At 63.8% G+C, this 57,671-nt stretch carries 50 protein-coding genes, 1 tRNA gene and 1 pseudogene (1 of these 52 running past the window's edge); 33 read left to right on the top strand and 19 right to left on the bottom strand.

Annotation, left to right across the window (positions count from 1 at the left end; genetic code table 11):
* The 8 genes from A3840_RS15580 to A3840_RS15550 form a co-directional block, all read left to right on the top strand.
* A protein-coding gene (locus A3840_RS15580; protein ID WP_067458848.1) for an ABC transporter substrate-binding protein crosses the window boundary here: on the top strand, positions 1–1,106 show its 3' portion. Its footprint begins 499 nt before the window's first position; the window shows 1,106 of its 1,605 coding nt (coding positions 500–1,605); its start codon lies off the left edge, out of view; the stop codon is at positions 1,104–1,106.
* Positions 1,107–1,192: 86 nt separating this feature from the next.
* Positions 1,193–2,143: an ABC transporter ATP-binding protein gene (locus A3840_RS15575; RefSeq protein ID WP_245676643.1), complete on the top strand. Its 951-nt coding sequence runs from the start codon at positions 1,193–1,195 to the stop codon at positions 2,141–2,143.
* A complete protein-coding gene (locus A3840_RS15570) occupies positions 2,136–3,107 on the top strand; it encodes an ABC transporter ATP-binding protein (protein WP_067458988.1) in 972 nt (323 codons plus the stop codon). Before A3840_RS15575 ends, A3840_RS15570 begins: the two co-directional genes overlap by 8 nt.
* 24 nt (positions 3,108–3,131) lie before the next feature.
* Entirely contained in the window at positions 3,132–3,980 is an 849-nt protein-coding gene (locus A3840_RS15565; protein WP_067458841.1) for an alpha/beta fold hydrolase, read from the top strand.
* 21 nt (positions 3,981–4,001) lie between these two features.
* Positions 4,002–5,669, top strand: coding sequence for an acetate--CoA ligase (locus A3840_RS15560; RefSeq protein WP_067458838.1), 1,668 nt, complete (start codon positions 4,002–4,004; stop codon positions 5,667–5,669).
* A gap of 11 nt (positions 5,670–5,680) precedes the next feature.
* Positions 5,681–6,724, top strand: a complete 1,044-nt coding sequence (locus A3840_RS20060) for a CocE/NonD family hydrolase (protein ID WP_245676642.1) — start codon at positions 5,681–5,683, stop codon at positions 6,722–6,724.
* 15 nt (positions 6,725–6,739) lie between these two features.
* The gene (locus A3840_RS20055) at positions 6,740–7,594 is read left to right on the top strand and encodes a CocE/NonD family hydrolase (RefSeq protein ID WP_245676641.1); all 855 of its coding nucleotides are present in this window, start codon (positions 6,740–6,742) and stop codon (positions 7,592–7,594) included.
* 3 nt (positions 7,595–7,597) lie between these two features.
* On the top strand, positions 7,598–9,004 hold the full coding sequence (locus A3840_RS15550) for an amidohydrolase (RefSeq protein ID WP_067458835.1): 1,407 nt from the start codon (positions 7,598–7,600) through the stop codon (positions 9,002–9,004).
* A gap of 38 nt (positions 9,005–9,042) precedes the next feature.
* On the opposite strand, the gene A3840_RS15545 is transcribed toward A3840_RS15550, so the two are convergent.
* Positions 9,043–9,276, bottom strand: a complete 234-nt coding sequence (locus A3840_RS15545) for a hypothetical protein (RefSeq protein WP_131798351.1) — start codon at positions 9,274–9,276, stop codon at positions 9,043–9,045.
* A 418-nt stretch (positions 9,277–9,694) separates the two neighbouring features.
* On the opposite strand from A3840_RS15545, the gene A3840_RS15540 reads away from it, so the two are divergent.
* From A3840_RS15540 to A3840_RS15520, 5 genes are all read left to right on the top strand, one after another.
* Positions 9,695–11,374, top strand: coding sequence for an ATP-binding protein (locus A3840_RS15540; protein WP_165603196.1), 1,680 nt, complete (start codon positions 9,695–9,697; stop codon positions 11,372–11,374).
* The gene (locus tag A3840_RS15535; protein WP_067458829.1) at positions 11,371–12,705 is read left to right on the top strand and encodes a sigma-54-dependent transcriptional regulator; all 1,335 of its coding nucleotides are present in this window, start codon (positions 11,371–11,373) and stop codon (positions 12,703–12,705) included. Before A3840_RS15540 ends, A3840_RS15535 begins: the two co-directional genes overlap by 4 nt.
* A 152-nt stretch (positions 12,706–12,857) precedes the next feature.
* Positions 12,858–13,799 carry a TAXI family TRAP transporter solute-binding subunit gene (locus A3840_RS15530; RefSeq protein ID WP_205633402.1) on the top strand — a complete coding sequence of 314 codons (942 nt, stop codon included), beginning with the start codon at positions 12,858–12,860 and terminating at the stop codon, positions 13,797–13,799.
* A gap of 65 nt (positions 13,800–13,864) precedes the next feature.
* Positions 13,865–15,985 (top strand): TRAP transporter permease, encoded by a 2,121-nt coding sequence (locus tag A3840_RS15525; protein ID WP_067458979.1) that lies wholly within the window; start codon positions 13,865–13,867, stop codon positions 15,983–15,985.
* Complete coding sequence (locus A3840_RS15520) at positions 15,982–16,389, top strand: DUF1850 domain-containing protein (RefSeq protein WP_067458826.1); 408 nt, start codon at positions 15,982–15,984, stop codon at positions 16,387–16,389. Before A3840_RS15525 ends, A3840_RS15520 begins: the two co-directional genes overlap by 4 nt.
* A gap of 49 nt (positions 16,390–16,438) precedes the next feature.
* Here the strand turns inward: A3840_RS15520 and A3840_RS15515 are convergent, their stop codons facing one another.
* From A3840_RS15515 to A3840_RS15490, 6 genes are all read right to left on the bottom strand, one after another.
* Positions 16,439–17,419 carry a glutathione S-transferase family protein gene (locus tag A3840_RS15515; RefSeq protein WP_067458823.1) on the bottom strand — a complete coding sequence of 327 codons (981 nt, stop codon included), beginning with the start codon at positions 17,417–17,419 and terminating at the stop codon, positions 16,439–16,441.
* 11 nt (positions 17,420–17,430) lie between these two features.
* The gene (locus tag A3840_RS15510) at positions 17,431–18,294 is read right to left on the bottom strand and encodes a VOC family protein (protein WP_067458820.1); all 864 of its coding nucleotides are present in this window, start codon (positions 18,292–18,294) and stop codon (positions 17,431–17,433) included.
* A gap of 57 nt (positions 18,295–18,351) precedes the next feature.
* Positions 18,352–18,795: a DoxX family protein gene (locus tag A3840_RS15505; protein WP_082903947.1), complete on the bottom strand. Its 444-nt coding sequence runs from the start codon at positions 18,793–18,795 to the stop codon at positions 18,352–18,354.
* Between the two features lie 23 nt (positions 18,796–18,818).
* Entirely contained in the window at positions 18,819–19,451 is a 633-nt protein-coding gene (locus tag A3840_RS15500) for an NADPH-dependent F420 reductase (protein ID WP_067458817.1), read from the bottom strand.
* Between the two features lie 117 nt (positions 19,452–19,568).
* A complete protein-coding gene (locus tag A3840_RS15495; RefSeq protein WP_067458813.1) occupies positions 19,569–20,480 on the bottom strand; it encodes a LysR family transcriptional regulator in 912 nt (303 codons plus the stop codon).
* A gap of 90 nt (positions 20,481–20,570) precedes the next feature.
* A complete protein-coding gene (locus tag A3840_RS15490) occupies positions 20,571–21,503 on the bottom strand; it encodes an alpha/beta fold hydrolase (protein WP_067458810.1) in 933 nt (310 codons plus the stop codon).
* A gap of 116 nt (positions 21,504–21,619) precedes the next feature.
* Between A3840_RS15490 and A3840_RS15485 the strand changes: the two genes are divergently transcribed.
* A complete protein-coding gene (locus A3840_RS15485; protein WP_067458806.1) occupies positions 21,620–22,339 on the top strand; it encodes a helix-turn-helix transcriptional regulator in 720 nt (239 codons plus the stop codon).
* Positions 22,340–22,407: 68 nt separating this feature from the next.
* Here the strand turns inward: A3840_RS15485 and A3840_RS15480 are convergent, their stop codons facing one another.
* Genes A3840_RS15480 through A3840_RS15470 form a run of 3 tightly spaced genes read right to left on the bottom strand, consistent with a single transcriptional unit; the run spans position 22,408 to position 25,119 of the window.
* Entirely contained in the window at positions 22,408–23,166 is a 759-nt protein-coding gene (locus A3840_RS15480; protein WP_067458803.1) for a hypothetical protein, read from the bottom strand.
* The gene (locus A3840_RS15475) at positions 23,159–24,151 is read right to left on the bottom strand and encodes a Gfo/Idh/MocA family protein (RefSeq protein ID WP_067458801.1); all 993 of its coding nucleotides are present in this window, start codon (positions 24,149–24,151) and stop codon (positions 23,159–23,161) included. The genes A3840_RS15480 and A3840_RS15475 overlap by 8 nt, the downstream gene beginning before the upstream one ends.
* Entirely contained in the window at positions 24,148–25,119 is a 972-nt protein-coding gene (locus A3840_RS15470) for a Gfo/Idh/MocA family protein (RefSeq protein ID WP_067458798.1), read from the bottom strand. The genes A3840_RS15475 and A3840_RS15470 overlap by 4 nt, the downstream gene beginning before the upstream one ends.
* 118 nt (positions 25,120–25,237) lie before the next feature.
* Here A3840_RS15470 and A3840_RS15465 point away from each other — a divergent pair, with 118 nt between their 5' ends.
* The 11 genes from A3840_RS15465 (at position 25,238) to A3840_RS15415 (ending at position 38,328) form a co-directional block, all read left to right on the top strand.
* Positions 25,238–25,963 (top strand): FadR/GntR family transcriptional regulator, encoded by a 726-nt coding sequence (locus A3840_RS15465; RefSeq protein ID WP_067458795.1) that lies wholly within the window; start codon positions 25,238–25,240, stop codon positions 25,961–25,963.
* Between the two features lie 21 nt (positions 25,964–25,984).
* Complete coding sequence (locus tag A3840_RS15460) at positions 25,985–27,571, top strand: ABC transporter substrate-binding protein (RefSeq protein ID WP_067458792.1); 1,587 nt, start codon at positions 25,985–25,987, stop codon at positions 27,569–27,571.
* A 69-nt stretch (positions 27,572–27,640) separates the two neighbouring features.
* The gene (locus A3840_RS15455) at positions 27,641–28,600 is read left to right on the top strand and encodes an ABC transporter permease (RefSeq protein ID WP_067458789.1); all 960 of its coding nucleotides are present in this window, start codon (positions 27,641–27,643) and stop codon (positions 28,598–28,600) included.
* 1 nt (position 28,601) lies between these two features.
* Complete coding sequence (locus A3840_RS15450; RefSeq protein ID WP_067458786.1) at positions 28,602–29,486, top strand: ABC transporter permease; 885 nt, start codon at positions 28,602–28,604, stop codon at positions 29,484–29,486.
* 17 nt (positions 29,487–29,503) lie between these two features.
* Positions 29,504–30,421 carry a dihydrodipicolinate synthase family protein gene (locus tag A3840_RS15445; protein WP_067458782.1) on the top strand — a complete coding sequence of 306 codons (918 nt, stop codon included), beginning with the start codon at positions 29,504–29,506 and terminating at the stop codon, positions 30,419–30,421.
* A gap of 2 nt (positions 30,422–30,423) precedes the next feature.
* Positions 30,424–31,431 carry an ABC transporter ATP-binding protein gene (locus tag A3840_RS15440; RefSeq protein ID WP_067458779.1) on the top strand — a complete coding sequence of 336 codons (1,008 nt, stop codon included), beginning with the start codon at positions 30,424–30,426 and terminating at the stop codon, positions 31,429–31,431.
* A complete protein-coding gene (locus A3840_RS15435; protein ID WP_067458776.1) occupies positions 31,431–32,399 on the top strand; it encodes an ABC transporter ATP-binding protein in 969 nt (322 codons plus the stop codon). Before A3840_RS15440 ends, A3840_RS15435 begins: the two co-directional genes overlap by 1 nt.
* 20 nt (positions 32,400–32,419) lie before the next feature.
* Entirely contained in the window at positions 32,420–33,970 is a 1,551-nt protein-coding gene (locus A3840_RS15430) for a putative N-acetylmannosamine-6-phosphate 2-epimerase (RefSeq protein WP_067458773.1), read from the top strand.
* A 341-nt stretch (positions 33,971–34,311) separates the two neighbouring features.
* Positions 34,312–35,802: an FAD-dependent tricarballylate dehydrogenase TcuA gene (gene tcuA, locus A3840_RS15425; RefSeq protein WP_067458770.1), complete on the top strand. Its 1,491-nt coding sequence runs from the start codon at positions 34,312–34,314 to the stop codon at positions 35,800–35,802.
* Between the two features lies 1 nt (position 35,803).
* The gene (locus A3840_RS15420) at positions 35,804–36,934 is read left to right on the top strand and encodes a 2-methylaconitate cis-trans isomerase PrpF family protein (RefSeq protein ID WP_067458973.1); all 1,131 of its coding nucleotides are present in this window, start codon (positions 35,804–35,806) and stop codon (positions 36,932–36,934) included.
* Positions 36,931–38,328 (top strand): CoA transferase, encoded by a 1,398-nt coding sequence (locus A3840_RS15415; RefSeq protein WP_067458767.1) that lies wholly within the window; start codon positions 36,931–36,933, stop codon positions 38,326–38,328. The genes A3840_RS15420 and A3840_RS15415 overlap by 4 nt, the downstream gene beginning before the upstream one ends.
* Here A3840_RS15415 and A3840_RS15410 read toward each other — a convergent pair.
* On the bottom strand, positions 38,303–38,965 hold the full coding sequence (locus A3840_RS15410) for a GntR family transcriptional regulator (protein ID WP_067458764.1): 663 nt from the start codon (positions 38,963–38,965) through the stop codon (positions 38,303–38,305). The two genes, A3840_RS15415 and A3840_RS15410, sit on opposite strands and share 26 nt — an antisense overlap.
* A 165-nt stretch (positions 38,966–39,130) precedes the next feature.
* On the opposite strand from A3840_RS15410, the gene A3840_RS19755 reads away from it, so the two are divergent.
* Positions 39,131–39,298 (top strand): hypothetical protein, encoded by a 168-nt coding sequence (locus A3840_RS19755; protein WP_165603195.1) that lies wholly within the window; start codon positions 39,131–39,133, stop codon positions 39,296–39,298.
* Positions 39,295–40,260, top strand: a pseudogene (locus A3840_RS15400) (D-2-hydroxyacid dehydrogenase family protein). The gene A3840_RS19755 and the pseudogene A3840_RS15400 overlap by 4 nt, the downstream one beginning before the upstream one ends.
* Here the strand turns inward: A3840_RS15400 and A3840_RS15395 are convergent.
* From A3840_RS15395 to A3840_RS15380, 4 genes are all read right to left on the bottom strand, one after another.
* On the bottom strand, positions 40,253–41,311 hold the full coding sequence (locus tag A3840_RS15395; RefSeq protein WP_067458758.1) for an isocitrate/isopropylmalate dehydrogenase family protein: 1,059 nt from the start codon (positions 41,309–41,311) through the stop codon (positions 40,253–40,255). The pseudogene A3840_RS15400 and the gene A3840_RS15395 sit on opposite strands and share 8 nt — an antisense overlap.
* A complete protein-coding gene (locus A3840_RS15390; RefSeq protein ID WP_067458755.1) occupies positions 41,308–42,399 on the bottom strand; it encodes a 4-oxalomesaconate tautomerase in 1,092 nt (363 codons plus the stop codon). The genes A3840_RS15395 and A3840_RS15390 overlap by 4 nt, the downstream gene beginning before the upstream one ends.
* A gap of 74 nt (positions 42,400–42,473) precedes the next feature.
* The gene (locus tag A3840_RS15385; protein ID WP_067458752.1) at positions 42,474–44,489 is read right to left on the bottom strand and encodes a tripartite tricarboxylate transporter permease; all 2,016 of its coding nucleotides are present in this window, start codon (positions 44,487–44,489) and stop codon (positions 42,474–42,476) included.
* A gap of 108 nt (positions 44,490–44,597) precedes the next feature.
* Positions 44,598–45,698: a Bug family tripartite tricarboxylate transporter substrate binding protein gene (locus A3840_RS15380; protein ID WP_245676640.1), complete on the bottom strand. Its 1,101-nt coding sequence runs from the start codon at positions 45,696–45,698 to the stop codon at positions 44,598–44,600.
* Positions 45,699–45,886: 188 nt separating this feature from the next.
* Between A3840_RS15380 and A3840_RS15375 the strand changes: the two genes are divergently transcribed.
* Positions 45,887–46,789 (top strand): LysR family transcriptional regulator, encoded by a 903-nt coding sequence (locus A3840_RS15375; protein WP_067458749.1) that lies wholly within the window; start codon positions 45,887–45,889, stop codon positions 46,787–46,789.
* A gap of 448 nt (positions 46,790–47,237) precedes the next feature.
* On the opposite strand, the gene A3840_RS15370 is transcribed toward A3840_RS15375, so the two are convergent.
* On the bottom strand, positions 47,238–47,984 hold the full coding sequence (locus A3840_RS15370; protein ID WP_067458746.1) for an SDR family oxidoreductase: 747 nt from the start codon (positions 47,982–47,984) through the stop codon (positions 47,238–47,240).
* Between the two features lie 94 nt (positions 47,985–48,078).
* Between A3840_RS15370 and A3840_RS15365 the strand changes: the two genes are divergently transcribed.
* Positions 48,079–48,987, top strand: a complete 909-nt coding sequence (locus A3840_RS15365; protein ID WP_067458743.1) for a helix-turn-helix transcriptional regulator — start codon at positions 48,079–48,081, stop codon at positions 48,985–48,987.
* A 642-nt stretch (positions 48,988–49,629) separates the two neighbouring features.
* Positions 49,630–53,250 (top strand): IPT/TIG domain-containing protein, encoded by a 3,621-nt coding sequence (locus tag A3840_RS15360; RefSeq protein WP_067458740.1) that lies wholly within the window; start codon positions 49,630–49,632, stop codon positions 53,248–53,250.
* 136 nt (positions 53,251–53,386) lie between these two features.
* Here A3840_RS15360 and A3840_RS15355 read toward each other — a convergent pair.
* A tRNA-Gln gene (locus A3840_RS15355) sits at positions 53,387–53,460 on the bottom strand.
* 237 nt (positions 53,461–53,697) lie between these two features.
* Between A3840_RS15355 and A3840_RS15350 the strand changes: the two genes are divergently transcribed.
* The gene (locus tag A3840_RS15350) at positions 53,698–54,873 is read left to right on the top strand and encodes a Ppx/GppA phosphatase family protein (protein WP_067458737.1); all 1,176 of its coding nucleotides are present in this window, start codon (positions 53,698–53,700) and stop codon (positions 54,871–54,873) included.
* Complete coding sequence (locus tag A3840_RS15345) at positions 54,863–55,603, top strand: RlmE family RNA methyltransferase (protein ID WP_067458733.1); 741 nt, start codon at positions 54,863–54,865, stop codon at positions 55,601–55,603. Before A3840_RS15350 ends, A3840_RS15345 begins: the two co-directional genes overlap by 11 nt.
* A gap of 466 nt (positions 55,604–56,069) precedes the next feature.
* On the opposite strand, the gene A3840_RS15340 is transcribed toward A3840_RS15345, so the two are convergent.
* Entirely contained in the window at positions 56,070–56,783 is a 714-nt protein-coding gene (locus A3840_RS15340; protein WP_067458730.1) for a glutathione S-transferase family protein, read from the bottom strand.
* A 105-nt stretch (positions 56,784–56,888) separates the two neighbouring features.
* On the opposite strand from A3840_RS15340, the gene A3840_RS15335 reads away from it, so the two are divergent.
* A complete protein-coding gene (locus tag A3840_RS15335) occupies positions 56,889–57,230 on the top strand; it encodes a winged helix-turn-helix transcriptional regulator (protein ID WP_067458725.1) in 342 nt (113 codons plus the stop codon).
* Here the strand turns inward: A3840_RS15335 and A3840_RS15330 are convergent.
* A partial coding sequence (locus tag A3840_RS15330) for an MFS transporter (RefSeq protein WP_131798350.1) occupies positions 57,231–57,671 on the bottom strand: 441 nt, incomplete at its 5' end.

The following is a 57,671-nucleotide window of genomic DNA, read 5'->3' as shown; positions in this document are numbered from 1 at the left end:
ATCGCCGCAATGTGGTGCTGCTGCAGAACCTCGCCCACCAGAATATGTGGATCCTGCCGACCGAAGCCTTCGATGGCTCCTATGACCGCAACACCACCGTGATCGGCACCGGCCCGTGGATTCTGGAGGCCGACGAGGTCGGCGTCGCTACCCGCTATGTCCGCAACGAAGCTTATTTCGGCAAGGACGAGAACGGCGAGCAGCTTCCCTATCTCGATGAAGTGGAAATCCTGCCGATCAAGGACCTCAATGCCCGCATCATGGCGTTCCGGTCCGGGCAGGTCGATATCTGGTTCGGTCCGCTGAACATGACGCAGATGCAGGGGCTGCAGCAGGCGCTGCCCGATCTGCAGGATGTGCAGACGGTCGCCAATACCCAGAGCGAGCTCTATCTCAATCCGAGCTTCGAACCCTTCGCCAACCTGCAGGTGCGCCAGGCGCTCAACCTGGCGATCGACCGGCTCGGCCTCGGTGAAGTGGTGCGCGGCGGCGGCGGCATCGGCGGCGTGGTCGGCCCGGCCCTGAACGCCCAGACGCTGCCCGAAGAAGAGCGCATCGCGCTTTACGGCACGCCGGATCATGAAAAGGCCAAGGCCCTCCTCGCCGAGGCCGGCTATCCCGACGGGTTCAGCTTCGAATTCACCGTGCTCAATTACGGCGAGGAATTCGTGCGCGAGGCCGAATGGATCCAGCAGGATCTGGCCGAGATCGGCGTGACCGCCGAGATCAAGATGGTCGATACCGTTGCCGGCCAGGCGCTGGGCAAGGAGGGCGATTACCAGGCCATGTTCCTGATGATGAGTCCGTTTGCGGAAGCGGACGAGTATTTCACCAGCCATTACCTGCCGGGCGCGGTGCGCAATTATACCGGCATCGATGACCCGACGCTGACCGCGATGATCGAGGAACAGCAGGGCATCATGGATGTGGCGGCGCGCCAGGAAAAGATCTGGGAAATCCAGCGCTACGTCTACGAAAACGTCCAGAACCCGCTGCCGATCTGGGCTGCCGTCCTGCTGCATCCGGCCCAGGCCGATATCCGCGGCTGGCACCCGATGATCACGCAGGGCTTCCCGAGCCTGCCGGAAGTCTGGGTCGAGGAATAAGCGCGATGACCGCCATGGCCTCGAATGCCTTGCCCCGGGCGAACACAGAGAGTGGGACAAGCCCCGTCGCGCTCTCCGTGGAGGGCATGGCGGTCACCTATAGCGGCCTCCTAGAAGTCTGCTCGGACGTCTCCATCGACGTCCGACGCGGCGAGGCCCTGGCCCTGATCGGGGAATCCGGTTCGGGCAAGTCCGTCACGGTTCTGGCCGTGACGGGCCTGCTCGGGCGGGGCGGGGCGATCGTGCGGGGCAGCGTCAAGCTGGACGGCGAGGAAATCTCCCATCTCTCCGAACGCGAACGCCGCCGCCGTGGGCTTTTGGGCAAGCGGATCGGCATGATCTTCCAGAACCCTTCGCGGGCGCTGGACCCTGTCTTCACCATTGGCCAGCAGCTCAACGAGGCTTTGAGTCTCACGGGCCTCAAGGGCAAGGTCGAACTGCGCGCCAAGGGCGCGGAATGGCTGCGCCATGTCGGCCTGCCCGATCCCGAGGAAGCGCTCGATTGTTATCCGCATCAATTGTCCGGCGGCCAACGGCAGCGCGCCATGATCGCCATCGCGCTGGCATCCGAACCCGCCTTGCTCATCGCCGATGAGCCCACCACGGCGCTGGACGTGACCATCCAGGCCCAGGTGCTGAACCTGATCCGCCGGCTGCAGAAGGAACTCAATCTGGCCCTGGTGCTGGTGACGCACGATTTCGGCGTCGTGGCGGCCATGGCCGACCGCGTGGCGGTCATGTATGGGGGCCAGGTTGTCGAGACCGGCAGCGTTGACGAGATCATTCGCACGCCGCGCCATCCCTATACGCAGGCCCTCTTGGCCAGCATTCCCACCGGCGAGGCCGGCGCCCGCATCCAGGCGCTGCCGGGTTCCGTGCCTCATGCCGGCGCCATGCCGCGTGGTTGCCGTTTCCATCCGCGCTGCCCTGCCGCGCTCCCCCTCTGCCAGGATAGCGCGCCGGCGCTGCAACCCGCCGCCGATGGCCGTGTCATGCGCTGCCTGCGCGCCGATGATCTGGAACGCCACGATGCCTGACGCTCAAGCCCTTTTCTCGCTGCACGATGTCAGCGTCCGCTACCCGATCCGCCGCGGCTTCTTTCAGCGCGTGGTCGGTCATGTCGGTGCGGTGGACGGCGTCAGCTTCGATCTGCGCCGCGGGGAAACCATGGCCCTGGTCGGCGAATCCGGCTGCGGCAAGAGCACTTTGGGCCGCGCCATCCTACGGCTGGAACAGGTGGCGGACGGCACCATCAAAGCCACCGGAAAACCGGCTGCGACGCGCAAGGATCTGGCGCGCAAGGCGCAGGTGGTGTTCCAGGATCCGCTGGGCTCGCTCGATCCCCGCTGGACCATCGGCAATCTGATCGGCGAGGGCATCGACGTGCATGGCACGGCCCGGGGCGCCGAGCGCGATTCTATCGTGCGCGATCTGCTCAAGCAGGTGGAATTGCCGGCCAGTGCCTTCCATAAGTTCCCGCATCAGCTTTCGGGCGGCCAGCAGCAGCGCGTGGCGATCGCCCGGGCCCTCGCCATGCGCCCCGAGCTCATCGTGCTCGACGAGGCCACCTCGGCGCTCGACGTTTCGGTGCAGGCGCAAATCCTCAATCTGCTCAAGGATTTGCAGGCCGAATATAATCTCACCTATCTGTTCATTTCTCACGATCTGACGGTAGTGGGCCAGTTCGCCGACCGCGTGGCGGTCATGTATCTGGGTCGCATCATGGAAATGGGCGACGCCGCCGACGTGCTCTCGGCGCCGCGCCATCCTTATACCAGGGCGCTTCTGGCCTCCTCGCTGAAAGTCGATCCCGATATGCGCATCGACAGGGTGCCGCTGCTCACCGGCGATGTGCCCAGTCCCCGCAACCCACCCAGCGGCTGCCGTTTCCGCACCCGTTGCCCGCAGGCGCAGGCCGGTTGCGCCGAACTCCGTCACCGCATGGTCCCCGCGCCGAATGGCCGGGAGACCGCCGCTTGCCTCGCCAATGGCGACCTCTGAACCCTTCTCAACGAGATTTCGAAAATGACCGATATCAATCCGAATTGGACGTCCCACACCGCCGACCTCGACGGCGTGAAGATTCGCTATCTCGACAATGGCGGCACCGGCCCGGTCCTGGTCTGCCTGCATGGCACCTCGATGAGCGCCCATGCCTGGGGCCATCTGGCCGCCAGCCTGCGCGACTTCTATCGGGTCATCGCGGTCGACATGCGCGGTCACGGCGCCTCGGACCGTCCCAATACCACCTATACGATCAAGGAATTGGCCGGCGACATCACCCGGCTGGCGGCCAAGCTCGATCTCAGGGGCATCACCCTGGTGGGCAGCTCGGTGGGCAACCAGGTCGCGGTCTCCTTCGCGGCGGCCAATCCCGACCGCGTTGCGGGCCTGATCCTGTCCGATCCCAGCTTCTTCGTCGCCGATGGCGAGATTGTCAAATATCTGCGCTCGCACCATACCCGCCGGCGCAATTACCCCACCCTGGCCGAAGCCGAGGCTTTCGCTCGTGCCCTGCCGCAGCGGGCCGGCCTCAGCGCCGAAATGCATCGCCTCGCCAATGAGGGCGATTTCCGGCAGGAAGAGGACGGCACCTGGAGCTGGGCCTATGACCTGCTCGCCATCACCAAGCTCTTCCTCAACCTCTCGACCGATCAATCCGCCGACATCGCCGCCATCGAGGCGCCGGTCCTGGTGCTCAATGCCGATCGTTCCAACGTGCTCAGCGCCAACCAGGCCGAAAACCTGGCCAAGGCCTTCCCTAATGCGACGCTGGAAATGGTCAAGAACAGCAATCACACCATTTGGGGTGATCAGCCGGACTACCTGGCCCAGCGGACCCGCGCCTTCCTCCAGGACCTCCCGCGCGCTTGAGGGGGCAGGGGAGTTCTGATCATGGACAGATATGAGCGCCTGCGCGCGCAATACCGGCCGACGGTGCCGAAGACGTTCAATTTCGGCACCGATATCGTCGATGCCTGGGCGGCCGACGAACAGCGCAACGCCGCCGCGCCAGCGCTGATCTGGTGCAATGCCGCCGGCGCGACGCACAACTACAGCTTCGCCGATATCGCGGCCCTGACCGACCGGCTGGCCGCGGCATTACGGCGGCGTGGCGTGCGGGCGGGCGACCGGGTCATGGTCATGCTGCCCCGCATTCCGGCCTGGCAGATATCCATGGTGGCCATCCTGAAACTGGGCGCCATCGCGATCCCCTGCGTCACCATGCTGACGCCCAAGGACATCGCCTATCGCCTGGCCAATTCGGGGGCGACGACGATCGTCACCACCGGCCTCGAGGTGGACAAGTTCGCCGACGCTCCGGACGGAGCCCTGCGAATTGCCGTCGATGCGACAGTGGCCGCCGGCACCGGGGCAGGGGCTCCGGCTCCCGAGGGTTGGCTGTCCTTTGCCGAACTGCTGACCGAGGAGCCCGGCGCCTTCCGCGCGGCCGAAGTGCGCGCCGAGGACCCGGCGCTGATCTTCTATACGTCCGGCTCGACCGGCCTGCCCAAGGGCGTCACCCACGCTTCGCGCGCGCTCCATGCCTGGTCGGTCTCGGCCGAATACTGGCTGGACCTGGGCCCGGACGATGTCATGTTCTGCACCGCCGATACGGGCTGGTCCAAGGCGGGAACCTCTATCCTTTTCGGCCCATGGGGCCGGGGATCGGCCGTCCTGTTCTACGATGGCCCCTTCGATGCCGAATATCGCGTCGAGCTCATCGCCCGCCACGGCGTCAGCGTCTATTGCGCGGCGGCAACCGAATTGCGCCGCCTGGTGGCGCTCGATCTCTCGGGCCGGCAATTCCCCCGCTTGCGGATCACCGTTTCGGCCGGTGAATCGCTGAACCCGCCGGTGCTTGCCGCCTGGAGCGCCATGACCGGTCGGCCGGTGCTGGAGGCCTATGGCCTCACCGAAACGCTCATGCTGGTGGCCAATTACCGCGATACCGAAATCCGGCCCGGGGCCATGGGCCGGCCGCTTCCGGGCGTAGCACTCGACCTGATCACCGGTGACGGCGAGATCGCCGCGCCCGGCCAGACCGGGCAGATCGCGCTGCGCCTGCCCAGCCCCAACATGATGCTGGGCTATTGGCAGGACGAGGAGCGCACCGCATCGACCCTCAGGACGATCGACGGCCGGGACTATTTCCTCACCGGCGACAATGCCCGCGCCGATACTGACGGCTATCTCTATTACGAGGGCCGTGCCGACGACGTGATCAATTCCGCCGGCTATCGCATCGGTCCCCAGGAGGTGGAAAACGCCCTGATCGAGCACCCCATGGTGCGCGAGGCGGCCGCCGTGCCCAGCCCCGATCCGGAGCGCGGCGAGGTGGTGAAGGCCTTCATCGTCCTGCATGACGGCTTCGAGGGCAGCCCGGCCCTCGCCAAGGAATTGCAGGACTTCGTCAAGCGGATGACGGCGCCCTACAAATATCCGCGCCGCATCGAATTCATCGACGAATTGCCCAAGAACGCCGTCGGCAAGATCCAGCGACGCGACCTGCGGCTGCGGGAATTCGCCAGCCAATCGCAACAGACCAACACACCAGCCTGAGGGGATAGACCATGACCGACACGAGCAAGTCCGCAGCGCCCTATGATGTCGTGATCGCCCGGTCGGTCAAATGCGTCGCCCGGGACGGCGTCCGGCTGTCTCTCGATATCTACCGCCCGGCCCGGGACGGCGAAGCCCTGCCGGGGCCGTTCCCGGCCGTCATCACCCGCTCGCCCTACGATACGCGTTCCGGCAAGGGACCTTCGGGCCAGGCCGGCAATGGCGAATATTTCGCCAGGCGCGGCTATCTCTATGTGGTCCAGGATTCCCGCGGCCGCTTCGGCTCGGAGGGGGAATTCACGCTCCTCGACGCCAAGGAAGGCGAGGATGGCTATGACGTGATCGAGTGGCTGGCGGCCCAGCCCTATTGCGACGGCATGATCGGCACGCAGGGCTCTTCGCTCCGTGCCTGGAACCAGACCGCGACCGCCCTGCAGAACCCGCCGCACCTGAAGGCCATGTGGGTCAATCAATCCGGTTCCAACGGCTTCATGCATGCCGTGCGCCATCACGGAACGCTGGAATTGCGCTGGCTGGCCTGGCTGGTCACCAATGCCATCCATTCCCAGGAAGCCCATGCCGATCCGGCATTGCAGGCCAAGCTGGTCCGCAATGCCGAAAAGATGTTCGAATGGTTCCAGCGCCTGCCCTGGAGCGAGGGCAATAGCCCGCTGTCCCCACTGCCGAAATGGGAGAAGCAGGCCCTCGACTTCTATCGCAATGGCGATTTCAGCGCCTTTTGGATGAACCCGACGCTGAATCCGGAAGCCTATCGCGACCGCACAGCCGATGTGCCCACCATGTATGCCGGCGCCTGGTACGACACCTATCCCCGCGCCAGCATCAAGAACTACACCGATCTCGCCGGAAAGCTGTCGCACCAATATCTGCTGATGGGCGGCGGCGTGCATGGCGGGCCCAATTTCGACAATCCTCTGGTCGGCGAAGTCGATATGGGCAAGGGCGCGCCCATCAAGGGCAACATCCACAAAGACCGGCACGAAATCATGCTGGCCTTCTTCGACCGCTTTCTGCGCGGCGACGAGCAGGCCTAGCCCGACATTCCCAAGGTGCGCTATTTCCATATGGGCGGCGATGGCAGCCGGAACGAGTTGGGCCGCCTGGTCCATGGCGGCACCTGGAAAACCGCCGACCAATGGCCGCCGCGCGGGATATCCGTTCAGGATTGGCACCTGCATCGCGGCGGCGGGCTCGATCCGAAGCTGCCCGCCGACCACGGGCCCACCAGTTATACGTTCGATCCGGACCGGCCCATGCCCACCGTCGCCTCGAACGTCTCTTCGATGACGCAGAACCTGCCGCCATTCCCCCGCATGATGCGCACCGGCGACCCGATCTCGCTGCGCGAAAGCATCGTCCTGCAGGGGGCCGGGGATCAGGTCACCCATGCCGGCGTCCACGGCGCTGAAGCGCCCTATGGCGATCTGGCCGAGCGCACCGATGTCCTGGCCTTCACCTCCGAGCCGCTGGCGCAGGATTTCGACGTCACCGGAGCGCCCGAAATCGAGATTTATCTCTCCTCCGATGCGCCGGACACCGATATTTTCGTGCAATTGCAGGACGTCTATCCGCCCAGCGAGACGTGGCCGAACGGTTACCGGATGAACCTGACCGAAAGCATCTTCCGCGTCCGTTATCGCGAGGGCTTCGACAAGCCGGTCATGCTCAAGCCGGGCGAGGTGGTCAAGGTTCGCTTCGAGCTCTACCCGATCTCGAACCGCTTCAAGGCCGGCCACAGCCTGCGGTTGCTGGTCTCGTCCTCGTCCTTCCCGCGTTTCGACGTCAATCCCAATACCGGCGAACCCATCGGCCGGCATACCCACAAGCGCGTGGCCGTCAACGCCATTCACCACGATCCGGCGCATCCCTCGCGCCTGATCCTGCCGGTCATGCAGGAAGGCTAGCCCATGGAGCAGGGTTCGACCGACCTTCTGGCCGCGGAAATACAAAGGCTGGCGCCGGTCTTCACCGCCCTGGCCGATGACATATGGGCCACGCCCGAACTCTGCTTCAACGAGCATCGCTCGGTGGCCGCCCAGATCGGGGCCATGGAGGCGCATGGCTTCCGCATCACTCGCAATGTGGGCGGCCTGGAGACCGCCTTCACCGCCGATTGGGGTGGGGATGGCGCGGCCGATGGCCCCCTCATCGCCTTTCTCGGCGAATTCGACGCACTGCCGGGCCTGAGCCAGGTTGCGGGCATTGCCGAGGCCAGGCCGCTCGAACCGGGCGGCAACGGCCACGGCTGCGGTCATAACCTGCTCGGCAGCGGCTCCATGCTGGCCGCAATTGCGCTATCACAGGTGCTCGCCCGGTCCGGCATCAAGGCGCGCCTGCGCTATTACGGCTGTCCGGCGGAGGAGGGCGGCTGGGGCAAGGCCATCATGGTGCGTGCCGGCGCGTTCGATGGTGTGACTGCCGCCATCGGCTGGCATCCCGGCACTTTCAACGGCGTCAGGGCCCGCTCCACCCTGGCCATTTCAAATCGCATCTATCGCTTCGAGGGCCGGGCCGCCCATGCCGCCATGGCCCCGCATCTGGGCCGCAGCGCGCTCGATGCGGTGGAATTGATGAATATCGGCGCCAATTTCCTGCGCGAGCACATGCCCGCCGATGCAAGACTGCACTATGCCATCACCGATGCGGGTGGCCATGCCCCGGGCGTCGTGCAGGCACGCGCCGAAGTGCTCTATATGATCCGCTCGCCCGAGCGCGACGAATTGCAGGACCTGGTGGCCCGCGTCGACGACATCGCGCAAGGCGCCGCGCTGATGACCGGCACCGCGTTTGAAATCGTGCCGCAGGGCGGTGCCGCCAATGTGCTGCCCAATGCCCCGCTCTGTGCGGTCATGCACGGGGTGATGATGCGGCTGGGCCGCTTGTCCTTCACCGAGGCCGAACGCGCCTTTGCCGCCGATATCCGCGCCACTCTCGCCAATGTCGCGGCGACCGACAGGCGCGATGCCGCGCTACCCGATGCCCTCCTGCCTGCTGGCGAGGGCCTGGTGCCGCTTCATGAGGGACTCCGCGCCTATGATGGGCGCATGGCGCAGGGCACCGGCTCCACCGATGTCGGAGACGTGAGCTGGGTCGTGTCGGTGGTGGAATGCGCCACAGCGACCTGGGCGGCAGGGACCGCCAGCCATAGCTGGCAGGTCGTGGCCCAGGGAAAATCGCCCGGCGCGCATCGCGCCATGATCCGGGCTGCCGAAATCATGGCCGGCACCGGGCTCGAAATCATCCTTCGCCCCGAAATCCAGGCCGAAGCCTGGCAAGACCATGCGCGCCGCCGCGCCGGTCGATCTTATGAATAGCGAGCCGAGCCGGAGGGCAGGGCTCCATTGTCGCCTATCTATTTGTCACCGAACCATTTTTCGGCCATGGCCTGCCGGAAATTGTTCCGGCGCAGCTTTTCGATCAAAAGCGAGCGCACCGCCTGCTCTGCCGGAACCTGGCCCAGGGGCAGGCGCCATGTCTGCCCCGCTATATTGGCATGAATGGTGCCGCCTTCGACGAAATAGGTGGCCTTGTAGATCTCCTGACCCATCTGAACGCTAATGTCCTGCACTAAGTGTTCCTGGTCCATGATCGCCTCCTGTCCGCCAACCAAGTGTGCCCCCGCGGCCGGACCAGGTCAAGGAACGCCGTACACGCCCCGCCGCCTCGAAAGCTTCACTTTACCAGGAGCATCGCCACCCAACTCGGCCAGGATCGATCATTCGGAACAAATCTTCAGCGCCGCTAATCGGCTGGGCGGATGGAGTTTCTGATCTCGTCATTATTGATCGGGCGCCAGAGCAGCTCAACAGATGACGCGTCCCGTTATTTCGCGCTAATCTGATCCGGCAGAAATGCAAATATGCAGCTGCGGGGAGGGTTGCGTGGCCTTACGGGCGCGATCAAGGTGGTATTTCGGCATTGCTGCCACAGTTCTGGTCTGTGGCCTTGCGACCGCGGCTTATAGTGTGGCTCATAAGGCCGGCACAGATCGGCTGGCGGGCCAGTTGCGCGATCGCCTGACCTTGTCGCAACGCGCCGTGGAAAGCGAGATCGAGCGCTTTGCCTATCTGCCACAGGTGCTGGGTGAAGATGCGCGCGTTCTGGGGCTTCTTGCCGACCCTTCGGACATGCGCGTGCAAGAGGTTAATGCCTACCTTGCCAATGTGGCGCGCCACTCCCAGGCCGATGTGGTCTATCTGATCGATCCCACCGGGCTGACACTCGCGGCGTCAAACTGGAACCTGCCCAGCTCGTTTGTCGGCCACAATTATGGATTTCGACCCTATTTCACTGATGCAGTCGAACTGGGTCGTGGTGACTATTACGCAGTGGGCGTAACCACCGGGGTGCCCGGATATTTCCTCTCCAGCCGGATAGACGGGCCGGACGGGATATTAGGCGTCGCCGTGGTCAAGGTCGACATGTCTCCGCTCGAGCGGGTATGGGCGGAAGCGGGCGAAATGACCGGCGTCGCCGATGGTGCCGGGATCGTCTTTCTGAGCGGGGTGCCGAATTGGCGCTACCGCCCGCTCTTCACCCTTAAAGATGTGGATAGGGATCGCATAGAGACGGAGCGCCGTTATGACGGCAATGACGTCTTTGGCCGCGTCCCGCTGGTTAGTGCGCTCGATGCTTCCGGCTTGACCCATATGACCGAAGACGGTTCACCGCGTCTGGCGATGAGTACCGTGCTGGTCGATCCCAAAGGCTGGCGATTGTTCAGCGCCTTGCCCTCAGCGCCCGTCCGAGACGAAGCCCGGCTTGTCGCCGGCGTCGTGGGGCTGCTGACGCTCGTCTGTCTTCTTCTCGGTCTCTATAGCTACCAGCGCCGCCAACTCACACGCTGGAAACTCGAACAGAATGGTGTGCTCGAGCGCCGCGTCAGCGAACGCACCAGCGCCCTTGCGCGGGAGGTGGAGGAACGCAAGCGCACCGAGGAAGAATTGCGACAAACCCAGGACAGTCTCATCCACGCGGCCAAGCTGGCCGCATTGGGCCGCATGTCTGCCGCTATCGTGCACGAAGTCAGCCAGCCGCTCTCTGCATTGGATAATACCCTGGCCGCAGCGGGGCTGCATGCAGGCAATCACGCTCATGACAAAACCGCAGCATCCATCACGGCAGGCCGCGACTTGCTGAAGCGTATGCAGCGCACGATCAAAAGTCTCAGGACCTTTTCATCTCGCGCCAAAGCCCTGCCGAACGAACCGATCGCCATCGGCCAGTCCGTGGCCGAGGCGCTGGAAATCGTCATGTCCCAGGCACGAGAGAAAAGAGTATCCCTCTCCTTTGACAACGAGGCGCCCTCTGCAATGGCGTCGGTCAATGCCGTGCGGATCGAACAGGTGTTCATCAATCTTCTGCTCAACGCCATCGATGCGACAGCCAGCATGGGCAATAGCCAGATCACAATCCTGTTGCGAAAGGCAGGACGGCGCGCGCTGGTCGAGTTCCGTGATGCCGGCCCCGGCATACCCGAGGAGATTGCCGACCAGATTACCGAGCCTTTCTTCACCACCAAGGCGACCGGTGAGGGGCTGGGGCTAGGGTTGTCCATTTCCCGCGCCATCCTTGAGGACTACGACGGCACCCTCTCGTTCTCGTCCGCGCCCGGCGGTGGAACATGCGCCATCGTTTCCCTGCCGCTGGCGCGGCAGCCAGCCCAACGCGAGCCAGCCGAATGAGCCGTGGCAGGATCGTTTTTGTCGATGACGAGCCCGAACTCTGCGCGGCTGCAGCCGACTGGCTTGGGGCCAGCGGATTTGCGGTCCAGGTGTTCAGCGATCCAGGCAGGGCGCTGGACGAAATCGACATGGCGGCCGGCGATTGCGTGGTCTCGGACATGCGCATGCCCGGCCTGTCCGGGCTCGAATTGCTCGAGCAGATCCGCAAGCGCGATACGGACCTGCCGGTTGTCCTGCTGACCGGCCACGGCGACGTGGCCCTGGCCGTCGAGGCCATGCAGGCCGGCGCCTATCATTTTCTCGAAAAGCCTTACGACGCCGACCAATTGGTCTCCATTCTCGACAATGCCGTGGAGCGCCGACGGCTGAAGCAGGAAATCGAACGCCTGCGGCGGGGGGTGGACGATATCGAGGCCAGATTGATCGGCGCGTCACCAGCTATGGCTGCCGTTCGCCGCTCGGTGCAGCATTTGGCCGATATCGATGTGGATGTACTGATCACCGGCGAGACCGGTACCGGCAAGGAGGTCGTCGCCCGCGCTCTGCACGATTTCGGACGCCGCCGCTCGGGGCCGTTCGTTGCAATAAATTGCGCCGCCATTCCCGAAACCATTTTCGAAAGCGAGATGTTCGGCCATGAGCGTGGCGCCTTTACCGGGGCCCAGTCCGCCCGGCAGGGCAAGATCGCCCATGCATCCGGCGGCACGGTTTTTCTCGACGAAATCGAATCCATGCCGCTATCGCTTCAGGCCAAAGTGCTGCGGGTGATCCAGGAGCGAATCGTGGAGCCGGTGGGCTCCAATCGCCAGATCCCAGTCGATGTCCGGTTCATTGCGGCGACCAAGGTCGATCTCAAGACCGAGAGCGATGCCGGCCGCTTCCGGCCAGATCTTTATTTCCGCCTCGCGACGATCGACCTGCCCTTGCCCCCGCTACGCGACCGCCCTGAAGATATTGGTCTGCTTCACACCATCTTTGCGCGCAGGGCTGCGGATCGTTACGGGCTCGCATTTCGGGAACTGCCCGCGGACCGACTTATCGACCTTGTTCGTCAGGACTGGCCAGGCAATGTCCGCGAACTGAAATCCCATGCCGAGCGCACTATTATCGGAATGGAAGCGGCGACGTCGCGCCCAACGATTCCGGGCAAGCTGCCGGACATTCTCGCCGCCTACGAAGCCAGGGTTATCGCGGCCACGCTTGAGGCGGTTGGCGGCGCTACGGCGGAGGCAGCCGAGCGCCTGGGCGTGCCGCGCCGCACGCTCAACGAAAAGATCGCCAAATATGGACTACGCGCCGCACCTGCGCCTGGCGAAACTTCGCTCGGCTAACGCGGTGTCGGGCGGTTTTTCGCCCGAGAAAACTAAAAAGATTAGCAATTTCAGCGCGGAAAGATTGGCACGGCCCTTGCGATAACTTGCACGGGACGCCGCGAGGATCGGCGACCACCAAACCTTTTGGGAGGAAATCGATGACCAAAACAATGACGCGCCTCGGCGCGGCTGCTCTGCTGTGCACGGCGTTTATCACCCCGGCCGTTCATGGCCAGGAATTCATCAACGTTCTGACCGGCGGCACGTCCGGCGTCTATTATCCGTTGGGCGTCGCGCTTAGCGAAATCTATGCAGATGGCATCGAGGGTTCGCGTACCCAGGTGCAAGCGACCAAGGCTTCGGTCGAAAATCTCAACCTGCTGGCCCAGGGCCGCGGCGAAATCGCCTTTGCGCTGGGGGATTCTGTGGCACTGGCCTGGGAAGGCAACGAGGAGGCCGGCTTCCCGCGGCGTCTTGAAAGCCTGCGCGCCATTGCAGCAATTTATCCCAATTACGTGCAGATCGTGGCCGATGCGCAATCCGGTATTGTCTCGCTCGAAGACCTGCCCGGCAAATCCATGTCGGTGGGCGCGCCCGCATCGGGTACCGAACTCAATGCCCGCGCCATCTTCGAAGCCGCGGGGATCAGCTACGAGGATCTCGGGCGGCTGGAATACCTGCCCTATGCGGAATCGGCCGAGCTGATCAAAAACCGCCAGCTCGATTCAACGTTGCAGTCCGCCGGGCTGGGCGTCGCCTTCATCCAGGATCTGACGGCCACCCACTCGATCAACATCGTGGCCATTCCGCCCGAAACCGTGGTGCAGATCGGCGAACCCTATGTTCCGGCCGTCATTCCGGCCGGTACCTATCGCGGCCAGGATGAGGATATTCCGACCGCTGCCATCGGCAATATCCTGGTGTCACATGAAGGCGTCAGCGAGGAAACCGCCTATCAGATGACCAAGCTGATGTTCGAAAATCTCGACCTCATGCGCGCGGCGCATAGCGCTGCAGAGAGCATCGACATCGAGGCGGCAATCAAGGGGCTTCCCATTCCGCTCCATGCGGGCGCGGAGCGCTATTACCGGGAGCAGGGCATCATCCAATAATGCCCTTTGGGCCTGCCGATCTCGTCGGCGGGCCCGCATATCGCTCTTTTGGGGAGGAAAGACTCGTGACCAACACTGCTGCGGCCAGCGCCGATACTCAGGTCCATCAATTTGAGGACGAAGTGGCCGAGGGCCTGCCGCCTGGCTTTGGCCCCGGCATCACCGGCAGGATCGCCTTCGGCATTGCCATCGCCTTCGCCCTTTTCACGTTGTGGACGGCCGCCTATGGCAGCCTGCCCAGCCAGGTCGTCCGCGCCATGCATGTGGGCTTCCTGCTGCTTTTGACCTTCGGGCTTGTGGCCAATCTCGTGGCGAAGACGCTGCCGGGCAAGATTTTCTTCTGGAGCCTGGGCATAGCGGGCTTCCTCACCGGCATCTACAACTGGGTCTTCTATGTCGACCTCATCCGCCGCACCGGCTTTCTCACCACCATGGATTTGGTTGTGGGCGCCGGCGTTGTTCTACTCGTCTTCGAAGCGGCGCGCCGCATCCTGGGCTGGCCGCTCGCGCTGATTGCGGGCATTTTCCTAGCCTATTGCTTCTTTGGCCAATATCTCCCTTCGCCGCTGATCCATCGCGGCTATAATTTTGAATTGATCGTGGAGCATTTCGGCTTCGGCACCGAAGGCATTTACGGAACCCCGATCTATGTCTCGGCCGCCTACATCTTTATCTTCGTGGTCTTTGCCGCCTTTCTCGAGAGGGCGGGCATGCTCAAATTGTTCAACGATTTCGCCTTGGGCCTGGTCGGTGGCACACGGGGCGGCCCGGCCCAGGTAGCGGTCCTGTCCTCGGCCCTGATGGGCACGATTTCGGGGTCCGGCGTCGCTAACGTCGTGGCCTCCGGGCAATTCACCATCCCGCTGATGAAACGTTTTGGCTATCGCTCCGCCTTTGCCGGTGGCGTCGAGGCAACGTCATCCATGGGTGGACAGATCATGCCGCCGGTCATGGGCGCAGTGGCCTTCATCATGGCCGAAACGCTCAATGTGCCCTATGCGGCGATCGTGCAGGCGGCCATTGTCCCGGCCATCCTCTATTTCGCCGTCTGCTTCTGGATGGTTCACCTTGAAGCCTCCAAGCTTGGTCTTAAGGGCCTGCCCAAAGACCAGCTTCCCAATCCGTGGCAGGCTGCCAGGGAGCAATGGCCCCTCATTCTGCCGCTGGCGGCACTGGTCTATCTGCTCTTCGCGGGCTACACGCCGGTCTTTGCCGGCACGATGGGCCTCTCGCTTGTCGTCGTGCTGATCCTGGGCACGCCGCTGGCCGCGCGCATCGGACCATTCGTATTCCGCGTCGTATTCTGGGTAGCGCTCGGCTTGGCCGCGGCCTCTTTCGCCTGGGTCGGCGTCAATCTGCTCGTCGCGGTGATCGTGGGCCTGATTGCCGCCTGCGCATTTTTCAAAGGCGGCCGGGAAACGCTGGCCATTTGCCGCGATGCTCTCGCGCAGGGGGCACGGAATGCCCTGCCCGTGGGCGTGGCCTGCGCGGTGGTCGGCATCGTGATCGGCACGCTGACACTGACCGGCATTGCCTCCACCTTCATCAGCGCCATCATCAGCATCGGGGAAAACAATCTCTTCCTGTCGCTGGTCCTGACCATGCTCACCTGCCTGGTTCTGGGCATGGGGATTCCGACCATTCCCAACTACATCATCACCTCCTCGCTGGCCGGACCGGCGCTGTTGGAACTGGGCGTGCCGCTGCTGGTCAGCCACATGTTCGTCTTCTATTTCGGCATCATGGCGGACCTCACGCCGCCAGTTGCGTTGGCCTGTTTCGCGGCGGCGCCGATTGCCAAGTCGAGTGGGCTCAAGATTTCGCTCAACGCCGTCAAGCTGGCGGCGGCGGGCTTCGTGATCCCGTTCATGGCAGTCTATACCCCATCCCTGATGCTGCAGGACGGCGGCTGGATGGCGGAAGCCTTCGGCTATCCGGTGGAAGTCGCCTACGTGATCTTCAAGGCCTGTGCCGGGATCGGGCTTACCGGTGTAGGCCTTGTCGGGTTCCTGTTCGTCCGGGCCGGATGGCTGGAGCGCCTGCTTTTCCTCGCTGCCGGCATCTCGCTGATCCTGACCTTGCCACTGACCGACGAGATCGGGCTGGTCGCAGGTCTGGTCCTGGTGGGTCTGCAGTTTCGGCGTGGACGGATGGAGGCGCGAAAAGAACAGGGCCTGCCCGCATGAGCCTTTGCATCGCCGCAAGCGGGACGCTCATTGCGCTTGCGGCGACCAGTTTCTCGCTGAGCTGGACCCATTCGGTCGAGAAAACCGCGTGGGTGGAAAGGTGGACTGTGGTTGAACACGGACTGCGGCTTGATGAAGCGAGCGTGCAAGGTTCAGGCGCGGGCATTGATCTGCCGGATGACGCGATTTTGCGCGACGGGCTTTGGACCTATCGGCCCAACCTCGCCCCCCTGAACCAGTTAATCCTGGCGGCCTCAGGCACGACCCCATCGCCCTGGAGGCTCTGCACCGAACAGACATGCCTTCAATTGGGCGAGGTCCGTGGAGAAGCCATCAAGATTTGGGCCACCGAGCATTGCGTGTTGCCTACGACCTCGAGTGGTTTCCGTCTGGGCCACTTTTGACCGGATCGGCACACCGTCATGAGCCGGTGGCGCGATGTCCGAGCCCCGACTACAAATGGCCCGCCCTGCTGGCGGACGACAGGTCCGGCATCTCCGGCCCTACGGGTACGATGCCTGTCGGGTTGAGCGCCTTGATCGAATAATAGCCACGCTTGATGTGGTCGATATTGACCGTCTCGCGAATGCCCGGCAGGGCGAGAACCCGGCCGACATAGGCGCTCAGGTTGGAATAGTCCGCCAGGCGCCTTAGATTGCACTTGAACAGCCCGTAATAGGCGGGATCGAACCGGATCAGCGTCACAAACAGGCGAATGTCCGCTTCGGTGAAGCGGTCGCCGCTGAGGAATTTCCGGCCGTCGCCGAACCGCTCATCGAGTTCGTCGAGCATGGCGAAGACCTCGACGAAAGCCTCCTCGTAGGCTTCCTGCGTGGTCGCGAAGCCGGCGCGGTAGACGCCGTTGTTGAGCCGGGGATAGATACGCTCGTTCAGCGCATCGATTTCGGCGCGCAAATCCTCGGGATAGAGGTTGACTGTCGTGTCACCAAGATCGCCGAAGCCGGTATTGAACATGCGAAGGATTTCGGCCGACTCGTTGTTGACGATGGTTCCGCGCTTTTTGTCCCATAGCACTGGCACCGTGGCGCGGCCGCTGACCGCCGGATCGGCGCGGGTGTAGAGTTCGTGCAGATAGGTCACGCCGTTGACCTCGTCGCGGGTCGAACCCGGATAGTCGCCGAAGCGCCAGCCTTGGTCGCTGAGCGCCGGCTCGACCACCGACACCGAGACCACGTCGTCGAGCTTCTTGAGCTTGCGGGCCATCAGCGTGCGCGAAGCCCACGGGCAGATATAGGCGACATAGAGATGATAGCGGCCCGCCTCGGCCGTAAAACCGCTTTCGCCGGTCGGGCCGGCGCTGCCGTCCGGCGTGACCCAATTGCGAAAGGTCGAGGTCTGGCGCACGAAGCCGCCCTTCTCGTCCTTGGCCTGCACCGGCTGCCAGTCGGCCATCCACTTTCCGTCCACGAGCATGGTTCGGTTCCTCAGTTCTTCAGCATGATGGCGACGCCCCAGGGGTCGCGCAGCGTCGTACCTTCACCATCGTTCGTCGGCTCGATGCCAGCCTTTTCGGCGCGTGCGACGATGTTCGCGATGTCAGCGGCGTCGCGCAGGACGATCTCGACCGTGTCGAGCCCCGCCATGCCTTCCGGCCGGCGCGCGGCGCCGCGGCTGTTCCAGACGTTGCCGGCAAGCTGATGGTGATAGCCGCCGCTGCCGTAGAAGCTGGCGCCGGGATAGTCGACGGTGACATCAAAGCCCAGTACATCGCGATAGAAGCGGTCGGCCGCTGCCGTCTCACCGACCTGCAGGTGAACGTGGCCGATGCTGCCCTGTTCGGGAAAGCCGGTCCAGCCGAAGCTGTTGCCGGCCGCGAGCAGGTCCTGCACGTCGAGCGGCTCGGTGGCCATCTGGATATTGCCATTGGCGTCCAGCCACTGCGCGACGGGCCGGTCCCAGTAGACTTCGATGCCGTTGCCTTCCGGATCGGCGAGGTAGAGCGCCTCGCTGACGATGTGGTCGGACGCGCCCTGAAGCCGGACCCGTGCATCGGCGACATGGCCGACCCAGTTCGCCAGATCGGCGCGGGTGGGCATCAGGAAGGCCGTATGGAACAGCCCTGCCTGCCGGTGGTCATTTGGGGCCAGCGTCGGATCGGCCTCGAGAACGAGCAGGGGCGTGCGCGCCGCGCCCAGTGTTGCCTCGCGATCGTTCCGGGCGATTTCGGCCAGACCGAGCACGCTCTGGTAGAACGCCGAGACGGCATCGAGGTCGCGCACCTTCAGCTTGACCTTGCCGATATGCATCGGGGCGGAACTCATGTCGAAGAAATCATTCGCGTTGGTCATGGCGGTTGCTCCGGGGGAAAGGGCGGCCGCGGTTTAATCCACGGCCGCATGAGAGGGTCAGGCGCGGGTGCGCTTGACGGCATAGGCTCCGTCACCGAGCAGTGCCTGCACGACGAGGACGATCGCCCAGAAGAGGGGAAACTCCCAGCCGCCGCCTTCGTTCGAGAAGAAGAAGCCGGCCGCACCGTGCGGCGCATAGATCGAGCCGAGCAGGATCGGCACCAGCGCCAGCGAGACCCAGCGCGTCCAGGCACCGGCTATCAGCGCAATGCCGCCTGCCAGCTCGGCCGCGATGACGAGATAGGCCAGGAAGCCCGGAAAGCCGAGGCTTTCAAAGTAGCCGACCGTGCCGGCCGGCGTAAAGATGACGAGCTTGAGCCAGGCATGGGCGAGGAAGAGAACGCCCATCGAAACACGCAGGATCGTCGCGGCGAGATCGGCGTTCGAGACGCCGGCAACGAGCGTCGGGCGGCTTGTGCCTACTGAAGTTGCATTGGTCATGGTCTTGTCCTTCGAATGGGGGGTCAGGCGATGCCCTGCCAGGTGGGCGCGATGTCGGTGCCATGGCCGAGGCCATAGCCCAGCGCGATGTTGAGGCCCGCAACCGGTTCCAGATAGCGGGCGGAGGCCAGGCCACCCGTCTCCACAGCGGTAAAGCCGGCGCCCGTCGCCAAGGCGGCGACGCTCTTGCGGGCTTCGGCATCGTCGCCCGCGACGAAGACCGTCGCCGGTTTGCCGCCAGCCTTGCCGCCGTTCTGGAGCACCGAGGCGAAGACGGTGTTGAACGCCTTCACCACCTTTGCCGACGGCGCGCGCTTCTGGATCTCCTCGGCCGCACTGCTGGTGTGGCCGACGGTGAGGCCGGAATAGTCGGCGGTCAGCGGGTTGGTGATATCGACGACGATCTTGCCAGCCAGACCGCCAGCGGCGGCGATGACATCGAAAGCCGCCTCGTAGGGCACGGCCAGAACGACGGCTTCTGCGCCAGCCGCGGCTTCGGCGAAAGAGCTGGCAGTGATGCCGGCGCCCAGTTCGGCTGCAACGGAGCGCGCCTTTGCAACGTCGCGCGAAGCTATGGTGACGGTGTGTCCAGACTTGGCGAAGAGGACGGCAAGCCCACTGGCCATGTTACCCGTCCCGAAAATGGAAATGTTCATGTCGGTTCTCCTGCGTTGGTGACGCATCGCGTCGCGTTCCGAGGAGAACATGATCTTTTCGATCCCAGATGATAATCCAGCTATGGGGAAGATAATTGCTTCCAATTAGGAAGAAATCTACCAGCCTTCCTCCCAAGCTGGCGTGCCGCGATATCGCTCGACAAGAAAATTGACCAGAACGCGGACCTTCGCGGCGAGATGGCGGCTGTGCGGATAAAGGGCGTGCACGGCATAGGGCGCAGTCTCGAAGCGGCGCAGCACACGCAGCATCCGGCGCGTCCGCACAGCCTCGCCGGCGATGAAACTCGGGACGCAGGCGAGCCCTAGGCCCGCCTCGGCGGCATTGAGGCAGGCTTCGGCGTTGGAATAGCGAATGCGGCCATCGACATGAACACCGAACGGCTCGCCAGATTCGTCTCGGAATGGCCAGCGCTCCGGATCCCTGAAATTGGTATCAAGGATGCAGTCAAATCGCGACAGGTCGGCCGGCGTCTCCGGTTCGCCTCGCTGCTCGAGATAGGCCGGCGAGCCGATTACCACGATGCGGACATCGCAGAGCTTGCGCGCGATCATGCTGGAATCGCCCGGTCGACCGACCCTGATTGCCATGTCGAAACCCTCGTCGACCAGGTTCACCACGCGGTCTGAGAAGCTGACATCCAGTTCGATCTCGGGAAACGCCGCGACGAACTCGTTCAATGCCGGGGCGATCTCGATCGTCCCGAAGGTCAGCGGCGCCGTCAGGCGCAGCCGTCCGCGCGGCGCGCGAGATGCATCGCGAACCGCCGCGTCGAGATTATCGAACTCTTCCAGCAGAGGGCGGAGGCGGTCGAAATAGGCTTGCCCCGCCTCGGTAGGCGATACGGCGCGGGTGGTCCGGCTGAGAAGCCGCACGCCCAGTTCGCTTTCGAGCCGCGAAACCAGCTTCGACGCCTGACCCGAGCTCGTGCCAACCCGCGCGGCGGCGGCGGTGAAACTGCCGGTCTCCATGACCGCCACGAACATCCTGTCGGATTCCAGCCTGTCCAACGCGTATCCCAATATGACCAGTGCACTACCGTTATGATTCTATCATCGCGGCGCCGAACCGGATACCCAAACGGGAAGCACGCATGTTCATCACCGTGCCAGCCAGTTCAGAATCAGCCGGTTGGTTTCCTCCGGCTTTTCTTCCTGGATCCAGTGACCGCAATCGAGGCTGACCACGTCCACATTGGGCACGAAGTTTGCCAGTCTTTCAGATTTCGGGATCACGTCGCGGTCGCCATAGATCATGAGTGTGGGTTGATGGATGATTGGGTCCACCTCGCTCAGTTGGTGCCAGTTGCGGTCTAGATTCCGGTACCAGTTGATGCCGCCCGTGAACCCGGATTTTTCGAAGGCAGAGATGTAGACGGCCAGGTCGTCATCGCTCATCACGGGCTCTCCGAGCGGCGTTTCAGCTCTAGCGAGGTTCATCATCGCCATGCCCGGCTCCGGCGCCTGGAGGGGCACGTTCTTCCGGTACAGATTGCGAAGAAAGCGGGACGCGTTCTCGTCCAATACGGCGTCCGCCACGCCGGGTTGCCGGTTGAAGTGAACCAGGTAGTAGTCACTCCCCAGGATCATCTCCAGGAACTCGATCCACGGCAATTCGCCGCGCTCCTGATAGGGCAGGCTCACATTGATCACCTTGTCGACCCGGCCGGGATGCAGCAGGGCGAGCCCCCAGACGACCGAGGCGCCCCAATCGTGGCCGACAAAGGTCGCCTCCCGGTATCCGTAGTGATCGAGAAGCGCGACGAGATCGCCCGCGAGGTGAACAATGTCATATTCCGTCACATCGTCCGGACGGGACGAGTTGCCATAGCCCCGCTGGTTGGGGACGATGACATGATAGCCTGCAGCGACCAGGGCGGGCATCTGATGGCGCCAGGAATAGGCATGCTCGGGCCAGCCGTGACAGAGCACGATTGGGTTTCCTGCATTTTCGCGTCCCGCTTCAAAGACTTCCAGTTCAACACCGTTGACGGGAATAAGGGTCGGCTGGGGAAAATCGGTTGCGGTCGACACGGCATATCCTTTCCATGGTTTCGGCGATCAGGTGTGCGTGGCCCGCGGCGCTGCACAATGATCGTCTAGAAACCAATGGTGCCAAAAGCTGGCACTGAAGGGCGCTAGCTTGCGGCATGAATATTCGCCTTCGACATGATGCCATCGTGCGCAGCCTTCGCCGCAACGGCACGTCCACAATCGCGGACCTGGCGGCGGACGTTGGCGCCTCGAGGCGCACAATCCTGCGTGACATCAGCGCGCTGCGCGACGACGGCTTTGTCATTCATTCCGAACCTGGGCGCGGCGGCGGCCTGCAACTTGATCCGCAATCACTCCAGACCACGGCCAAGCTCTCCGTCCCCGAGGTCTTTGCGCTGCTCATCAGCGTTGCATCAATGCGGGCCGCCGGGAATTTGCCCTTTGCGGGCCTTGCGGATGCCGGGCTTGCCAAGATCGAGAAAGCCCTGCCGCCGGACAAGGTGCGCGATCTGCGCCGGTTGCTGGATTGCCTCTATGTCGGGCAGCTTTCGCCGCTGGTGGACATAGCCGATATGGCGGCGATGGATCCCGCATTGCTGCCCGCGTTCGAGGCCGCATTTCTCCAGCGGCAGCGCATGGGCTTCCAGTACCGTGACGCAAAGGGCGCCCTGACCAATCGTGTTGTTGAACCGCACGCCATGCTGATCCTGCCACCGCTTTGGTATCTGGTGGCATGGGACCCTGAGCGCGATGACTTCCGTCATTTTCGAATGGACCGGATCAGCATGCCGGAGGTCAACCAGGGGGCCACTTTTCAACGGCGACACGTGCGGTTCGAGGATCACGTTCGCCCGGTTCGCGATCTATCGCGCTAGACCTCGTATATACCGCCGATCTGATGACCGGTTCCTTGAAATATCCTCGCTTTGGGATTGGGCCCTGCTTAGGTGGCGAGCAGGGTTAGTGAAACCGGGGCGAAATCACCTAGTCGCAACGTCGTCCTGCCGGTGGGGGACGCCTCGATGAGCGGGCATAGGGAGCCCGTGGTGACAACCATGCCGGCGCGCAGTCCGCCGAAATGGTCGAAGGGGGCGCTGGCATAGCCGATGATGGGCTCGAGTACACCGCCAAAGGGGTGTTTGGCCGGTCCAAGTTGGGTGGTGCCGGCGGTGGTTTCCAGCGTGATCAGCAGACCATCGACTTCGGGCAGGGTAGGGATGACCTGTGGCCCCGTCACATAGCCCGACGTCACCATGAAATCGGAGAGCGAGCCATACGCGCCAGCGTGCTTATATTGGTCGATACGGGTGCCGATCAGCTCTATGCCCACGATGAAATGGTCGATCGCCGCCAGCACGGCCGTCTTGCCCTGGCGCGCAGTATCGGGCGTGATATCGCTTTTGAGGACGGCGGCGATTTCGATTTCGAGACCCATCATATTGCGGCCATTCAGTTGCAGCGTGCCGCCGCTTCTGGTGACCCAGCTATCGATGATCGGCGCGGCCAGGGCTGGGCCCCCGGCTGGCGCGGCGACCTTCGCCACCGAGGCGGTCTCGCCCAATTGCCGCAGCACTTCGCCCTGCACCGCCATGGCGCCGGTGGCGTCCAGCGCCTGCAAGGCGGCGGCCGGCACCGGCTTGCTCGGGTCGCGATGCGCCGCGATATAGGCTCGGGCGAGCTGCCCGGTCGATTGGCTAGCCATGGCCGATCTCGATTTCCCGCTTTTGGTCATTGGCCTGATGTGCCGCTTCGATAATTCCCACAATCTGGCGGGCATACGCACCGTCAACGGGCACGGGCGCGATGCCGGCTATGGCGTCGCGCATGGCCCGCCATTCGCGCACCACCGCGTGATGCATCCAGTCGGCCTCGATCGAATCCGGCACCGGTGTCCAGACGGCGTCGCGCCCGATCGAAACGCCTTTGTCGAAATCGATGCGCAGCGTGCCGCTTTCGCAGACCAGGTCCATGGCAAAGCCGACCGCGCCGTTGCGGTAGCCGACGCTTTGCACCTGGCCGATGCCGCCATTGGCGAAGCGCAGCCCGATCAGCGCGCTGTCATCGGCCTGCTGCTCGTGAAAGAAGGTGCCGGCCAGGGCGTTGACGCCCACCACGTCCTGCCCCATCAGCCAGACCAGCCGGTCCAGCGCATGGATGCCGGCGGTCATCAGCATGCCGCCGCCCGAGGCGGTATTCTTGTGCCAGTCGCGGCGATTGCTCTCCATCCACAACTTGATCATCCAGCTCGATCCCAGCACCGGCTTGCCGATCACGCCGGAGTCGAGGACCTCCTTCGCCTTGAGACAGGGCAGGGCAAAATGCATCACATGGCCGACCATGAGCTGCACGCCCGCTTTGGCGACAGCCGCATTGATGGCGTCGCAGGCACGGGTGGTCGGCGCCATCGGCTTTTCCAGCAGGATGTGCTTGCCGGCCTCGGCCGCGCCGATCGCGATCTCTTCATGCAGGTGGTGCGGCGTGGCAATGACGACGGCATCGACTTTGGGATCAGCGAGAAGCTGGCGCCAGTCGGAATAGGCGCTGCCGCCATGCTCCTGCGCGAACTGCTCGGCGGCTGCCCGGTCTTCCCGGCAACTGGCGACGAGCTGCACGCCGTCGACCTCGGCCATTGCCTTTGCATGCACCGCGCCAAAATGTCCGGCGCCGATGATACCAATTCCAATCATGATCTTGCCTTTGTATATGCGGCATCGATGAGGGTCATCGCCGCGAGATAGTCGTTGAGGGTGATTGCCGGTGGGCGGCCGTCGCGCAGGCGCTGCAGTGTATCGGCCATGAACAGCCGATAGCGGGTGGCTGTCGGTTCGGGCGGCAACGCGCGCGTGCTCGCGTCATCCAGCGTCACGCTACTGGCATTGTCGCCTCGATCCACTAGGGTGGCGTTCGCCGTGACCAGCCGCCATTCGAATTCGCCGCCGGGCGCCATCGAGGCATAGGTATAGCCGGCCTCGACGGTGAACAGCGCGCCGGCCGCGTCGGTCAACACCAATAGGGCATGGTCGTCCACGGCCTCGTCATGGATGCGATTGCCGATACTGGCCGAGACCAGGGTCACCGGCCCCTCCGCCAGGCTCAATACGGCATCGACGCCGTGAATGCCCAGATTGCGCAAGGCGCCACCGCCGCCAATGGCGGGATCGAGCAGCCAGCCCACGGCATCCTGCCGATAGCGCTCCGGCGGGCCATTCACCAGCCGGAAACTGGCATGGGCAAGCCTGCCGGCGCGACCGGCTTCCTGCAATTGACGATGAGCATGGAAAATCGGCCCGAAGCGGTTGGGCAGCGGCACCCCGACAAAGCCTTTTCTTTTTGCGGCCAGTTGCGCCAGTTCCGCGATGGCCGCTGTGTTGCTGGCAGCGGGCTTTTCAAGAATCAGGGGAATGCCGGCTTCGATCAGTGCCTGCGCGCGGGCGGGCAGGGTGGTCGGATGACCCATAAGCACGACCAGGTCAGGTGCCAGGATCAGGCCGTCGCTGATATCCTCCACCGCCGGCAGGGCATGTTTCTTTCCAAAGGCAGCCGCATGGGCGGGGTTTTCGTCCCACACGCCGACCACCAACGCCCCCGCCGCGCGGGCTGCGTCCAGGTGCATTTCCGCGTGCCAATGACTGGTCCCGAACAGCGCAATCTTCATGCTTTTGCCACCTATCCAATATCGACTTGCAGGATATCCCATATGTCGCTATACAACAAGCGTTGACGGTGTTGATCTGTGCTGCCCAGAAAGCTGGAACAGATAAACGAGGACCACGATGTCGAATTTGAAAGCGATGACGCCGTTGAGCCGGGCCCCTCTCCTTCACGTCACAGTGCAGGAGAGTCTCAAGGAATATATCGAGGCCAATCAGCTCAAGGCCGGCGATCCTCTGCCGCCCGAAACTTTCCTGGCCCAGCAATTGGGCGTCGGGCGCAATTCCATGCGCGAGGCGATCAAGGCGCTGGAATCGCTGGGCATCCTTGAGACGCGGCGCGGCATCGGCGTCTTCGTCAAGGAATTCTCCTTCAAGCCGCTGCTCGATAACCTGGCCTATGGCTTGCAGGACTCGCTGCGCGACGTCGAGGAATTGCGCGAAATCCGCCGCGTGCTCGAGACCGGGCTGATCGGCAAGACCATCGCCATGATCAGCGAGGCGGATCTGGCCGCTTTGCGTGATGTCACGGCGCGCATGAAGGTGCGGGCGGAGCGGCAGGAGAGCTTCGCCGAGGAGGACCAGCGCTTCCACCAATTGCTGTTCCGCTGCCAGAACAATCACATGTTGAGCGCGTTGATCGATATCTTCTGGACGGCCTTCAACAAGGCCTCCAACTTCAACGATCTCGACAACCCTGAACCGCTCGATACGTGGCGGGACCATCACGAAATCGTCGAAGCGGTCGCTCGCAAGGACGTGGAGCAGGCGCGCAAGCGCCTGGACGATCACTACCGCGGCATCCAGCAGGTCATTGCCAGGAACCGCACAGAACCATCCAAAGCCTGATCTTTCCGGGGAGGAAAAACCATGCATATCAGGACGATCACGCAAGCCCTGGCCATTGGTGGCCTGCTGCTTGGTGCCACTGCACTCACCACGCCGGCCTTCGCGCAGGATGCGAAGACCATTACCGGCGGTTTCGATGTCGGTCCTGGCGGGTTCCCCAAGAACTTCAATCCGCTCGCCGCCACCGGTGGCTTTACCTGGCTCAACACCTATTTCGAGCCGCTGGTAATCTATAATGCGGAACTGAACGCCATCGAGGGCGCTCTGGCCACCGATTACACTGTCAGCGAAGACATGCTGACCTATACCTTCAACCTGGCCGAAGAGACCTGGCACGATGGCGAGGCCTTCACCGCTGCCGACGTCAAGTTCACCCTCGACCTGATCCGCGACGCCGCCTCGGGCAGCGTCTTTACCGGTCGCCTGGGCAAGGTCGCCAATGTAGAGGCGCCCGATGATCGTACTGTCGTCGTGACACTGTCGGAGGCTGATGGTGGCCTGCTGTCGGTGCTGGCCCAGGTCATGATCCTGCCCGAGCATGCCCTGGCTTCGGTCGCGCCCGAGAGCATCGCCACCAGCACCTGGTGGTCGACCACCCCGATCGGCACCGGCCCCTTCAAGTTCACCAAATATGTCACCGACCAGTATGTCGAACTGGCGGCTGACGAGGACTATCGTGGCGGCGCACCCAAGGTTGACCGGCTGATCAACCGCTATTTCGAGAACCCGGCTGCCGCGGTGGCCGCGCTGCGCGCCGGTGAAATCCAGTTCACCTATGTCGAACCGGAAGATGCTGCGACCTTTGCCGGCAACGAGGCCTTCAGGGTCATCGAAGGCGACTCTTATGTGGTCAACTATATCGGCTTCAACCAGAAGGTTGATCTGTGGAAGGACGTTCGTGTCCGCCAGGCCTTCATGTATGCCATCGACCGCGCCGCGATCGTGGAAAGCCTCTATGGTGGTGCCGCCAAGCTCGCCAATTGCGGCTATGTCGCGCCCCATCTGGTGCCTGATGGTCTCAACGACTACGCCTATGATCCGGAAAAGGCCAGGGCGCTGCTCGACGAAGCCGGCTGGGCCGAGATCAACGGCGACAAGCCGATCACCTGGCTGACTTATTACGGCTCGCCCCAGGCCGCCAATGTGATGGCTGCAGTGCAGGCCATGCTGGCCCAGGTCGGCGTCAATGTCGTACCGCGCGTGGTCGACGTGCCGACCTATAACGGCACCGTCTATCAGGAGAACAACCCTGACTGGAACGAATTCCCGCTGATCTATGCGGGCCTGCAGAACGGGCCCAACCCGGCGGGGATCAATGTCGGCCTCAACAAGTCGCAATTGCCGCCGGCCGGCGCCAACATCATGCGCATCGAGTTCGACGATCTGAGCGCCGCTTTCGACGCCGCCATCGGCGAGACCGATGCCAGCCAGGTCGATGCCCGTTGGCAGGACGTCTGCAAGGTGATGAACGAGCAATTGCCCTGGGCCACCATGTGGGTCGCCAATCGCTATGGCGTGGCATCTGCCGACCTGGTCGACTTCGTCTGGACGCCGGCGCCGGCTGGTGGCCCCTTCGCCGCCCATCCTGAACTCTGGGATATCAAGTAAGCGCGGTTCTCCTCTGCACATGGCGGCGCGGACGATCCGCGCCGCCTTCCATCCACACCGGACCTGGTCATGTTGAACTACATCGCACGCCGTATCGGCATCGGACTGTTGATGCTGGTCGCTCTCAGCGTCCTCGTCTTCGTGCTGCTACGCCTGGCACCGGGTGATGCCATCGACGCCTATATCAATCCTGCCGCGCCGCTCTCGATGGATGAACTCGCTGCCTTGCGAACAAGGCTGGGGCTCGACCAGCCGCTGCCGGTGCAATATTTCGGTTGGCTGCGGGCCGCCATATCAGGCGATTTCGGCTTTTCCATCCAGCGCGCCGGCGTGCCCGTGCTGCCGCTGGTGCTCGAGCGCATCGGGCCGACGGTGTTGCTGATGGGGACGGGCATGCTGCTCGCCATCGTGCTGGGCATCGCCGCCGGCATTGTCAGCGCCGTACGTCGCAATTCGGCGACCGATGTCGCCCTCTCGGTCGCCTCCTCCATTGGCATATCGAGCCCGGCCTTCCTCACCGCTTTGCTCGGCCTCTATTTCTTCTCGGTACAATTGCGCTGGGCGCCTTCGGGCGGCATGTTGACGCCGGGCGCCCCATTTTCCGTGTCCGACCTGCTGTCGCATCTCATCCTGCCGGCCTTCCTGCTCTCCATCGGCCATGCCGCGCTGATCATGCGCTATATGCGCTCATCGCTGCTCGAAGTGCTGAACCAGGACTATGTGCGCACCGCCCGCGCCAAGGGCGTCCGAGAATTCTGGGTCATCATCAAGCATGCCACGCGCAATGCGCTGCTGCCCGTGGTCACCCTGATCGGCTCGACCATCGGCATTGCAGTCGGTGGCGCTATCTTCCTCGAAAGCGTCTTCAACTGGCCGGGCATGGGCCTGCTCTTGGTCAATGCGGTCAACACGCGCGACTACCCCGTCATCATGTGCGCCACCTTGATCGTTGGCGCTTGCGTGATCGCGGTGAACCTGCTGACCGATATCACTTACGCCGCGGTCGATCCGCGCATCCAGGTGGCCTGACATGACCGATGCAGCGACCGCCCCCATCGAACGGACCAAGGGTCCGACCCGCCGCTCCATCGAGCGCTTCTTCGGCAATCGCGCGGCCATGGTCGGGCTGGCGATCTTCCTGCCCATCCTTGTGGCCATCATCACCTATGACTGGTGGTGGGGCTCGGGGCCAAATGAGATCGACCTGCGCGCGCTCAACAAGGGGCCGTCGCCTGAACATTGGTTGGGCAGCGACGGCGTGGGCCGCGATGTTATGGCGCGGTTGTTGCAGGGCGGCCGGGTCTCGCTGATCGTGGCCGTCGTCTCGGTGGCGATTTCCACCGTCATCGGTTTCCTCGTCGGCTCCTTTGCCAGCTTCGGTGGTCGGGTCGTCGATGCCTCGCTCATGCGGCTGGTCGATCTCGCCATGACCCTGCCGCCGGTGATTTTCTTGCTGGTCCTCGCCTCGATTGCCGGCACCGGCATCACGCCGACGATTCTGGTGATCTCACTACTGTCCTGGCCCACTTTGTCGCGCATGGTGCGCGCGCGTCTCCTCGAACTGCGCGAGCGCGATTTCGTCGTGGCGGCGCGCGGCATGGGCGCCGGCGTGCCCCATCTGCTGTTCAAGCACGGTCTGCCCAATTGCATCGACATCCTGGTGGTCTACGCCACTCTGCAGGTCGCCAATGCCATCCTGCTCGAAGCGGGCCTGTCCTTCCTCGGACTGGGCATCGCGCCGCCCGAGGCCAGTTGGGGCAATATGCTCAACCTGGCGCGCTCCACCGTCGTGCTCGAACAATATCCCTGGCAATGGATGTTCCCCGGCGCGGCCCTGGTGCTGACCGTGTTGGCCATCAATTTCATTGGCGACGGCCTGCGCGACGCGTTCGACCCTCGCTCCGCTCTCAACTGACCCTGAAGGTTTCTGAAATGCCCTTGTTTACCGGCGTCGTCCCTCCCGTCGTAACGCCACTCAACACCGATTTCACCGTGGACTATGCGTCCTTTACCCGGGTGCTCGAAAACCTGATCGATGCCGGTGTCCACGGCCTGTTCGTGCTCGGTTCGACCAGCGAAGTGGTGTTCCACGATTCAGAAACCCGCCAGGCCATTGTCGAACATGCCATCAAGGTCACCGATGGCCGCGTTCCGGTGCTGGTCGGCACGATCGACCCCACCACCGACCGCGTCATCAAGCATTCGCGCATCGCCAAGGCGGCCGGCGCCGCTGCCGTGGTCGTGACCGCGCCCTTTTACACGCGGACCAACCAGGCCGAGACCGTGGACCACTTCCGCTACATCAAGGATGCGGTGGACCTGCCCGTCATCGCCTATGACATTCCGGTCTGCGTGGGGCTGAAGCTCGACCGCAAGACCACGGTGACGCTGGCCAAGGAAGGCGCCATCGTTGGTCTCAAGGATTCGAGCGGCGACGACGGCAACCTGCGCTATGTGCTCGCCGACATGCAGGACGATGCCGATTTCTTCGGCATGACCGGCTCGGAAATCGTGGTTGATAGTGTGCTGGCCATGGGCGCCCACGGAGTCGTGCCTGGCCTCGCCAATGTCGACCCGCATGGCTATGTCAAATTGTGGAACCTGGTGCAGGCAGGCGATCTCGCCGGCGCGCGTGCTGAGCAGGAGCGACTCTGCAAGCTGTTCGAGATTGTCTGGATTTCGACGGCCCGCACCAGCGCCGGTTCGGCCGGTGTCGGTGCCTTCAAGACCGCGATGCGCCAACTCGGCATCATTGCCAACAACACCATGGCGCGACCGCAGCGCCACCTCAATGACGAAGAAACGGCCAAGGTCGACGCCGTGCTCAAAGCCGTCGGACTACTCGGCTGACCATGGGCGCCCCGATCCTCGACATTGCTGGACTGCGGACCGTGTTCCGGATCGGCGGCGCCGACATTGCCGCCGTCGAAGACATGGAACTGACCATCGCCGCTGGTGAAACCGTGGCGTTGGTCGGCGAATCCGGGTCGGGGAAGTCAGTGACGAGCCTGTCGGTGATGGGCCTGCTGCCCAGGCGCGTGGGCCGCATCGCCGCCGGCAAGGTCATGCTGTCGCGCAAGAGCGGCGAGGTCATCGACCTTGCCGCCATGTCCGACGAAACCCTGCGCCAGATTCGGGGCAATGACATCGGCATGGTGTTCCAGGAACCCATGACCAGCCTCAACCCCGTCTATACCGTGGGCGAGCAGATCGCCGAGCCGATCCGCATCCATCTGGGCAAGCCGCATCGCGAGGCGGCGGCCGATGCCGTGCGCCTCCTGGCCGATGTCGGCATTCCCGACCCCGCCCGCCGGGCGCAGCAATATCCGCACGAGCTTTCTGGCGGCATGCGGCAGCGGGTGACCATCGCCATGGCGCTGGCTTGCGATCCGCGCATGCTGATTGCCGACGAGCCGACCACGGCGCTCGACGTGACGATCCAGGCCCAGATCCTCGATCTGTTGCAGAAGCTGCAGCGCGAGCGCGGCATGGGCATCCTGTTCGTGACGCACAATCTGGGTGTCGTGGCCGAGATCGCTGACCGGGTCGTGGTGATGTATGCCGGCCGGATCGTCGAGTCGGGGCCAGTGGCGGAGGTCTTCGCCCATCCTCGGCACCCCTATACCAAGGGCCTGCTGCGCTCGGTGCCCCGGCTGGGCCAGGCGGTCGAGCTCAAACGCGCCGGCACGCCCCTGCCCACCATTCGCGGCAATGTGCCGTCACTGCGCAACCTGCCCAAGGGCTGCGCCTTTGCCAATCGCTGCGACTACGCCATCGCCGCCTGCAGCGCCGCCATGCCGGCTTTGGTCGAGACGACGCCGACGCAGAAAAGCCGCTGCATCCGCTGGCAGGAACTCTGATGACGCAACAGCCCTATCTATCGGTCAGAAACCTCTCCAAGCATTTCAAGCCGGCCGCCTTTTCCCGGGGGGCGGTGGTCAAGGCGCTGCAGGATATTTCCTTCGACATTCCCCGCGGGCAGGTGGTCGGCCTGGTCGGCGAATCCGGCTCCGGCAAGACCACGATCGGCCGCTCGGTGCTGCGCTTGATCGAGCCGACCAGCGGCCAGGTCATGCTCGACGGCGTCGATGTCACCACGCTCTCGGGCGCGCAATTGCGCCATCAGCGGCGCAAGATGCAGTATATCTTCCAGGACCCCTTCGCGAGCCTGTCGCCCCGCATGACCATCGGGCAGGTGCTGACCGAAGGGCTCGACATCCAGGGCATCGGCACGCGAGCCGAGCGGCGTGCCCGCGCGGAAAAGGCGCTGATGGCGGTGGAACTGCCGGTCGACGCCTTCGACCGCTACGCCCATGAATTTTCCGGCGGCCAGCGCCAGCGCATCGGCATTGCCCGGGCGTTGACGCTCGAGCCGGATTTCATCGTGGCCGACGAGCCGGTCTCGGCGCTCGACGTGTCGATCCAGGCGCAGGTCATCAACCTGCTGCGCGACCTGCAGACCCGCCTGGGCCTGACCATGCTGTTCATTTCCCATGACCTGGCGGTGGTGGAATATATCTGCGACACGGTGATCGTGCTCTATCTCGGCCGCATCATGGAAATGGCGCCCGCCGCCGATCTCTATGCCAGGCCCAGCCACCCCTATACACGGGCGCTGCTCTCGGCCATTCCCTCGCCCGATTCGGCGACGCGCCCGCAGCGGCAGATCCTGACCGGCGATATTCCGAGCCCGGCTAATCCGCCGTCGGGTTGCGTGTTCCGCACGCGTTGCCCGTTTGCCATCGAGGCCTGTGCCGGCGACGTTCCGGCTTTGCGCGAGGTGGCGCCGGGGCATCTGCGCGCCTGCATTCGCGACGACATTCTCTGACGCCTGAAGGACAGCGATCCGTGCCGCACAATGCCCAATTCCTGACCGATCTCCAGGGTGGCCTGATCGTTTCCTGCCAGCCGGTCGATGGTGGTCCGCTCGATACGATCCCCGCTATCGTCGCCTTCGCTCAGGCCGCCCGCAATGGAGGCGCCCGTGCCCTGCGCATCGAGGGTGCGGACAATGTGGCGGCCGTGGCCAGGGCCTGCGACCTGCCGATCATCGGCATTATCAAGCGCGACCTGCCGGATAGCGCGGTGCGCATCACCCCGTTCATCGATGACGTAAAGGCGCTTGCAGCGGCCGGAGCGACGGTCATCGCCGTTGATGGCACCGACCGGGTCCGTCCGGTGCCGGTGGCCGACCTGCTGGCGGCCATCCACGCCGCCGGAGCTCTGGCGATGGCCGACCTGGCGACGGAAGCGGAAGCCAGGATCGCCAGCCGGCTCGGCTTCGATATTCTGGGCACTACCATGTCGGGCTATACCGGCGGGCCTGTTCCGGCCGGGCCCGACCTCGATTTCGTGGCGGCTTGCCGCCGGCTGGGCGGCGTGGTCGTGGCCGAGGGACGCTACAATACCCCCGCCGCGGCAGCCTCGGCCATTGCCGCAGGCGCCAGTGCGGTCTGTGTCGGCTCGGCCATCACGCGCACCGAGCACGTCACCGAATGGTTCCGTAGTGCCGTGGATGAGGCGGTCAGCGGCAGCAAGGCCACGGTGCTGGCGCTCGATGTCGGCGGAACCAAGACGCTGGCGGCGCTGGTCCGAAACGGGGAAATTCTCGAACGGCAGGCGATAAAGACGCCGCAGGGCGTTGGGACGGATGCATGGTTCAGCACGATCGGCTTGTTGGCTTCCGACTGGCAGGGGCGCTACGACGCTGTCGGCGCCGCCGTGACCGGCGTCGTATGGGATGGTCACTGGTCGGCGCTCAATCCGCGCACGCTGGCCATTCCCGAGCGCACGCCGCTGGCCCAGCGGCTGACCACGCTGTTCGGTGCGCCGGCCATCGCCCTAAACGATGCGCAGGCCGCGGCCTGGGGCGAGTATCGCCATGGGGCCGGGCGCGCGCGGGACATGGTATTTGTCACCGTGTCGTCGGGCATTGGCGGCGGGATCGTGTTGCAGGGCAGGCTGCTGCAGGGCGCCAATGGCCTTGCCGGCAGCCTGGGTCAGATCAGAGGTGCACCGGCGGCGGAACGTCTCGAAGCGCGCGCTTCGGGTTTCGGCATGGTCGCGTCGGCAGCCGCTCTGGGCCATGCCGCCACGACACATGAGATTTTCGCAGCCGTCGAAAATGGCCTGCCATGGGCAGGGGCCTTGCTCGACCAGGTGGTCAAGGACCTGGCTGTAGCCCTGGGCGATCTGCAAAGATTGATCGATCCGCAGGTCGTGGTGCTGGGCGGTGGCATCGGCATGCTGCCGCAATTTCGTGACCACCTGGTCGCCCGGCTGTCGCTGGAACCCGACCATCTGCGCCCGAATATCCAACCGGCAGCACTGGGCGGCGACGCCGGAATTATCGGCGTAGCTGATCTGTCAGCCGCACTCCCTCGGTCGGCTCTGCCCTGAGCGCCGGACCATAACACGTTGGCGTAATGTCGGCCTGATGGCCGCGAGACGCAACCGTCGAGCGGATCGAGCATTTCCCCGCGTGCCCTCATTCCGGTCCTGCATAGGCAATATCGGCTGCGGCGGCGCGCCGGTAGCGGTGTTGGTCATCGTATCTTCTTCCGACAGTGAGGTCCGGGCCTTTAGGGATAGAGTAACCTACAAGCATCTTGGCCAGGCGGCACATGCGCCCGCCACGACCAGAGGCGGATTCGCTGCCACCGCAACGGGGGAGGGTGCCTTGACGCGGCCCGACTGCGCCGCTAGTTATTGCGCACATTTGTATACAAAAGGATGCCGTGATGTCTGATTATGACGTAATCGTTGTCGGTTCGGGCAATGCCGCTCTATGTGCCGGCCTGGCGGCGAAGGAACGCGGCGCGACGGTCCTCGTGATCGAAAAGGCGCCCGAGGACATGGCAGGCGGCAATTCCAAATATACCGCCGGCGCGATGCGCTTCGCCTATGACGGCAAGCAGGATCTCCTGCCGCTGCTGCAGAACCCTGACGATCACCGGCTGCCCGACACAGAATTCGGCGCCTATACGTCCGAGCATTTCAGCAAGGACCTGCTGGGCTTCAATGATGGCCGGCCGCTCAGCCCGGAACAGCAGTACCTCGTGGCGCAGAGCTATCCCACAATGGCCTGGCTGGCGTCGCATGACGTGCGGTTCGAGCCGATCTATTCACGCCAGACCTTCCAGAAGGACGGCAAACACATCTTCTGGGGCGGCCTGACGCTGGCCGCCCGGCATGAAGGCGTCGGCCTGGTGGAATCGGAGATGAAGGCCCTGCGTGCCTTGGGTGGCGAAATCCGCTTCGACTGCGCGGCAATCGACCTGATCGTCGAGGAGGGTCGCGTCTGCGGCGTGGTGACCGAAAACGACGCCGGCCAGCGCGAAGACATCCGCGCCAGGGCTGTCGTGCTCGCCTGCGGCGGCTTCGAGGCCAGCAAGGCGCTGCGCGAAAAATATATCGGCGAGGACTGGGGCAAGGCCAAGGTGCGCGGCACCCCGTTCAATACCGGCGCCGGCCTGGAAATGGCTTTCAAGCTTGGGGCGCGGGCCCATGGCCTGTACGAGGGCTGCCACGCGACCCCGATGGATTTGCACATGCCGGAATACGGCAATCTCGACCTGCCGCACGACCAGCGCAAGAACTATCGCAAGATCTGCTACTTCCTCGGCATCATGGTCAATGCGGAAGCCGAGCGCTTTGTCGACGAGGGCAAGGACTTCCGCAACTATACCTATGCCCAGTTCGGGCGCGCAATCATCGAGCAGCCTGGCCACTTCGCCTGGCAGATCTTCGATTCCAAGATCAACCACCTCCTGTACGAGGAATATCATTTCGCCGATGCTCATTATGTTGAAGCGGCAACGCTCGACGCATTGATCGAGAAACTCGACGGCGTCGAGGACAAGGCCAAGCTGCGTCGTACGATAGACGGCTATAACGCCGCCGTTGACGATGCCGTGCCCTTCGATCCGACCGTCAGGGATGGCAAGGGCACGAAGGGGCTGACGCTTCCCAAATCGAACTGGGCTCAGAAGATCGATAAAGGTCCATTCCGGGCCTATCCCGTAACCGGGGGCATAACCTTCACCTATGGCGGATTGCAGGTGAGCGATAGGGGCGGAGTCGTTCACGAAGAGGGGCACGAAATCCCCGGGCTCTTTGCCTGCGGTGAGCTGGTCGGCGGCGTGTTCTTCAACGGCTATCCGGGTGGATCGGGTCTCACATCCGGCGCGGTTTTTGGGCGCCGCGCTGGCTATGGCGCGGCCGCGCAATGACATGAAGCAGCGTTTCGTCAAGGCGGCTTTCTACCGGGGCGGCACGAGCAAGGGCGTGATGCTGCATGCGCGCGACTGCCCTGCGGACCCTGCCCAGCTCGATCGCATGCTGCTGGCCATCCTTGGCAGCCCAGACCCGTTCGGGCGGCAGCTCGATGGGATGGGCGGCGGCGTCTCCTCGCTCTCCAAGGCTGCCATTGTCGGGCCGCCGACGATCCCCGGCGCCGATATCGACTATACCTTTGCGCAAGTCGCCATTTCGCAGCCGGTCGTGGATTGGGGTGCCAATTGCGGCAATCTCTCCTCGGCCATCGGCCCCTTTGCGGTCGACGAGGGGCTGGTCCGGGTCGAAGACGGCATGGCGACCATCCGCATCCACCAGGTCAATACACGCAAGCTGATCCACGCCCGTTTCGCGGTTGCGGGCGGCCTTGCCGTGGTGGAAGGGGCCTGTGCGATCGGTGGGGTGGCCGGCACAGGCGCGCCAATCACGCTCGATTTCCTTGATCCCGGGGCAACGGTGACTCCCGCCTTGCTGCCCAGCGGCACCGAGCTCGAAACCATCGAGGTGGATGGAACGGCATATGAGGTGTCGCTTGTCGATGCCTGCAATCCGGTAGTGTTCGTGGCCTCTGCCAGCCTGGGGCTGACCGGGACCGAACTGCCTGCGGCAATCGAACAGCGCCGTGACGTGATGGCGCGGCTCGACCAAATACGGCGCGTGGCCGGCGTGCGGATGGGACTGGGGGCGACACCCGATGCCGTCGGCCTCGCCAATCCCAAGGTGGCGATGATCTCCGGTCCCGCCGATGTCGCGACCCTGAGCGGGCAGGTGGTCCGCGCTGCGGAGCATGACATCGGCATCAGGATCATATCCATGGAAAGGGTGCATGGCGCGGTGACGCTGACCGGCGCCATGTGCCTCGCCGTCGCCGCCCGCATCGATGGAACGCTGGCAGCCCGGCTTGCCGCGCGCGATCGCCGTGCGGGATCGATCCGCGTCGGCAATCCATCCGGCATCGTCGAGGTCGGCGCCGACGTTTTACGGGATGCCGGCCGATGGCATGCCCGCTCAGCTTCCGTGCTGCGCACGGCGCGCCTGCTGATGCGGGGCGAGGTGGCAGTACGGTGAGCGTCGAGGCCATACTCGAACACCTGTTGCGGCAGGCCGGTTGGGACGATGCTCTGCTCGACCGCCTCCACCTCGAATGGGACAGGAAGGTGCTGGCGACCCCCTGGCCGATCGCGCCGATGGCCATGGCCGTCCTTGCTGCCGTGGGCCTGGCGGCCTCGCATATCGAGACGCTGCGCACGGGGAAACGACCGGATGTCAGGCTCAGCTCGCGCGCCGCAGAACTGGCCATGTGCAGCTCCAGCTATTTGCAGCGCGACGGCCGCAATGCCAAGTTCCGCGATCCCTTCACAGGGTTTTATCCGGCGCGGAATGGCGAATACGTCTATCTGCACGGCAATTTCCCGCATCTGCGCGACGGACTGCTCGACATGCTCGGCACTGGCAACGACCCCGAAGCGGTGCGCCTGGTGGTCGCGGCGCGCAATGCCTCCGACATCGAGGCAGAAGCAATCGAGCGCGGGCTGTGCGCGGCGAAGGTTCGAAGCCGGGAACAGTGGCAGGCAACACCGCTTGCCGCGGCGGTTTCGGACACGCCGGTGCTTTCGGTCGTCTCCTGCGGGGACGCGCCACGCCGGGTCTGGCCGCCGACGGCCGATGGCACGGCGCTGGGGCGCCTAAAAGTCCTCGACTTCTCGCGGGTGATCGCCGGTCCGATGGCCGGCCGCACGCTGGCCGAACACGGCGCCACCACCATGCTGGTGAGCCGGCCCGACCTGCCCTTTATCGAGTCATTGGTCATCGATACGGGCTTCGGCAAGCTATCGAGCTACCTGGACCTGCGTGACCCGGCGGACTACCACACACTGCTATCGCTGCTGGACGAGGCGGACGTTTTCATCGATGCCTACCGGCCGCAAAGTCTCGGCCGGCGCGGGTTGACGCGGCAGGAAATGTTCGCCCGGCGGCCCGGCCTGGTCAGCGTCGACCTGTCGGCATTTCCCGGCGGAACCGGCTGGGCGGATCGCCGCGGCTACGACAGTCTGGTCCAGGCGACAATGGGCCTCGCCATGCCGGGCCGGAATGGCGAGCCGGCCTTGCTGCCCTGCCAGCCGCTGGACTATCTCACAGGCTATCTTGCCGCCTTCGGCGCCATGGTGGCGCTGATCCGCTCGGTCGAAACCGGCGGGAACTGGGCCGTCGACCTCTCCCTGGCAGGTACGGCACAATGGATGTGGACGTGGCGCGACCGGCTGGGCGACGATACCGACCTCCCCGCCACAAATCCCGTCGCTGAGGATACTGCCGACCTGACGGCCGAATACGAGACGCCCTTCGGCCTCGTGCGTGCCTTGTCGCCGGCGTTGCAGGTCGGGCCGGTGCCACAGCGATGGCATCGCGGCCCCGTTCGTCTTGGCTCAGACCGGCCTAGATGGCCGGCCGATCCTCGCTGATCGCGAGGCGGGTTTCCAGCGCGCGCTGAATGTGCCGGACAGCGGCCGTTTCGGCCCGCTCCGTGTCGCGCTCCCGGATGGCCCGGATGATCTCGGCATGTTCCTCGCGGGCGATTTCGGTACGCCCCGGCTGGACGAAGGTGGTCGTCGGCAACAGCGCAATGGTCTCCTGCAGCCCCTCAACCATCTGGCGCAGATAGCGATTGCGCGTTGCATCGTAGAGGCGGGCATGGAACTGCCGATTGAGCTCGGCGGCCCGCCTGGGGTTGTCGGACGCGTTCCCGAACAGGTCGTTGATGCGCGCCAGGTTGTCCATCTCGGCCGTGGTGGCATGCTGGGCGGCGAAGCGCGCAACCAGGCCCTCCATTTCCTGGCGGATGGCATAAAGCTCGAAAACCTGGCTGGTCGATAGGATGGCGACCGCGACGCCCCGGCCCTGGGCAGCCTCGACAAGACCCTTCTCCTGCAGGCGGCCCAAAGCCTCGCGGACCGGCGTACGGCTGACGCCGATACGGCTGGCAACCTCTTCCTCGCGTATTGCGTCACCCGGCCGATATATCCCGTCCCTGATCGCCGCCAGAATGGCTCCATAGGCATTTTGCCCTCGCGTCTTGCCCGGTTCGGTTGTGTTGGACATGGATCGACCCCAGTACTGACTGTGCCCACTTGTATGCAGAGACCGGATCGCGCGCCACCCCCGTTTCCCATGCCGGCCGAAGATGACCCCTTCGTGCTATTGGCACTGCCTGCCTGCCGGCGGGAAGCCTATCTATGTGTGGCTGATGATCGCAAGGAGGCCCAAATGCAGATCGGCCGTTTCATGGCGCAAGCGGTTCATGCCGTCGATGTCCATCTGGACTCGATCAGGCGATACCAGACCTATCGGATGCTCGGTACCCGCCAGGACACCATGCTGCGCGTCTGCCAGCGGGTCGCCCACCGCGACATCCATCCCGGCAGCATCGGATGACATTGCGCGTCGCCATCCTGGACGACTACCAGGCGGTTGCATTGCAACTGCCGACTGGGCCTCGCTGGGAAGCGATGTCCAGGTGACGGTGTTCAACGCTCCCTTTGCCGATGAAGCCGCGGCGGCTGCCGCCCTGGCCGAGTTTGACGTTCTTTGCCTGATGCGCGAGCGACTTGCGCTGCCGGCAAGTCTTATCCGGCGCCTGCCGGCGCTCAAGCTGGTGGTGGTGACGGGCGGGCGGACACGGACCATCGACCTCGAAGCCGCGGCGGCGCAGGGGATCACCGTATGCCACACCCATCCCCGGCCAATCGGCAGCGGCTACGCCCGAACTGGCTTGGGGCCTGATCCTTGCCCTCGCCCGCTCCATCCCGGCGGAGGATCATAATCTGCGGGCAGGGCAATGGCAGCAGACGCTTGGCGAAGCCATAGCGGGCAAGACAATGGGCCTAGTGGGACTGGGCAAGCTGGGCCGCGCGATGGTTCCGATCGCCCGGGCCTTCGAGCTCGATGTCATGGCCTGGAGTCCGAACCTCACGCAGGACCGCGCCGACGAGGTCGGCGTTCAGGCAGTCAGCAAGGAGGACCTGTTCGGCCGGGCGGATATCGTATCGCTGCATCTGGTACTGGGTGACACGACGCGCGGCATCGTTGGTGCGCGCGAAATCGGAATGATGAAGCTGGGCGCCATGCTCATCAATACGTCGCGCGGACCGCTGGTCGACGAAGCCGCCCTGCTGACTGCTTTGGAGTCCGGCCGAATCCGCGCCGGCATCGATGTGTTCGAGATCGAGCCCCTGCCAGCTGACAGCCCCTGGCGACACGCCCCCAACACGGTGCTGACACCGCATCTGGGCTTCGTCACACGAGCGGCATACGAGGCATTCTATCGCGACACCGTCGAAGACATAGTGGCCTGGCGTGCCGGCCGGCCGGTTCGCGTGCTCGCCAGCCCTAGCTGAGGCGCGCGATCACTTCGGCCGTGTAGGCATTGGTTCCCAACGGACCGCCGAGATCGGCCGTCGTCAGATGCGGATGCTCCAGCACGACATCCATGGCCTGCTGGATCGCCGCCGCTGCCGCGACGAAATTGGGCCGGTCCGTGCGCGCGCCGTACCAATCGAGCAGCATGGCAGCCGACTGGATCATCGAGGTGGGATTGGCCTTGTCCTGTCCCGCAATGCCCGGTGCCGAGCCGTGTTGCGCCTGCGCTGCCGCCAGGCTGTCGCCCGCATTGAGCGATCCGGCCAGGCCCAGGCTGCCCGAGAGTTCGGAAACCAGATCAGAGAGGATGTCGCCGTAGAAATTGGTGGTGCAGATCACATCGTAGCGGGACGCATCGCGCACCAGCAGGGCCGCCATGGCGTCCACCAGTTCCTCCTCGAGCGCGACATCGGGATATTGCGCAGCAACGTGACGGACCGCCTTGAGAAACAGGCCATCGGTCACCACGAAGGCATTGGCCTTGTGCACCGCCGTCACCTTGCGGCGACGCTTGCGCGCCAGCTCGAACGACGCGCGCGCGATGCGTTCGCTCGCCATCCAGGTGACCTTGCGCATCGAGATCGCGACGCCCTCGACCGGCATGTATTCACCGGTCCCGACGAGCATGTTGCGGTCAGGATACATGCCCTCGGTAGCCTCGCGCATGATCACCAGGTCCATCTCCGTGCCGCGATGGGGTACGCCGGCACGGGTGCGTGCTGGCCGGATATTGGCAAAGAGGTCAAGGCCGACACGGAACGCGGCCGATACATTGATGCCACCCCGATCGCGCGCCGGATAGTCCAGGTGGGAGATCGGGCCGAGCAGAACCCCGTCATGCGCCCGAGCTACGTCTAGCAGGTCGGCTGGCAGCGTAGTGCCCTGATCGGCGAGGGTTTTGAGACCCATGTCGCGATGATGGTAACTGAGGTCCAGCGCGAAACGTCGGTCCACGGCCGCCAACACGGCCGTGGCGGATGAGACGATTTCAGGCCCGATGCCATCACCCGGCAGAACAAGGAGCTTCATGCCGGAACCGGTGTCGCAGGAACGAAGACATGCCCCGCCATCAGCTTGCGCGCGGTCCGCAGGACCCCGCCGCTCAGCACTTCGATACTATTGCCGGCACGCACCAGCGACAGGGTTACCTCGAACGTGCCGCTGGGGTGTTCGATAACCACGATACACTCGGCATCCAACGCGCCCCGGGCGAGACCGTCAGCCACCGTGCCGGGAATGGCGACGCAGGAGGAGACGCAGAGGCCGCCCGTCACGGCAAAGGCCGCGTGGGTCTTGTGCGGCACGAAATATCGCGCGGCGATCGTCCCGCCCGATCTCGGTTCAGCCAGGATGGCAACCTTGGGCACGACCTTGTTGGCGACGTCTCCCAGCCCCATGCGCAGCCCCGCCTCGCGCCGCATCGCTTCGATGCGCGCGAAAAATGCCTTGTCAGCGTCGAGTTCGGCGGCCGTCTCGTAGCCGGTCTTGCCGATATCCCTGGCCCGCAGGATCATCATTGGCACGGCGACATCGACTAGGGTCACGTCTATGCCGTCGATCTGCTCCACCTGTTTGCCGGTCGGCAGTAGGGCACCCGTCTTGGAGCCCACGATATTCATGAAGTTGAGGCGGATCGGCGCGGCCGTCCCGGGAACGCCGTCAATGGCGACGTCGCCGTCATAGACGACCTGCCCGTCTTCTGTGCGGACAATCGCCTCGATCTGGCTTTCGGTATTGATGTCGTAGATGACGACCTTGGTCGTGCCTTCCGTGAGGGGCACCAGCCCCGACTCGATGGCGAAGGGACCTACGCCCGACAGCATGTTGCCGCATGATGGGGCCGTATCGACGATGGCCTTGTCTACCGACACCTGGGCGAACAGGTAGTTCACATCCACCCCTTCGCGATCAGAACGGCTGACAATGGCCACCTTGCTGGTGAGGGTGTCCGCGCCACCCAGGCCGTCAATCTGCCTTATATCTGGCGATCCCATTGCCGCCAGAAGAACGCGATCCCGCTCGGCCTTGTCCGATGGCAGGTCATCGGCGCGGAAATATGGGCCCTTTGAGGTGCCGCCTCGCATCAGGATGCACGGTATGGCGATCTGGGCGGTCATTGAGTTTTGATCCTATATTGAATGCATATGTATGCAGATTTTGCGGGCATGGTCCGCTGGGTTGTCCGGCCCCCCTAACGGAGGGGCCAGACCAATGCGTCGTAGAAGTAGTGCTGCAGGAGGCCGCCAGGCAGGTTCATGCGGAGGATGGAGGTGAGCACCAGGATCAGCGCAACGGCGCCCACCGTCAGCGCCAGTGTCTGGAGCCAGCCAGCCTTGGCCACGAGCCGCAGGAAGCCTATGAAGAAACCGACCAAGGCGAGGAAGAAGCCAACCACGCCAGTTGCCAGGATGAAGCCGACAATCCAGGCGACATAGGGCCAGAAGTCCGCGGCTCGGTTGGCATCGAGATCGAAGTTGAACGATCCACCGATCTTCCGACGGCCGGTTGCCGCCATCAGTTGCGGCCATAGCACGAGCAGACTGGCACCGACGCCGATAAGGCCCACGGTAATGGGGAACACCTTGTCGAGGAAAGACTTGCTCGAGCCGTCGATGATCGCGAAGGCGAACCAGCCAAGCGTCAAGCCGGTGAAGATCACCTGCGGCCAGATATTGCTGGCGACGACCGATTTCGATTCTTCCTCGAGCTCGTCGAGCGCCTCGATGGCCGGATCGAGCGGTTCGGTCGGCTTTCTCTTGCGCGTCGAGAACCACACCGAGACCACGGTTAACACGGCGATGACGATGGCCACCGGACGCAATGGGAAGGCGAAGCCATAGAACTGTACGGCCTGGTAGAAATAGGTCTCCACCTGTCCCGCCAGCACGAAGCCGATCAGGAAAGCCGGGCGCGGCCAGCCGAAGCGCTTGAGGAAAATGCCCAGCAGGCCCACCACCAGCAGCGCAATCAGGTCTTCGAAAGACCGCGTGGCCTGATAGGCACCAAAGGTCACGATCAGGATCATGAACGGGGCGAACAGCACAAACCGTATCGTTGTCAGTCGTGCTATCGAGGGTGAGAGCAGAATGCAGGCGGCGGTGCCTACGACGTTGGCGATGGCCAGAGTCCAGACCACGGTATAGGTCAGGTCGAGATCGCGGTTGGGATCGGCCATGGCGGGGCCCGGCTGCAGGCCGATCAGGATCATGGCGGCCAGGAAGATGGCCATCGAGCCGGAGCCGGGAATGCCGAACAGCAGGGTCGGGATGAGGTTGCCTCCGGCGCAGGAATTGTTGGCCGCTTCGGGACCGATCACGCCGCGAATGTCGCCCTTGCCGAACTGCGACTTGTCCTTGGAGGTCTGCACGGTATGGGCATAGGAAATCCAGTCCGAGACGCTGCCCCCCAGGCCCGGTATCAGCCCGATCATGGCGCCGATGCCGGACGTCCGCAGCATCAGGAAACGATGTGTCCAGGTATCCTTCAGGCCATCGAGCCAGCCCTTGCCAAGCTTGCCGGTGCTCGAAATGCTGGCATTGGAGCGCAACAGATCGATCACTTCGGGCAGGGCGAAGATGCCTAAGCCAATAATGGTGATTTCAATCCCGCTCATCATGTAGAGCGACCCGAACGACATGCGTTCGCCCCCCGCGGCGGGCGCCGTGCCGATGCAGCCGACGGCCAGTCCCAGGGCACATGCGGCAACGCCCTTGGCTAGGTTGTTACCGGCCAGGACGCCAACCATGGACAGGCCGAATAGGGCCAGCATGAAGAGCTCGGCGGAGCTGAAGCTGAGAATGAGCGGGCGGGCGACAATGACAATGCCGGTCAGGCACAAGGCGCCAAACAGCCCGGCCACCAGCGAGGCCGAAAAGGAGGCGCTCAGGGCCCGCGCCGCCTCGCCTTTGCGCGCCAGGGGAAACCCGTCGAGCACGGTGGCCTGCGAGGCAGCCGAACCGGGAATGCCCATCAGAATGGACGAAAACGTATCGGAGGTGGGGATGACCGCCAGCAGGCCCACCATCATGGCGACCGCGGAGGTAGGTTCCATCCCATAGACGAAAGGCAGGAGCAGCGACATGCCTGCAATACCGCCCAGGGCAGGCAGGATGCCCACAACCAGTCCGACCGTGACGCCCACTAGCATGAAGCCGAGATTGGTCAGGGTAAACAGGTTCTGCAGGGCGTGAAGGAGAACGTCGATCATGGCATGTTCCTCAGGATCGGCCGTGCCGCCGCCCGGAAGGGCGACGGCCGGTGCCGGGAGGCGAACGAAGCCGGACTGCGGCGCGCTGTCGGCCGCGGTCCGAGGAGACTAGAACTGCACCTGGTAGTCCGTGGTCAGCATTTCCCGCACCCAGTCGCGGGCGGCGGGCTCCACACTGGTGGCAACGGCATAGAGCTTTTCGATGTCGGGGCCGACCGCCTGGACATAGTCGCCGAGAATATCGCCCTTGATCGCCTGGAGCTCCTGGTCGTTGACGGCGTCCTCGAAGGCCTTGCGATAGGTGAAGACGATATCCTCCGGGGTCCCCTCGGGCAGCATGGCCGGCTTCTGGGCGGCGAAGCCCGAACCGAAGAAAGCCATGTAGGCGTCGAATTCGACGCCAGACGGGGCGCTGCCATGCATCATCTCATAGGCCTCGACGAAATGCGGCAGGTCGGGGAAGGTCGGGTCGCGCTGCACGGTGCCATTGGCATCGAGCACGCCCCAGGAGAACATGGGTACGGCGTCGCCTTGTTCGACAAGCGGCAAGACGTTGGTGAGGTAGGCCGATGAGGTTTGGTAATCGATCGTCGCTTCGCCGCGCTCGAAAGCAAGGCGCCCATCGCTGCGGCCGGTCATGCCGAAGACATGGCGAACGTTGAGGCCCAGTACGCGGAAGGCCAGCAAGGGCACGAGGTCGAGCGACGTCGCCCCCTGGCTGCCATAGACCAGTTCCTCGCCGGTAATCTTGCCGAGTTCGGCGGGGCTGGTAACGCCGAAGCGGGCCGGCAGGTAGACCACGCCGCCGGTGGGCGACACTAGTACCGGAGCGAGCTTGGCATAATCGTAGCGGACGCGTGGATCACCCAGCAGGAACGGGAATTGCGTCGAGGCGGAGGTGCCCAGGAGCGACAGCCCATCGGGACGGGCGCGGGCGACGAATTCATTGGCGCCAGTGATCGACCCGCCGCCAGGCACATTGCGGATAACGACATTGGGCTGCCCCGGCAGATGCTTGGACAGGAAGGGGGCGAAGAAGCGCGCCCATACGTCGGAACCGCCGCCTTCCGCGAACGGCATCCACCACTCGATGGTCTGTCCCGCAAAGTCCACAGGCCCCTGAGCCAGGGCCTTTGGCCCGAGAAGCGCCGATGCGGCCAGACCCGAAGCAGCGGCAGTTATGAAGTTACGACGGCTTAGCTTGATCACGATAGTTCCTCCCATCATCGTTATCGTATACAAAGGTACACATTGATGCAGGGTTGTAAACCCTGCTGGATAGCCGGTTCGATCCGGCATTGGCCGTTAGTTATGCTGTGTTGGATTGATATGTAAAATGCGCTTTTTTGTTATATTAATGCAATTTGCGCATCGCTTGTTGGGGAGGCCTCGGAAGAATGATTTTTAACTGTGACACGCTCGATTTGCGCGCCTTCCTCGCACTGATGGAATTGGGGAATTTTCACCGTGCCGCGGAGACTTTGAACATTTCCCAACCGGCGCTGTCGCGGCGTATCCAGAAACTGGAAGCGGCTGTCGGTGCGCAATTGTTCGAGCGGACAACGCGGCAGGTTGCCCCGACAGCGGTCGGCCGTGAGCTGACCCCACTGGTTCGCCGTCTGCTCGATGAGTTCGATACGTCGCTGTTTTCGTTCCGGGACATGGGCATGCGCCGGGGGGGGCTCGTGACCATGGCTTGCCTGCCGACGGCGGCATTCTACTTCCTGCCGGCGGTCATTCGCGACTTCAACGAGGAATTCCCCAATATCCGTTTTCGTATCCTCGACCTGACGGCCAATGACGGGTTGCATGCCGTATCGAGGGGGGAGGTGGAATTCGGTATCAATTTCCTGGGCGGCGCCAGCGCGGAACTCGACTTCCTGCCGCTGGTGGACGATCCGTTCGTGCTGGCGGCCCTGAAGGATCACCCGCTTATGGCCATGAACGAGGTGAGGTGGTCGGACCTGCAATCCTATCGCTTGATTACCGTAGATCGCTCGAGCGGCAACCGGACGCTGATGGATTCGGCGCTGGCCCGTTCCAACCTGCAGATGAAATGGTTCTACGAAACCACCCATCTGTCGACATCGCTCGGGCTGGTGGAGGCAGGGCTCGGCATTTCGGTGCTGCCGCGGCTGGCGACCCCGTTCAAGGAGCACCCGATACTGACGACGCGGCCGCTGGTTTCCCCTTCGATATCCCGGACGATCGGTGTGGTTAGCAGGCGCGGGGCCAATGTTTCGCCTCCGGCACAGCATTTCATCGAGATGCTGACAAACCAGTGGCGCTATCACCGCTGATCCGGTTTTGCGGACGATAGCGGGGGTAAGCAGAGCATGGTCCCACTATCTCGATGTCTTGCGTTACGCGTTGGTCCAGCGCCCCCCATGAAGTCCAGCTTTTCGGTATCGGGTTCCCGGCACCGGCTCCGTACTCTCCTAAGCGGGCCAATCTTCCTGCCACGCCATTGGGTCGCCCGTCGCGGCAAAGCGCAGCCAGGCATCCATGATTGCTTCAGACAATGTCCCGTCGTCGTCCGTATATGACGCCTGCTGCAGCGCCGCATCGCGGCCAGGATTTCGGGAAGCCGGCGACCCGTCTCAACGCCGGAAAGGGGCGCGCTTCCGTAGTGCAAGGTGCGGCCATGCGCCGAGCGAGCCATCTGGATGGTTGGCTAACGTCCCGCCCGTCTGCCTCCGAGTTTAAGTCCTCGGCGCTGTCGCTAAAGACCGCGCCAAGGACGATTTTCTAGTGTTCCAAGGCAACCGCGTCGGCACCGGCAGGGATACGCATTGGCGTGGATGGATCGGTCGCCGCCCGCCAGATGGCATCAACGACATCCGACGACAGCGTCTTGGGCGCGCCCGGCGTGCGCATGGCTGAGATAACGCTGTTCGCGAAATCAGAATAGGCCTCGGGGAAGCCACCATTGGCGGTCAGCAAGGCCATCGCGTTGCTTCCGAAGCTTGTATCGGGGGCCGCACCAGGGAGCACGATTTTGACCGCGATCCCCAGTGGGGCCAGTTCGAGTGCGAGGGATTCTGTGAAAGCATTCACTGCGGCCTTGCTGGCCGTATAGACTGACAGCAAGGGCAGTGGCTTCATGGTGACGCTTGATGTCACGTTGATAATGAGCCCAGCCCTGCGCTGCCGGAACTGCGGCACGACAGCATGAACCATGCGCATGGTGCCGATGGCATTGGTCTCGAAGATCGACCGGGCAACGTCGATCGGCGTTCCCTCGAGCGCATTGAGCCAGCCGATGCCGGCATTATTGACCAATACGTCGATTGGACCGGCGGCCTCGATGGCGTTACGAACGCTTTCGCCGTTGGCGACGTCCAGGGACAGCAGGACCAGGTTATCGGATGCCGGCAAAAGCGTTGGTTTCGGCGATCGCATGGTGGCCACAACCTTCCAGCCTTGTTCGAGGAAGTGCCTAGCGGTGTCGAGACCAAAGCCGGAGGAGCAGCCGGTGATGAGAACGGTTTTCATGGAAATGTCCTTTGCGTTGATACGACGCCTATGTGGACCGTTAGGCTAGGACCTTCTATAATGTTAAATCCTGACTGCGTTAGAGATCGTCCGAATGATCGACCCTTTGGCCGAAATCGTATCCATGCTGCAGCCAAGTTTGCCCTTCTCCAAGATGGCGAGCGGGGCCGGCTATTGGCGGGTTGACGGCGCCGGAGATGGAAGCCCGTTCTTCGCGGTCATCCTCGAAGGGTCGATCAATTTGTCGATCAATGGCCAGCCCGATATCCGGCTGGAAGCGGATGACTTTGTCCTCATTCCCGCAGCCTATGCCTTCACCATGTCCAGCGATTGCGAGCCGGACGGTGGCAGTGATCCGTTGCGGGTCACAAAGATTGGCGATGAAACGCGTCACGGTGATCCGTCGGGGCAGCCCAATATGCGTATCCTGATCGGTCGACTTGCTTTTGGAGCGCCTGACACAACGCTGGTCTTCGCGTTGCTGCCTTGCCTGCTGCTTGTCCGTGGTCAGGCGCGGCTCACTGACCTTGTCCGGATGATCCGCGAGGAGGCGAAGGCGGAGCGGGCTGCGAAAGGCATCGTACTCGAGCGCCTTCTCCAATTGCTTCTGATAGAGGCGCTACGTTCCGATGCCGCTGGCCTTGAAACCCCCGGGCTATTGCGTGGCTTGGCGGACAGGCAACTTGGCCCCGTGATCCGTCTCCTGCACGAGGCGCCTTCGAGGAGTTGGACGGTGGACGAGTTGGCGCGCGCCGCGACCCTTTCGCGATCCGCATTCTTCGATCGCTTCCAGAAGCAAACGGGCATGGCCCCGATGGAATATCTACTTTCGTGGCGCATGGCTTTGGCCAAGGATATGCTGCGGCGCCGTGACGGGGGCATCAAGGAAATTGCCAGGCGTGTCGGGTATGGATCGGCCAGCGCCTTCAGCGTGGCCTTCTCCAAATTTACCGGCTTGCCACCCAGCCAATATGGTCGGGCTGATCCAACAAACGGAATGTGACATCCTTCATCGGCTGGCCAAAGCTCAAGAGCCCACCGTCCGGTTTTCCCAGAGGGGACGTCACTTGTTTGTCGATGCACTTATGTTGGCTTTTGGTAATTCGTGAAGGCTCGTCAAGCGACCAAAGTGGAGGCATGACTGAGCAGGAATTCTGTCGGCTACATAACTTGCTGCGCCGTCCGCCAAGTTCGTGACTGCGGGCGAGGCTATTTCAGTTGCCACGCTTGAGCAGCTACCAGAGCAGCCCGCGCTAGAACGCGCCACGTTGCGCGGTCATGGCAATGCCGCGTTCGTTGCAGCCGACGCGAACCAACCTTCGCCCGGGGGCCTTGCCAAGCACGGATTGACGCCAGCAGAGCTGGTCCAGCGTATCGAGCGGACCCTGCATTTGCCGCAACAGGCGACTTTCCTCCGACCAACGAGGACCCGGCTATCCGCTGCGGTTCCGGCAATGCCCGCAGCTTCCAGCGTGCCTTCAAGGCCCGGTCTGGATCGACGCCCGGCCAGATGCGTGAGGCGATCGCCCCGGTGCATGCCGCTAAAACTTGAGACGCTCTGTCACTCAATTGAGATTCCCGGTCACTCGTGCTTGGGCGGTCGCCACCTTACCATCCGCGCGAGTTTGGCTTGGGATGATGAGGCATGGGAGTTCTCGCTTTTCGAGGCGCGATCCGGCGTGCATTGAGCAAGGCGCTGGCGACAGTGGGCTTCCCCGGGGGCCGGAGGCGGGCAGCTTTTCCATCTGTCAGGGTTGCGCTGGGTCTGCTTGCCTTTTTCGCCATGGCGCTGCCGACGCTTGCACAATCCGCCGTCATCCTCTCGCAACCACAGGATGTGAGGGCTGCCAGTTCGGCGAGCGCTAACTTCTCGGTCAGCGCGAGGGATGCCGTCGACTACTACTGGGAAGAAAGGCTTCCCGGAACGAGCGCTTTCGGCGATGTCAGTTCCGGCATCGTGGGGGCTAGGACATCGACACTCACCGTACCTGCAATGAATTGGCGCAACGGCGTTGCCTATCGCGTGTGGGTGTTGGGCGCGGACGGCAACGAGATCGTCTCCGACATCGCCGTGCTGACGGTGGCGATGCCGATTCGGATATTCTCCCTGGAGCCCTACAATGTACCGATTTCCGGGAATGTCGAGGTGACGATCACGGGACAGACCTTCACGGGCGTCGAGCGTGTCACGATCGGCGGCGTCGACGTTCCTTTCATGATCGAGAGCGACACCACCATCGTCGTGACTGCGCCGCCCGGCGAAGTCGGCTATGCCGATCTTGTTCTCACCACCGGATCAGAAAGCACCCACACCAGCCTTCTTTACGGCGAGGCGACCGAAGCCCCCGTCATAACCGGGATATCGCCGCCCTATGGCCAGCTTGAGGGCGGCGAGCGGATCACGATCACAGGAGAATATTTCTCGGGCGCGCATCTTGTCATGATCGGTGATGAAACCGCCATTGATGTGATCGTCGAGAGCGACACGCAAATTTCATTCATAGCGCCCGGCCGTGGCGCGCCTGGATTTGCCGATATCTTCGTCGCGACGCCGTGGGGCGGAGGGAGCCTTGAAGGCGCCTACACCTATCTCAGTTCGCGCCTCGATGGACTTTCGCTTTCGGCTGGGACGTTGACGCCCGCCTTCGACCGGTACCGGACGGATTATTCGGCCACTGTCGATACCAACACCACTTCGGTCGTCGTTTCGCCGACCTTCTGGGATGCAAGGCAGGTGGCCATCATCGCGGGCGAAGCCCTCTCGCACGGCCAAAGCTCATCGCCCATTACGCTTGTTCCTGGCGAGAATATCCTGAAAATCAGGGTGCTCGATCAACTCAGTCTCGACAGCACGATCTACACCGTCGCCGTTACACGCCATTCGGGCGCGCCACCCGCCATTCTTGTCCATCCTGCGGATGTGATCGCCGATAAGGGGGGCACGGCTGTCTTCAGTGTCGTGGCGGAAAATGCCGCAACCTACCAATGGCAGATCCGGGTACCGCCCGCGGCGGACTTCCATGACGTTCCCGGTCTGCCCGAGGTATCGGGGCAGCAAACGGACACGCTGACGATCAGCCAGCTGCCGGCGTCTGCCGACGGGACGCATTTTCGCGTCGCAGTCACCGATTGGGATCGCGGAAGAACCATCTATTCCGACCCCGCAAAGCTCTCCATACGGCCCGCAATCCGCGTCGACCTGGTCGAACCCGACAGCGGCGGGCTTGCGGGTGGCGAGAGCGTAACCATCCGTGGCGCAGGCTTCACGAGCGAGGTAGCGGTCACCTTCGGCCCGCAATCTGCGAGCTACACTTTCGTCAGTTCGACCGAATTGACCGCACGCGTACCGCCAGGAATGGCGGCAGGCCCGGTTGACGTGGTGGTGAGCACCCGCTCCGAGGACGGCCGCTTGCCCAATGGATACACCTATCGCGAGGAGAACGGTCCGATGATCGGCTCCATCGCGCCCAGTTCCGGCCCGGTCACGGGAGAAACACGCGTGGTCATCACCGGTGAGCACCTGAACGGCGCCACGGCGGTCACCTTCGGCGGCGTTCCCGCATTGGACTATGTAGTGAACGGGGACCGCGAACTCGTAGCGATGACGCCACCGCATGGCGGCGGTCCGGTGGACGTCGTCGTCACGACCCCGATCGGCGAGGCGAGGCTCGCTGGCGGGTTCCGGTACGAGGAGGAGGCGCCCGGAGCGTTCGTCTTTTCTCCGCCGGGCGGCGCCCTCGCCGAGGCGATGGCGGGCGAGGACTATCGCCAGGCGATAACGGCGACCGGGGGAACCGGGACACTTCTTTACAGCCTCGAGGCCGGTCGTCTGCCTCGCGGCGTGGTGCTCAACACCGCGACCGGGGAGCTGACCGGTCCCATTGATGACGATGCGCAGGGGAATTACGCGTTTACCATCGGCGTGGCGGACCGGGCCGGAACCACGGGGTCGGCAGGCTACACTCTCGTCGTTAAACCCCGGGGCATCTCGGTCAGCAGCCGGAAGATCGATGTCCCGGCTGGCTCGACGCCGCTGCCGGTTCGCCTCGACGAGGGCGCGACCGGCGGGCCATTCAGCGATGCGCAGATCGTTTTCGTCGATCCGCCCCAAGCGGGAACGGCAACCGTGTCCCATGGCGACGTAGCCCAGGCGGGGCCGGTCGGACCGCTCGGGTGGTATCTGAAATTCTTGCCGGCCAAAGGCTTCGCCGGCGAAGCAAGGATTGGTTTCCGGCTCCGTAGCGCGGTGGGCACGTCGGGTGTCGGCGTGATCACGTTAGTGATCGCCTACGATCCGGAAAAGGTCGTCGAGGAGACCCACGCCCTGCTCGAAGGCTTCGTCGAGACCCGCATGGGGCTGGTCGCGTCGAGCTTGCAGGTCCCGGGTCTTCTGGAGCGGCGGCGGCTTGGCAGCGGGGGCGAGACTGTATCGACGTCGTTTTCGCCTTCGCAGTCGGCGCTCGCCTTCAACTTCGCGACGAGCCTTGCGCAGATGAGTGGTGCCGGAGCGCAGGATGACCAGATGCCCCGGTTCAACCTGTGGATCGATGGCACTATCATGGCCCACAACCGCTCCGGAGACGACGATCGCTGGGGCAGTTTCGCGATGCTTTCGGCGGGTGCGGACTATCTGCTGAGCGAAAAGGCCCTGGTGGGTGTGGCTTTCCATGTCGATCGCATGGTCGATCCTGCCGAGGAGCACAGCACCGTGACCGGCGCCGGCTGGCTGGCCGGTCCCTATGGCTCGTTCGAACTGGGCGAGGGCGTGTTCTGGGACACGGGGCTGTTCTTCGGCGGATCCGCCAACGACATCGATACGCTTTCATGGGACGGCGCGTTCGATACCCGAAGGTGGGTGTTCGACACGATGGTTACCGGCCAGTGGCAGCTCGACGAAACGACGAGGCTGACGCCACGCCTTAAGGCCCTCTACCTGTCCGAAACCGTTGACGACTACGAGATCACCAACGCTGCGGGCGATACGTTGGCCATCGACGGCTTTACCAGCGAGCAGCTGCGGATAAGTGTCGGGGGGGAACTCGCGCGGCTCTTTCCGCTGAGCGGCGGCATGATGCTGACCCCGTCGATCGGCGTTGATGCCGGCCTCTCGCCCCTGCAGAAGTGGAGCGCCTTCGGCTCTCTCTCTGCCGGGCTGACGTTGACGCAACGCGGGGCGTGGTCGGTAAACGGGCGGCTGATGCTCAACATGGACACGATCGGCACGACCTCCATGGGCGCCCGGGCCAGCCTTCAGGGTGGTTTCTAGCGCGGCCAAACGTTTGAGCGTCGTCGTCGCATCGCTCTTCGGCCAGTGGCTCCGTCATTTATTGGGGCGGACCAATGTCTGGTTCACAGGACCGTCTGTTTTGGGATTTGGCCGCCAAAGCGGGCATGGGAGTTTTTGGCTGGGGAACCTGGATTCGAACCAAGATCGACGGAGTCAGAGTCCGCTGTTCTACCATTGAACTATTCCCCAGCATCAGCCGTCAGGCTGGGCGGCGTGTCGGAGCTGAGGCTGCGAAGCACGGCGCGGGGTCTCATTAGACAAAGCGGAATGAGATTGCAAGCGCCTGCGCGAACTCTGCTGTAAACATCGTTTTCATTGCGCTGCGGCCCCCCTTGCTCTACCCTCGTTTCCGACAATGCAACATGACGTGCGTTCGGGCGCGACCGGCTGGACCGGTCCTGGCGACCGCGTACGAAGGAGACAGACGTGACCGATTCGAATCGGTCCGCCGCCGCCTCGGTCCTCCTGGCCGATGCGGGGTCTGGTGCACCTTCCGGCGCCATCCGGAAGGATCGGGCCGGCATATCGCCGCCCCGCACCGACCAGCGGACGCCAGCCCATTCGCCCCGTCGCGCGCGCGGCCCGCTCTATGCGGCGCTCGATCTGGGCACCAATAATTGCCGCCTTCTGATCGCCCGGCCGCATGAACGCGGCTTTCGCGTCCTCGACGGTTTCACCCGCATCGTCCGGCTGGGCGAGGGGGTCTCGGTCACGGGGCGCCTGTCCGATGCGGCCATGGAGCGGACCATGGAGGCCTTGCGGCAATGCCGCAACAAGCTGCGCGATCACCAGCCCACCCGCATGCGCCTCATCGCCACCGAGGCCTGCCGGGCGGCCGAGAACGGACCGGCCTTCCTCAAGCGGGTCAAGGACGAGCTGGGGCTGGATCTGGAAATCGTCGACCGCCGCACCGAGGCCGAGCTGGCGGTGACCGGCTGCGCCGATCTGATCGATGGCGAGGCGCAGGGCGCGCTGATGTTCGATATCGGCGGGGGCTCCTCGGAGCTGGCCTGGCTCGATTTTCGCGGCGGCCGTCCGCGGTCGCAGGGGCGCATGTCGGCCTCGATCCGCTCCTGGCAATCGCTGCCGGTCGGCGTGGTCTCCATCGCCGAGAAATTCGGCGGCGTCGATGTCACCCCCGCAATTTTCGAGGCCATGGTCTCCCATGTGGGCGAGCATCTGCGCCAGTTCCGCGGCCGCGAAAAGCTGCGCCAGATGATCGGCAGCCACCCCGTGCACCTGATCGGCACCTCGGGCACGGTCACCACGCTGGCCGGCCTGCATCTGGGGCTGGAGCGCTATGAGCGCCAGAAGGTGGACGGGCTCTGGATGCGGCGCGACCAGGTGGACGAAACCATGCGGGCCTTGCTCGGCATGCCGTTCGATCGGCGCGTTTCCCATCCCTGCATCGGCAAGGACCGGGCGGATCTGGTCCTGCCGGGTTGCGCCATTTTCGAGGCCATTCGCCGCGAATGGCCCACCGAGCGCGTGCGCGTGGCCGATCGGGGCCTGCGCGAAGGCATTCTGATTTCACTCATGGATGCGGACCGGACGCAGCGCCGTCCCGGCCGCTATCCGCGGAGGCAGGGCAATGGTCAATAACAAGGCATTGGGCACGGGCGGTCGCAAGTCCGACAAGGATCTCAAGATCCGGGTAAAGACAGCCAAGGGCCGCAAGGTGGCGTCCACCAAATGGCTGGAGCGCCAGCTCAACGATCCCTATGTCGCCCGCGCCCGGTCGGAAGGCTATCGCTCGCGCGCCGCCTTCAAGATCAAGGAGATGGACGAGAAGCACAAGCTCTTCAAGAAGGGCATGCGCGTCGTCGATCTGGGCGCCGCGCCTGGCGGCTGGTCGCAGGTCGCCGCCAAGGCGGTGGGCTCCACCATCGAAAAGCCGCTGGTGGTGGGCATCGATTATCTCGATATGGACCCCATTCCCGGCGTCGTGCTGCTGAAGAAGGATTTCACCGAGGACGATGCGCCCGCCATGCTTATCGAGGCCATGGGCGGGCAGGGGGCCGATGTGGTCATGAGCGACATGGCCTGGCCCACCACCGGCCATCGCGCCACCGACCATCTGCGCATCGTCCACCTGATCGAGATCGCCGCCGGGTTCGCCATCCAGGTGCTCAAGCCCGGCGGCTCCTTCGTCGCCAAGGTGTTCCAGGGCGGCACCGAGCATGAGCTGCTGCACATGCTCAAGCGCCATTTCAACACCACCTTCCACGTCAAGCCCCCCTCGAGCCGCAAGGACTCCGCGGAAGCCTACCTCGTCGCCAAGGGTTTTAAAGGCTCGGCCCCGGCCGAAGGCAAAATCACTCCGGTGGAGTGATTTTAGGGGCCGAGGCCATGAGGGCTATGCCCGAATGGCGGGTAAGCCCCGGCCGAAGGCAAAATCACTCCAGTGGAGTGATTTTAGGGGCCGAGGCCATGAGGGCTGTGCCCGAATGGCGGGTGGCCCCGGCCGAAGGCAAAATCACTCCAGTGGAGTGATTTTAGGGGCCGAGGCCATGAGGGCTGTGTCCGAATGGCGGGTGGCCCCGGCCGAAGGCAAAATCACTCCAGTGGAGTGATTTTGGGGGCCGAGGCCATGAGGGCTGTGCCCGAATGGCGGGTGGCCCCGGCCGAAGGCAAATCACTCCGGAGAAGAAAAAAGCTCCGGTAGCGTGATTTCAGGGGCTTTGCACGAAACGAATGTGCGGCTCCGGTGGAGCCGCACAGGTCAGGAAGGCCCGAATGGCGGGCAGGGCCGGCAGGCGATTGAAGAGCCTGCGAACTGACCCAGGCCCGGTGTCCGGTCAGGCAGCCGCCCGGCCAAGGTTCTCGATGAGGTTATCGAGCGCGACGTGTCCCCTCAGCGCCCCTGATCCCGTCGGGCTTTTGCCGTCTTCCAGCGCCAGCGCGAAAGCGACCGCCGGCTCCGCTTCCAGCCGCCGCCGGATCGCCGCCAGCTTGGGCCAGCGTTCGGCCTCGGCGACCTCGTGAAAGTCGAGCCATCGCGCCACCCCGATGAGCACGCCATCGGCCAGGGTGGGGCGTGTGCCGACCAGGTACGGCCCCTCGCCTGCCATGGCCTCCAGCTTGTCGTGACGTTCGATCACGGCCTCGCGGCCCCATTGGCGCAGGTTGGCTTGCAGCACGGGGTCTGGCTTTTCCATTTCCAGCGCCGCCCAGAGCGGGCCGAAGGCCGCCGTAAAGCCGGTATTGATGAATGCCGTCAGCTGCCACATGCGATCGGCCTCCGCGCTGGTCGGCGCGAAGCTGATTTTTCGCTCGGTGTCGCGCGCGGCCAGCCATGCGGCGATGGCCATGGTCTCGGTCACCGCGCGACCATCCGGCGTGATCAGGGCAGGGGTTTCGTGCCGGGCATTGATTCGCGCATAGCTTGGGTCGCGCATTTCGCCGAGCATGTCGACACGGCACAGGCGATAGGGCGCGCCTAGCCATTCCAACGCCGCGATCAGGCCCATGGAGCTACCGGCCGGGTGGCCGTAAACAAGGATCGGTTCCATCCATCATCCTTCCAGATTGGCAAGTTGATGCTGCGCAGCGGGGTGGAACCTAGGCTGTCGCGCGCCTAAGTAAATTACGGACATTTTTGTAACCAGGAGCGCCCCATGCAGACGCTGGTCTCAGCCTGCCCCATCGAGGACGTCATGCGCGTGCTGTCCGGCCGCTGGCCGACGCTGCTGCTCTACTATCTGAAGGACGGCACCAAGCGCTTCAGCGACCTGCGGCGCGACAATGCCACCGTGTCCCATCGCATCCTGGCGCACGAACTGCGCAAGCTCGAGCAGGCCGGTCTGGTGATGCGGACCGCTTTTCCGGGCTATCCGCTGCGGGTCGAATACGACCTCACCCCGGCCGGGGTGCAGCTCGTGCCGCTCATCGAAAACCTTGCCGATTGGTGGGAGGCGGGCGCGCCGGCGCGTCGCGAGATGTCGCGCGCCGCGCCGTGATCAATGCACGTGCGGGCCGCCGAGCAATTGGTGGCCGGCATTTTTCGGCAGGCGCAGGAACAGCAGCGTCGCGATCGCGCCTACGGCGGCCACCGCATAGAAGGCGATATGGAAATCGATCAGCGCCAGTTCTTCCCCGCCGCGCAGCCTGTGGGCCAGCTCCAGCATGCCCCCGCCCAGCGCCACGCCCATGGCGAACATCAATTGCCCCCAGACCTGGCTCATCACATTGGCCTGGCCGGCATCCTTGTCCTCGATATCGGCGAAGGTGAAGGCGTTCGAGCCGGTCCAGAAGGTCGATTGCCAGAAGCCGGTAAAGACCAGGATGGCCAGCATCAGCGGGATCGGCGTGCCGGGCACGTAAAAGCCCATGACCAGGATGCCCGCCGATGAAATGGCGGCGGAGATCACCAGCGGATATTTGAAGCCCCAATGGGCGAA

The sequence above is a fragment of the Devosia elaeis genome, from assembly GCF_001650025.1.
Lineage (GTDB): Bacteria > Pseudomonadota > Alphaproteobacteria > Rhizobiales > Devosiaceae > Devosia > Devosia elaeis.
The sequence above is the reverse complement of the archived record's forward strand: the minus strand, read 5'-3'. Positions and strand labels throughout refer to the sequence as shown.

What these genes read in the sequence shown, in the direction of transcription:
- A3840_RS15545 (WP_131798351.1), bottom strand. Translation starts at nt 9,276, where the DNA reads ATGGACCAGGAACACTTAGTGCAGGACATTAGCGTTCAGATGGGTCAG.
- A3840_RS15455 (WP_067458789.1), top strand. Translation starts at nt 27,641, where the DNA reads ATGTTGAACTACATCGCACGCCGTATCGGCATCGGACTGTTGATGCTG.
- A3840_RS15575 (WP_245676643.1), top strand. Translation starts at nt 1,193, where the DNA reads ATGGCGGTCACCTATAGCGGCCTCCTAGAAGTCTGCTCGGACGTCTCC.
- A3840_RS15505 (WP_082903947.1), bottom strand. Translation starts at nt 18,795, where the DNA reads ATGACCAATGCAACTTCAGTAGGCACAAGCCGCCCGACGCTCGTTGCC.
- A3840_RS15365 (WP_067458743.1), top strand. Translation starts at nt 48,079, where the DNA reads ATGATCGACCCTTTGGCCGAAATCGTATCCATGCTGCAGCCAAGTTTG.
- A3840_RS15360 (WP_067458740.1), top strand. Translation starts at nt 49,630, where the DNA reads ATGGGAGTTCTCGCTTTTCGAGGCGCGATCCGGCGTGCATTGAGCAAG.
- A3840_RS15370 (WP_067458746.1), bottom strand. Translation starts at nt 47,984, where the DNA reads ATGAAAACCGTTCTCATCACCGGCTGCTCCTCCGGCTTTGGTCTCGAC.
- A3840_RS15515 (WP_067458823.1), bottom strand. Translation starts at nt 17,419, where the DNA reads ATGCTCGTGGACGGAAAGTGGATGGCCGACTGGCAGCCGGTGCAGGCC.
- A3840_RS15420 (WP_067458973.1), top strand. Translation starts at nt 35,804, where the DNA reads ATGAAGCAGCGTTTCGTCAAGGCGGCTTTCTACCGGGGCGGCACGAGC.
- A3840_RS15450 (WP_067458786.1), top strand. Translation starts at nt 28,602, where the DNA reads ATGACCGATGCAGCGACCGCCCCCATCGAACGGACCAAGGGTCCGACC.
- A3840_RS15410 (WP_067458764.1), bottom strand. Translation starts at nt 38,965, where the DNA reads ATGTCCAACACAACCGAACCGGGCAAGACGCGAGGGCAAAATGCCTAT.
- A3840_RS15335 (WP_067458725.1), top strand. Translation starts at nt 56,889, where the DNA reads ATGCAGACGCTGGTCTCAGCCTGCCCCATCGAGGACGTCATGCGCGTG.
- A3840_RS15470 (WP_067458798.1), bottom strand. Translation starts at nt 25,119, where the DNA reads ATGAAGATTGCGCTGTTCGGGACCAGTCATTGGCACGCGGAAATGCAC.
- A3840_RS15500 (WP_067458817.1), bottom strand. Translation starts at nt 19,451, where the DNA reads ATGAACATTTCCATTTTCGGGACGGGTAACATGGCCAGTGGGCTTGCC.
- A3840_RS15560 (WP_067458838.1), top strand. Translation starts at nt 4,002, where the DNA reads ATGGACAGATATGAGCGCCTGCGCGCGCAATACCGGCCGACGGTGCCG.
- A3840_RS15385 (WP_067458752.1), bottom strand. Translation starts at nt 44,489, where the DNA reads ATGATCGACGTTCTCCTTCACGCCCTGCAGAACCTGTTTACCCTGACC.
- A3840_RS15445 (WP_067458782.1), top strand. Translation starts at nt 29,504, where the DNA reads ATGCCCTTGTTTACCGGCGTCGTCCCTCCCGTCGTAACGCCACTCAAC.
- A3840_RS20060 (WP_245676642.1), top strand. Translation starts at nt 5,681, where the DNA reads ATGACCGACACGAGCAAGTCCGCAGCGCCCTATGATGTCGTGATCGCC.
- A3840_RS19755 (WP_165603195.1), top strand. Translation starts at nt 39,131, where the DNA reads ATGCAGATCGGCCGTTTCATGGCGCAAGCGGTTCATGCCGTCGATGTC.
- A3840_RS15535 (WP_067458829.1), top strand. Translation starts at nt 11,371, where the DNA reads ATGAGCCGTGGCAGGATCGTTTTTGTCGATGACGAGCCCGAACTCTGC.
- A3840_RS15485 (WP_067458806.1), top strand. Translation starts at nt 21,620, where the DNA reads ATGAATATTCGCCTTCGACATGATGCCATCGTGCGCAGCCTTCGCCGC.
- A3840_RS15570 (WP_067458988.1), top strand. Translation starts at nt 2,136, where the DNA reads ATGCCTGACGCTCAAGCCCTTTTCTCGCTGCACGATGTCAGCGTCCGC.
- A3840_RS15395 (WP_067458758.1), bottom strand. Translation starts at nt 41,311, where the DNA reads ATGAAGCTCCTTGTTCTGCCGGGTGATGGCATCGGGCCTGAAATCGTC.
- A3840_RS15530 (WP_205633402.1), top strand. Translation starts at nt 12,858, where the DNA reads ATGACGCGCCTCGGCGCGGCTGCTCTGCTGTGCACGGCGTTTATCACC.
- A3840_RS15480 (WP_067458803.1), bottom strand. Translation starts at nt 23,166, where the DNA reads ATGGCTAGCCAATCGACCGGGCAGCTCGCCCGAGCCTATATCGCGGCG.
- A3840_RS15475 (WP_067458801.1), bottom strand. Translation starts at nt 24,151, where the DNA reads ATGATTGGAATTGGTATCATCGGCGCCGGACATTTTGGCGCGGTGCAT.
- A3840_RS15465 (WP_067458795.1), top strand. Translation starts at nt 25,238, where the DNA reads ATGTCGAATTTGAAAGCGATGACGCCGTTGAGCCGGGCCCCTCTCCTT.
- tcuA (WP_067458770.1), top strand. Translation starts at nt 34,312, where the DNA reads ATGTCTGATTATGACGTAATCGTTGTCGGTTCGGGCAATGCCGCTCTA.
- A3840_RS15345 (WP_067458733.1), top strand. Translation starts at nt 54,863, where the DNA reads ATGGTCAATAACAAGGCATTGGGCACGGGCGGTCGCAAGTCCGACAAG.
- A3840_RS15390 (WP_067458755.1), bottom strand. Translation starts at nt 42,399, where the DNA reads ATGACCGCCCAGATCGCCATACCGTGCATCCTGATGCGAGGCGGCACC.
- A3840_RS15375 (WP_067458749.1), top strand. Translation starts at nt 45,887, where the DNA reads ATGATTTTTAACTGTGACACGCTCGATTTGCGCGCCTTCCTCGCACTG.
- A3840_RS15510 (WP_067458820.1), bottom strand. Translation starts at nt 18,294, where the DNA reads ATGACCAACGCGAATGATTTCTTCGACATGAGTTCCGCCCCGATGCAT.
- A3840_RS15550 (WP_067458835.1), top strand. Translation starts at nt 7,598, where the DNA reads ATGGAGCAGGGTTCGACCGACCTTCTGGCCGCGGAAATACAAAGGCTG.
- A3840_RS15440 (WP_067458779.1), top strand. Translation starts at nt 30,424, where the DNA reads ATGGGCGCCCCGATCCTCGACATTGCTGGACTGCGGACCGTGTTCCGG.
- A3840_RS15565 (WP_067458841.1), top strand. Translation starts at nt 3,132, where the DNA reads ATGACCGATATCAATCCGAATTGGACGTCCCACACCGCCGACCTCGAC.
- A3840_RS15520 (WP_067458826.1), top strand. Translation starts at nt 15,982, where the DNA reads ATGAGCCTTTGCATCGCCGCAAGCGGGACGCTCATTGCGCTTGCGGCG.
- A3840_RS15435 (WP_067458776.1), top strand. Translation starts at nt 31,431, where the DNA reads ATGACGCAACAGCCCTATCTATCGGTCAGAAACCTCTCCAAGCATTTC.
- A3840_RS15340 (WP_067458730.1), bottom strand. Translation starts at nt 56,783, where the DNA reads ATGGAACCGATCCTTGTTTACGGCCACCCGGCCGGTAGCTCCATGGGC.
- A3840_RS15460 (WP_067458792.1), top strand. Translation starts at nt 25,985, where the DNA reads ATGCATATCAGGACGATCACGCAAGCCCTGGCCATTGGTGGCCTGCTG.